Source organism: Nocardioides pocheonensis (assembly GCF_003725535.1).
Taxonomy (GTDB): Bacteria; Actinomycetota; Actinomycetes; order Propionibacteriales; family Nocardioidaceae; genus Marmoricola; species Marmoricola pocheonensis.
Genome location: NZ_RJSF01000019.1, coordinates 42,537 through 99,238, shown reverse-complemented (window position 1 = coordinate 99,238; position 56,702 = coordinate 42,537). Strand labels below are relative to the sequence as shown.

Genomic DNA, 56,702 nt, shown 5'->3' with positions numbered 1-56,702 from the left:
CGAGGTCTCCGCGCCGACCGTGGCGGCGGTGTGCAGCCGGACAGCGCGACCGGAGTGCTTGGCCAGCCGCTTGGCCAGCTGGGCGCCGAGGGTCTGCTTCGCGGTGTCGGCGCCCAGGCCGGCCGCGATCGAGTCCCCGAGCAGGAGCAGGTCGAGCGGGTCCCCCTGGCTCTTCTTGTAGGTCTTGTCGGCCCGGTGCGGCTCCTCGCCGAGCGGCTTCCCGATCAGCCGCCGCGCCACGCGCGCCTGGATCCGGAGCACGGCCCGGGCACCCAGAACCGCCCCGGCGGCGACCAGGAGGACGCCGACGGCGGCGGTCATCCTGCGACCGGGCGCGGTCACCTCAGGAGCGCCGCGGCGCGCGACCTCAGCCGGCCCGGGCGGCGCGGTGCAGGTGTCGGGGCAGGTGTCGGGGCAGGTGCCGGGGCGACCGGTGCGGTTGCGACCGGTGCGGCGGCCCGGCCGAGCGCGCGGAACGCCCAGCCGGCCGCGGTCCAGGCCTCCTCGTCCAGCTTGTTGCGCCCGTCGAGGATCCGTCGGGACCGCACCAGCGCGCCGGCCCGGCCGGGATCCAGGGCGACCAGCTCGGGCCAGTCGGTGGCGAGGACCACCAGGTCGGCGTCGTGGAGAGCCGCGTCGACGTGGGCGACGTACGTGAGCTCCGGCGCGACCGCGCGTGCGTTGTTCGCGGCCGCCGGGTCGAAGACGCGTACGTCGGCGCCGCGACGCCGGAGCGCAGCGGCCACGTGCAGGGCCGGCGAGTCGCGCACGTCGTCCGAGAGCGGCTTGAACGCGGCGCCGAGCAGCGCGACCCGCCTGCCGTCCAGATCGCCGCCGCACATCGCCGCCGCCAGGTCGGCGGCGCGGTCACGCGCCCGGAGGTTGATGTCGTCGACGTCCTCGAGGAGCGCGCGGATCGAGGGGGCTCCGAGCTCGGCGGCACGGGCCGCGAGCGCCCGGATGTCCTTGGGCAGGCAGCCGCCCCCGAACCCGATGCCCGCGTCGAGGAACCGGCGACCGATGCGGGCATCGTCACCCAGCACGTCGGCGAGCGCCACCACGTCGGCCCCCGCGCGGTCGCTGATCTCGGCCATCGCGTTGATGAAGGAGATCTTCGTGGCGAGGAACGCGTTCGCCGCCACCTTGGCGAGCTCGGCGGTGGCCAGGTCGGTCACGTGGACGGGCGTGCCGCGCTCGATCGCGGCGGCGTAGATCTCGCGCAGCACGAGCTCCGCACCGGGCGAGGTGACGCCGAACACGAGGCGGTCGGGGCGGAGCGTGTCCTGCACGGCGTGCCCCTCGCGCAGGAACTCCGGGTTCCACGCGACCTCCGCCTCGACGCCCAGGGGCAGCCGAGCACGCAGGGTGGCGGCCAGCTCGGCCGCCGTACCGACCGGCACGGTCGACTTCCCGATGACGACCGTGCTGTGTCGCAGGTGCGGGGCGAGCCCGGCGGCGACGTCGAAGACCGCGGTCAGGTCGGCCGCCGTCCCCTGGGACTGCTGCGGCGTGCCGACGCAGATGAAGTGCACGTCGGCGAACGCCGCGGCCTCGGCCAGGTCGGTGGTGAACCGCAACCTGCCGGAGGCGGTGTGGCCGGCGACGAGCTCGTCGAGGCCGGGCTCGTGGAAGGGCACCAGGCCACGGGAGAGCGCGTCCACCTTGGCCGCCGACCGGTCCACACCGAGCACGTCGAAGCCGAGCTCGGCCAGGCAGGCGGCGTGCGTCGCGCCCAGGTAGCCGGTGCCGATGACGCTGATCCGTAGGGTCATGTGCCCAGCGCAGCAACGCGTCGTTGCGCAACGGCTTCGTCGAGGTCAATGTCGGATGACGAGGGCGTGTACAGCGCGGTGGCCGCCCGGCGAGGATTCGGCGGTCAGGCCGACCGGAACCGGCGCGACCCCTCGGCCGCTCGCCGGGAGGACCCACTCGCAGCGGGCTCCCACGACGTCTCGCGGCGGAGTCTCTCGAACTCGTCGGGGTCGCGGATCGCCCAGACCGCCTGACCGACGGCGAGCACCCCGCGCCTGGGCAGCGCGACCCCGCCGATCATCGGGTTCTCCGCCAGCCGGGTCGGTCGGCCGAGGTCCGTGCCGTCGAGCCTCGCCCGCGATCCGCCGATGAGGTACATCCGCTTCGGCATGAGCAGGCCGTCATGGCCGCTCGGCATCTCGCCGGACAGCTCGAGCCGGCCCATGCCGAGCGCGCCGGCCAGGAGCTCGCGGGCCCGCACCAGGGCACGTGGTCGCCAGCTCGACAGCGGCATCGCGGCCGCGGCCGGGTTGACCACGGCCAGCCGGGGTGAGCGTGCGACCGTGAGGGTCCACTCCAGGTGCGGGTCGTCCATCGTCACGCGCAGGTCGCGCGGGCCGGTCCACGCCACGTCGATGCGCGACCTGCCCACGCGATCGCAGGCCGGTCCGTAGTAGCGCGGGCAGGCGATGTCCAGGCGGGGCGCGTCGGCGAAGATCGACCAGCGGCCCTCGGGGTCACGGTGCCAGACCGTGCAGTACGGCGCGAAGGAGTTCTGCGGGAACACCCGCAGCGCCAGCACGTGGCCGGAGTCGAACGGGAGGCCGAACACTCCCCAGCCCCGTACGTACTCGTGGCCCGGCCAGGGCGCCTCCCCCCTGCCCTCGGCGATCGCCGAGGTGCGCGCAGCGATGCTGGTCACGTCAGTAGCTGAACGTCGTCGCCGGCTCGTCGCCGATCCAGGCCCACATCGGGACGGTGCCGTTGATCTCCGCTCCCGGGATGAGGGTCTCCGCGTCGAGCTTGCGGGCGTTCACGCAGATCGGGCACACGTAGTAGCGGCCGCCGGCGGCGTCGTACCGCTTGACCAGGTCCTCGATCGGGGGGCACCCGTCGCACGCGATCCCCACGGCGACACCGGGGACGGCCAGCCGGACCGCCTCCTTGGTCAGGAACATCAGGGTCTCCCGGCCGTTCTCGGCGGCTCCGACGGCGACCAGGAAGGCGACGAGCACCTTCTCGGGGTCTTCCAGACCGGTGGTCAGGCTGATCACTGCTTTGCTCATGACGGGCTCCTCTGCTCGCGGCGGACCGGACGTCTCGACGCTAGGAGGCCCGGCCGGCCGTGTCGTCGGGCGAACACCCGACAAAGCGCGGCCCGCTCTCGGGCGACTCGGATGACCGGCCCTGACGCTTTGCTGACGGACCGGTCACATTCCGGCGTCGGCCGGGCGGTACCTCCACGCTGGGCTGATGAGGCGTGAAACGACCGCCGCCCTGTCCGCCGGCCTGCTCGTCGTGGCCCTCGGCGCCCCTGCCGACCGGCCGACGCTCGATGCGTCGGTCGTGCCCCGCGCACCCCTGGACCGTGCCGCACCGGTCCCGGCCCCGATCCCGCCGGAGGTCCCGGCGGTCGTCGGCGGCGACCTCGTCGCCACGCCTGCGGCCAGGATCTTCCGGGGCCAGCCGGATCCGGCGGTGACCCTCACTGCCGCGGTCCTGGCGGCCTACCAGCGGGCGGTGGCCGCGTCTCCTCCCGAGTGCCACCTGACCGTGTCCCTGCTCGCCGCGATCGGGCAGGTCGAGTCCGGCAACGCCGCCGGCCACCGGCTCGACTCCGGCAACCGGGTCGCGCCGGCGATCCTCGGCCCCGTCCTCGACGGCCGTCGGTTCCGTGCCGTGCCCGACACCGACGCCGGCACGTGGGACGGCAACGCGACGTGGGACCGTGCGCTCGGGCCGATGCAGCTCATCCCCGCGACCTGGCGCGTCGTCGCCGTCGACCTCGACGGCGACGGGGTCCGCGACCCGCAGGACCTCGACGACGCCGCGGGCGCGGCCATGGTCTACCTGTGCGCAGGCGGCCGGGACCTCGCGACCGAGACGGGCCTGCGGGCGGCGATCGTCTCCTACAACCACTCGCGGAGCTACCTGCGTCTGGTCCTGGCCTGGAAGGCGGCCTTCGACAGCGCCGACCTCGGCAGCGGCGGAGCCGCAGTGCTCGCAGCGGGTATGCCGACCCTCCAGGCCTGGCCCGTGGGTCCGGCACCGGCGCCCCTGGGCGCACCGAAGCCCGGCCGGCCCGCGCCGGCCGTCGGACAGGCCGCGCTCACCTCGTGGGTCACGGTGACGGCGTCCGCCACCGCACGACCGACCGCGGTGCCGGCTGCGCAGCCGGCCGGTCCGCAGCCGGCACCGCCCTCCGCGACGACACCGCCGGCGGACCCCGGCGACCCGGTGCCGGTCGGCACCTGCCCGACGCCAACCGACCCGACCCCGACCGACCCGACGCCGACCGACCCGGCTCCTGCCGACCCGTCGCCGACGGACCCCGCCACTCCCGATCCGGCAAGCCCGATCATCGATCCGACCCCGGAACCCAGCCCCGACCCGTGCACTCCCGCGCCCGACCCGGAGCCCACGCCGGAGCCCACGCCGGAGCCCACGCCGGACCCCGGCCTCACGCCGGCGCCCTCGCCGTCGACCGCGCCCTGAGCACCCTCGGGCGAGCGCCGGGCGAGCCGCCGGAACGCGTCACCGCTCTCGCGCGGTCATCCCGTCGTCGAGCCGGTCGTCGAGCTCGTCGGCGCGCGGCGGCCGCAGGTCCTGCGCGTGAGCAGGGCGACGCGCTCGCCCGCGCCGCCCCACGATCGTCCACCCGGCGAGGAGGACTCCGGCGAGGGCCGCCGCCGACCACCGGAGCAGCGGACGCACGGGGGTGTGCGAGATCAGGACGCCCCGCGCGGGGTGCGCACCCGGCACCGTCCACCGGAAGTCCGTCACCGTGGGCGGCATGCCGGCACGCAGCACGGTGACCGTGATCGTGGTCGGCCCGGCGGCGTCGATGCGGACCGGCGCCGACCAGCGGCCGTCACCGAGCCGCTCCGCCGCGGCGTGGGGACCGCCGCCCAGCCGGACGTCGACGCCGACCACCGGCCCCGGAGCGGGCCGCCGCGTGTCGAACACGTCGACGACCGCGAGCGCGTCGCCCCGGCGGTTCGGGCTGAGGCCCGCAGCGAGCTGGAGGTCGGTCACCTGTCGGCTGACCTGGCCGACGGAGACCGGGGCCTGCCGCGCGAACGCAGGGTCCGTCGCGGTCGCCGTACTGGCGAGGAGGCCGGCGAGGCCGACCACGGCCAGCAGTACCCCGGCCTCCGCCAGGACGGTGCGGCGCGGCGGGTCCAGGTCGTGCGGGCCGCGCACCCGCCGGTGGTGCCACAGGCCGAGTGCACCGGCGACGGCCACGAGCAGGACCTTGAGGATCAGCGTGCGCCCGTACGTCGTCAGGACGGCGGCGTCGACCGAGACCACCGTGTCGCTGCTGAGGTAGATCCCCGTGACGACCGTGACGCCGAGGCAGGCCCCGGCAGCCGGTCCGAACGCGTGCAGGGTCGCGAGCACGTCCGGCGCCCGTCGTGCCGAGCCCCACAGCATCGCGGCCGCCAGGCACACCAGCGCGCCGGCCCAGCTGAGGGCGGCAGCGACGTGGGCCGACGCCACGACCACGTGCACGAGGTTCCTGCCACCCGAGGGCGCGTGGCCCATCAGGCCTGTTCCCACCGAGACCAGCACGCAGGCCACCGCGGCCGCGCGGCCCGGGAGCACCGACCGCCGGCGCCACGACCACCACACCGCACACAGGACGAGCAGCCCGGCCAGCCGGACCGCCGCCCGGGGACCGTAGCCGCCGACGAGCAGGTCTGCGGGACCGGTGCCGGACGCGGCCCACTGGACCGCGAACAGCGCGATCGCCAGCAACGGAGCCGCCGAGGCACCGACGACGGCGAGGCGCGTGACCACGCGCTGAGCCGCATCGGCAGAGGGGCCGGTCAGGGCTCGGAGCAGGACGCGCCGCGCGACCAGGCCGCCCAGCGCGACCGCGATGCACGCCAGGAGCGCCCCGCGCAGCAGGGCTTCCTCAGGCCGGGTCGTGGAGGTCACGGACGCCGCCGGCGCGACGTTGCGCCCGACGCCGAAGACGATCAGTCCGGAGGTGCGGTGCAGGTCGTCGCTCGAGAGCGTCTCCCACGACACCCGGTAGGCGTCGGCCCGGAGGTCGGGCAAGGCGGCCACGATCGTGGCCGGCTCCTCGGTGTCCCCGGCGTCCTTGGTCTCGAGGCGGACGTCGCCCACGGCGACCTCACGACCGTCGGCGGTGCGCACCTCGATCCGGGTCGCCGCCAGCACGACGTGCTCGCTGAAGTCGAGCCGCAGCTCGGGCGGCGCGCCCGTGAGCCGGTCCCCGTCGGCGGGGTTGCTTCCGACGAGGTACGCGTGCCCGGCCGCCGGCGCGGCCCCGCCGAGGACCGCGAACGCGGCCACGAGCACCAGCAGGACGACCGACGGTGCCTTGCGCATCACAGCACCGGGACGTGGTGGAGCGCGCGGCCTCCGTAGGTCAGCGTGATCGTCTCCCCGGAGCGGACGGCGTTCCCGGTGTTCTGGTAGACGAGGTAGTAGGTCTGGCCGGCCCGCATCTGGTGCCCGGTGCGCATGATCGAGGTGCGCTGGGTGCCGCCGTCGCGCCGCTCGCTGCTGAGCCTCGGGCTGTGCTCGCGGTCGGCCTGGAACCGGCTGGCCTTCTCCGGGTCGAGGACGACGTAGAAGACCGTCACGAGACCCCCGTCACCGACCACCGCGACGCGCGAGATGCGTACGCCGGTGACCTTCTCGAGCCCGGCGCTGCGCGGCACCGGCCCCGTGGCGCCCCGGGCCTCCGGCCCGAGCCGGAGCGCCAGCACCGCGCACATGGCGGCCAGGACGGCGACCACCGCGAGGAGCACCACGTTGAGGACGAACCGCCGCGGCATCACGGCAGGCTCGTTCGCGAGGAGGTGAACGTGTCGAAGAATGCTCGACCCGTCCAGGCGTTGTTGAGGCCCGCGATCAGGCCGAGCCGCACGCTCTCGATGCGCAGGGTGCTGGTGTTCCCCGTCAGCGTCGACGACACCACGCCGTCCACGCTGAGCCGCAGGCTTCCCTGGCCGGCACCGGTCGCCGGTCCCGACAGCCAGTCGGTCTGCAGCCGATGGGCTCCGGCCGTCAGGTTCACCCAGGCTCCGGTGACCGCCCCGGCCCCGGACCGCGACATCACGATCCGGACCCGGGTGGCAGGTCCCGTGCCGCCTCCGCTCCGCCCGACCTGGACGGAGTACGCCGAACCGGAGGCGGTCCGGGCCTCGAACACCGTGATCGCCGTGGTGTTGGCGCTCGGGATCGCCATCGAAGCGCCCGAGAAGGCGAACCGGGCGTGGTACGCCGTCTCCGCCGCCGGGCTGTCGTCGACGACGTAGCCGACCTGCGGCAGCGTCACCTGCATGCCCTTGTTCGTCCCGTCGGTCGGCAGCAGACCGGCTGCGGTCGTGACGGTCGGCGACCCGGTGATCGAGGACCACAGGCTCAGGGTGCCGCTCTCGAAGGAGTCGGACAGGAGCCCTGCCGAAGACACCGTGACCGTCGTGCTGGCCGCGTTGCTCCAGTTGCCGGCCATGTCCTGGACCCGGAGGTTGAACTGCCTGCTGCCGGAGGGGTACCCGGCCAGCGGGACGGTCACCACGACCGAGCCGTTGACGTAGCCGACGTTGACGCGCGTCGCCTTGCCCACGCCCGGATCGGTCGTGCCGGTCCACAGCTCCGCGGTCTGGAACGACGTGTCGCCGGTGACCGGGGCGGTCAGCGTGAGGTTGGCTGCGCCTGCAGTCGGGTTCGGCGAGGCGGTGAGGGCACCCAGGGTCGGTGCGGTCTTGTCGATCACGAGCGAGACCGCGAACAGGGCACCCCAGTTGCCCGCGTCGTCCTTGCCGCGGACCAGCACCTGGTAGGTGCCGTTGGCCTTGACCCGCACCTGCGACAGCGGGATCAGCCCGTAGACGTTCTCGCTGGTGGAGTCGAGCGTCCCGTCGACCGGGAGCAGGGCGAAGCCTGACCCCGGGGCCGGGTTCGTCGACGACGGTGCGAAGAAGCCCTCGGCACGGACGACCTTGCCCTGCAGCGCGCCGCTGAGCGAGTCGCGGTCGGTGATCAGGGCCGAGACCCTCAGGTACCCGCTGTCACCCGGAGGCGATAGGAGGCCGTTGCTCGGGTTCGGTGTCACGCTCGCCGCATCCACGGCCGGCCCGGTCCGGTCGACCCTGAACGGCACGTCGAGCACGGGGCCCCACAGACCGAGGTCGTCGTGGCTGTGCAGGTACAGGTGGTGCGTCCCCTCCGAGAGGCAGGCCGCCACCAGCGGCTGGGTGGCGCACGTCTGGCCGGCCGGCAGCGCTGCCGGGACGGTCAGGTCCTCGCTGACGATCGCCGCGGACCGGTTGAGCAGCATCGGCGTACCGGAGCCGTCGCTCCCGATCGCGTCGAGGAAGAGCTCGGCGCCGTCGATCAGGCCGTCGGCCGCGCTGTCGTCACCCGTGGCCGACACTGCGACCGGACCCGTCCCGTTCGCGACGGCCGGGGTGGTGGTCGCGTCGCGGGTCGTCGGACCCGTCTTGGGCAGGTTCAGCACGACCGAGCCGACGACTCCCCAGTTGTGCGCGGAGTCCTGGCCGCGGACGTAGACGATGTGCTTCCCGGCCGAGAGGCACTCGAGGGTCACCGGGACCGGGCCGGTGGCCGGCGTGCAGGTCTGCCCGGCCGGCGGTGAGACCGGGATCGTCCCGGTCACACTGGCCGTGGGAGTGCCGAACGCCGCTGCGGGGCCCATCGGGATGCCGTTCCCGACGGCGACCGACGGGTCGTCCACGACGAACTCGGCAGCGGTCACGTTGGAGCCGCCGTGGCGCACGTCGCTGAGGTCTGCGGTGACCGTGACCGGCGCGGTGCCGGCCGAGCGCGACGGGGTGACCGTGACGTTGCTCGGCGAGGGCCCGACGAGGTCGCTGGTCGGCGGCGGCGCCTGCGTGTCGAGGAAGGTCATCATGCCTCCGACCGCGACCTTGGTCGGGTCGAGCTCGGTCTGGCCGACGTTGTCCAGGTGGGACCCGGTCTCGTACAGGGTCACGCGGGACTCCGGGCCGCTGGGCATCGTCACCAGCGCGTCGAGGGTCGTGCCCGAGTCCACCTCGGCGACGACCGTGCGCAGCGCCTGCGGGAAGTCGTGACCGTCCTGCGCCACCTCGAGCTGGTTGGCGCCGAGCAGGCTCATCGGGTGCGCGACACTGCCGGCGTTCACGTAGCGCAGCAGGACGGTGTGGCCCTGGTCCGTGGCGATCGGGTTGGTGGACGGGAACGGCTTGCCGTTGATCAGCCGCCACTGGGCCCGGTAGCTGCGCATGTCGAAGGTCGCCGGAGCGGCGTTCAGCCGCGGGTCCATGTCGCTGAGCACGACGACCGACTCGTCGTCGAAGGCGTGGCCGGAGGCGGTGGCGTCGGTGCGCAGGACCACCAGCGCACCCGCCAGTCCCATCGCCACCTGACGGGCACCCTGCGGGGTGTGACCGGCCTCGTAGAGGAACGTGCCGGGACGGTCCGCGTGGAACGTGTACGTCGCGGTGCCGCCCGGTGTCGCGCCGGTGGTCTGGTCGGCTGCCGAGAGGCCCTGCGTGAACGCTGAAGCCGGCTGCCCGGGCAGGGACAGGGAGACGTTGTCCGACAGCTGGTTGTGCAGGGTGATCGACACCGTGTCCCCTTGCTGCACGACCAGCACCGGGCCGGGTGCAGTCGCGCTACCGGCCGCTCCGGTCGTGGAGAACCCCCAGATCGGCAGGGTCTGGCCGAGCAATTGCGTGCTCCCGCCCATCGCGTACAGGTCGCACTGGGCGTTGCCAGCGGCCCGCACGCAGCCCGACGGCGTCAGCTTGCCGACCGCGGCTGCGGCCTGGGGGGCGACCGCACGCGGTTCGGCGGCGGAACCGGGGGCGACGGCCTGGGGGGCGGCCACGCGCACCCCGGTCGACGCCGATCGGGCTGCGCGGGCCGGCGCGGCCACCAGGGAGGTGACGGCCGCGACCAGCGCCAGGGTGGTCAGGACGGTGAGAAGAAGGTGAGCACCGAAGGAGGAACTCGGTCGGGTGGTGTTCATCGCACGGTCCTCAGTTCGCCGGGCAACCGGCGGGCGGGTCGATGCGGAAGACCGTCATCATCCCCCCGAAGGTCGCGCCGTAGTTGGTGGCTTGCTCCAGCGCGTGGCTGTGCGCCACGTGGTAGTACTCACCGCACTGGTTGTTGTCGGTGATGTTCGTGGGAACCGCGCCCTTCGAGCCGAGGTACGGCGACTCGCTGAACCACGTGTCCGGTCCGACGAGCAGCTGGTCGGTGATCGCCGGGATCGTCGTCGGGATGGGGTTCGTCGAGGCGTTCCAGTGCTCCGCGTCGCGCCAGTCCATGAGAGCGTCGACCGACTGCCCCGGCTGCACGTCGATGTCGTACTTCAGGTAGGACAGGTCCTCGGCGTTGCTGCCGGCCAGCGCCTGCCCGTCGGTGTTCACGACCCGCTCGTCGCTGCCGTGCGGGTGGAAGGGGTAGTTCACGGTGCCGGCGTTGAGGTAGCGGATCACCGCCGGATCAGGGTTGGTCGAGGCGTCGTACGGCTTGATGTGGACCAGGGCCCCGTACGGCTGGTGGGGCAGCCAGGACGCGTGGTTCGGGGCCAGCGTGTCCGGCATGCTCCGGCCGTTGATCATGAAGTAGCGGGCCCGGTACGACGACCAGTCCACCGGGTCGTGCCGCTCCACCGCGAGGTGCAGGTCGGGGTCGACCTCGGAGAGCAGGAAGACGTACTCGTGCTGGGGGTCGAACTTCGAGTCGGCGCGGTTGTTGACCTGGTCGGGATGCCCGGCCGGCCGGACGACGAGCGCGCCGTACAGGCCCATCTGGACCTGCTTGTTCATGTCCGTGCCCGACTCGTAGAGGTAGGTGCCCGGGCTGCCGGCCGTGAACTCGTAGGTCACCGAGCCGCTGTTCGCGTCCGCCGCCTGCACCATCGAGGTCATCCCGCCGGTGGCGTTGAGCTGCGGCTGGGCCGGGTCACCGTCGGCCGTCACGCCGCGCTGGCCGGGGAAGACGATCGAGGTCTCCTCGGGCAGCGTGTTGTGCAGCACCACCGTGACCTTCTGCCCGGAGACGACGCACAGCGTCGGACCCGGCAGCTGGAAGCCGCCCGAGGACATCCCGTAGCTCCACATGTAGAGCGAGTTGCCGTCGGGCGTGCTGACGTAGCCGTCGCCGGCGGTCAGGTTGAAGGTCTGCTGGGTCGCCGACGCGCACTCGAGGCCCTCGGAGGTGGCCGCACCGGCCGTGGACATCGCCGGCACACCGGCCAGGAGCAGTGCGGTGAGGGCGAGGCCGATCGTGACGCGGCGCTCGGCGAACCTGGTCCGGAGCTTTCCGGTTGTGGTCATGGCAGGTCTCCTCGTGGGCTTCAGGCGTTCGCGGCCGACTGGGCGGGATAGGTGCCCGGCGCGCCGACGAGGATCTTCGTCATCATCCCGCCGTAGCCGGGCCCACCGCCGTTGGCCAGGTAGGAGTAGTTGCGGTCGTAGAGGAGGTACTCGCCGGGCCCGGGAGCCACGAAGATCACGTCCCTGCTCTCGCCGGGTCCCACGTCGACCGTGTTCGTCACGATGTAGTTCTGCGTGCCGTCGCGGCCCTTGAGCAGGCTGGCGTCCTTCGCCACGATCGTGAGGTCGATGTTGTCGACGGTCATCGCGTGGTTCTGGTAGCCCAGGTTGGACATCCTCAGCAGCACCCGGTCCCCTGCGTTGCAGCGCACCAGCGAGGTGATCGGCTGGTACTGCAGCCGTCCCGCGGCGGTCGACAGCGGGTCGCCGCCGGGCTGGAGCGTGTCGGGGTAGCCGCGACCGTTGAGCAACCAGAAGCTCGGGTCGTAGTCGGTCCAGTCGCTGACCTGGATGTGCGCGTCGCGGTAGTGGGCCGCCGACCAGAGCTCGGTGAGCATGAACGCGAACTCGCGGTCGTAGCGGGTCGAGCCGTCGTGGTCGTTGTAGGCGTACTTCGTGCCCAGCGGGTCCGATCCCACGGGCGCCTTGTTCTGGGCCGGCCGGATGAACACCATCCCGGTCATGCCCATCTGCACGTGCTCGACGTCCTCGAAGTGGCAGTGGTACATGTACGTGCCGGCGTCGTGAGGGCGGTAGAAGTAGGAGAAGTCGCGGCCCACCGGCACGGCGAGCGACAGCTCCGGAACGCCGTCGAACAGCGGGATCGCGTTGACGAACCCGTGCCAGTGCAACGTGTGACCGTCGAACAGGTCCGGCCGGACGAGGAGCCCGAGGTTGGACAGCGTGATGGTGATGTCGTCCTCCTCGTCGAAGGACAGCATCGGCGCGCTGATCTGCGCCTTGCCCCGTTGCGCGGCGACCTGCTGCGCGGTCATCCCGGTCACGTCGCGGAACCCGAACACGTAGGTGTTGAACGGGTCGGGTGCGAGGCTGTCGGGGAAGAACGGCGCGTCCGCCGGCGACCCGGCCGGCATCGAGACCCAGCCGTCCGTGCCCGCGAGGTGCACGGTCTTCTGCGGGTGCGCCGTCCCGGCCAGCCGCGCGAGCGTGCTCGGCCCGGACGAAGCACCCATGGAGGAGCGCGCCCCGGCCACGACGATGCCGACCCCGAGAGACCCGGTCAGGAGTGCCCTCCGGCTGAGGGGTCGCTCACCAGCGGCCCGCGAGTTCTGGTCGGTCATTGCTGCTCCTCTGCTCGAGGTGGACGGATTCGTCTGCTGGGTGCCGGCGACGCTGCTGCCGGAGGGGCGGCCGTCACGGCCTGACCTGGTCTGCGCCCGCGTCGTACCGGGTCCCGCGCGGATCGCCCTCGCGGTCGTCGGTCGGGGCCGACACGGTGTACTGGAGCCGCTGGCTCGGGTTCGACGAGCTGCCCCAGACCACCAGCAGGGACGCGAGACCCGCTCCGTACGCCGGCGATCCCGTCCCCGTGAGGTGGTAGTCGCCGAGCAGGTTCGGCGGCAGCACCTGGGCGACGATCGTCGACTGCCGGAACGCCGGGTAGGTGCGCGAGGCGAGCACGTCGACCGTCAGGTCGAACGGGTCCTTGACGCTGACCGCGTCGGTGATCCGGTTCGTGTTCGGGGCGCCGGTGCTGACGTCGGTGCCCCGGGTCGTCTGGATCACCGAGCCACGCGGGCTCAGGAGGCCCAGCGGGGTGTCGGTCATCCCCATGTCCCAGTTCTCCACGCCGCCGTCGGTGCCGTCGGGTCGGACGCCGATGCCCGTGACCGTGCCGTCGGTGAACGTGCCTGCCCGGTTGTCCCAGAACACGTTGTCGAGCAGCGTCGGCTTGCTGAACGTGGTGTTCGCGAGGACCTGGCTGCGGTTCTGGGTGAAGAAGGTCCCGTTGCGGAGCCTGGCCTGGAGCGGGTCGCTGTTCGTCGCGGTCGACAGGCCGGCCGGAGCAGGCATGCCGTCGGTGGTGACCGCGGTCGCGGTCGTGACGTTGCGGGCGATCGTGTTGCCGACGATGTCCACGAAGACCGCGTCGTCCAGGGCGATCCCGCCACCCTCGTGCGCCGAGACGTTGTTCACGACGTCGTTGTCGACGATCGAGATCGTCTCGCGCTGGGTCTGGGTGATGTGGCTGCCACTGGCCTGGAGCAGCCTGATCCCGCCGCCGTCGTCGTTGGCGATGTTGGTCGAGACCTGGTTGTGGTCGATGGAGACCGGCCCACTGCCCTGCGACAGCGCGGTCGGGCTGCTCGGCAGCTCGCCGGCGACCATCACGCCGCCGCCCTCGTCGTACGAGCCGTTGAACCAGATCCGGTTGTGGTCGATCCGACCGCCGGTGCTGCCCTGGTAGCCGTACGCCGACACGCCACCGCCGTACTCCGCGGAGAAGTTTCCGCAGATGGCGTTGTTGGTCACCCGGTAGCCGCCGCTGCCCGCGAAGATCCCGACGCCGCCGGCGAGGTTCGTGCCGCCGTTGTCACGGATCTGGTTGCGCGCGATCGTCAGACCGGTGTTGCTGCTGCTCAGGTACGGCGTGCCGACCCGGATGCCACCGCCGTACGAGCCGCCGTTGCCGACGATCACGTTGTCGGTGAGCTGCAGGTTCTGCACGCGGTCGTGGACGTAGACACCGCCACCCTGGGTGACCAGAGCACCCGTGGCGCCGTACGGCGTGCTCACCGCACCGGGCAGCGTGTTCACGTTGGCCGGGAAGTTCTGCTGGACGCCGCCGGTGATGGTGAAGCCGTCCAGGGCCGGGTCGTACAGACCCAGCTCGAGCGGGTCGTGCAGGAACGTCACCACCGCGCCGTCGGGCACCTGCGGGTCCCCGGTGTAGCGCAGGGAGGTGAGCAGGGTCAGCCAGGCAGCGCCTTGGGCGTTGTCCGGGTTGAACCCGAGCCCGTCGATGACGGACCCCGGAACGTAGTCGCCGGAGGCGGTGAAGCCGCCGGGACCGACGCCCTGGATCCGCATCCGGTGGCCGACCAGAAGGTTCTCGGTGTACTCGCCCCGCGGGTTCGCCGAGGTCTGCGCGTTCGGCCAGACCACCACGAGCGAGTAGCGCCGCAGCAGGGTCGGTCGGGCTGCGTTGATCGCCGCTTGGACCGTCGCGTACTGCTTGCCGGGGCCGACCTCGAAGACCGCCGGGTTGGTCGCAGAGTTCGCGCCGAAGGCTCGTGCCAGCACCTGGATCGTGACCGTGTTGTACCCGGTCGCGCCGTCGGACCGCGTGATCGAGATCGCTTGGGGACCACTCAGCGACGCGGGCACGGTGAACCCGATCTGGCTGTCGGTCCACGAGGTCGTCGGCACCACGGTGCTGCCGAGCCGGAGGGTGCCGGCGGAGCCGCCGAAGTGGACGCCCTTCACGACCACCTGACGGGTGTCACCGGTCGTGTTCTGGCGGACGTAGGGCCGGCTCACCGAGAACAGCTGCGGGAACCCGTCACCGAGGTCGCACTGCGCCGGGTTGGCGTTCGTGGTGCCCGGGTCGATGATCGTGTTGGCCACCTGGGTGGGCGCGGTGTCGGTCACCGTGTACAGGCCCGGCCAGCCCTGGAAGGTGGCCGCGATCGTGCGGAACCTCGGGTTGTAGTCGGAGTTGAGGTGCCCCGGCTGGCCCGGGTCGTTGCCGACGAAGCGGTACATGTTCGGGCACGGTCCGGCCGGGACCGGGCAGTTGTACGTCGACGTCGACGGCTCGAGCGCCTCGTAGTAGCCGTTGGAGTCGGTGTGCACGGTGTCGACCAGGCGACCGGCCCAGTCGTAGAGGCCCATCGGCACGAACGGCAGCGGCTGCGCCTCGCCGTACTGGATCGAGCGCTTGTCGTAGCTCAGGCCGAGGTCGTTCAGGGTCAGGCCCCAGAAGTGCGTGGGGATCGGCACGTCGGTGAACAGGTTGAAGTTCGGTGCGGTCGCCTGGCCGGCGCGCACGGTGACGAGCTTGGCGTCGCAGGACGGGCGGTCCTGTCCCTGGAACGGGCTGCCACCGCCGGCGAGGAAGTCCGGGTTGCTGTCCTCGGTCACGTCGACCTTGTGCAGCGGTCCGGCGCAGGGCGAGATGATGCCTGCCTGCTGCGACGGCGGCTGCGACGGCGGCGTGGGGTCGGGGGCCGGCGGGCCCGGCGGGTCGGCCTGCTCCGCCGGGGTGATCGACGACATGTTCTCCTGCGGGAGGTAGCCGTCACCGGTGAAGACGTTGACGTCGCCCTCGCTCGTGGCCTTGTACATCTTGCCGCCGCCGACCGGGTTGTCCGGGATGTCGACGGCCACGATGTAGTCGCCGGCGCCCAGGTCCTGCTCGGGGTAGCCCGCGTCGGCGAGGTTGCCGTACAGCGGGAAGTCGTGGTTCGGCGCCGGGTTCTTGGGGTTGCCGGGCGCGTACAGGTTCAGCTTCGACGTGGCGAACCCGTAGTTGCCGTTGACCGTCTGTCCGGCGTTGCCGGGCGTGGTGTCGCTGGGGTTGATGGCGACGCCCATCATGGGCGACTCCAGGCAGAGGTGGTTCGCGTCCGACCCGAAGTCGGGCAGCGCCCGCTGGTCGGTGAGCGGGTCACCGTTGAAGTCGTACGCCGTGCAGCCGCGCGGAGCGTCCCACTTCTCGGAGGTGTACGCGTCGGACAGCTCGGGGCCCTTGACCAGCGAACCCCGGTCGGCCGACGGGTTGTCGATCATCGCTCCGGCGTTGTTCGGGTCGGGCACCTGCAGGGGCACGATCTCCTTGCCCTGCCGGCACTCGTTGGCCTTGTCGGCGTCCGTGGTGGCCTGGCAGGGGACGCTGGCGTACAGGCGCACGTCGATGCCGGGGATCCCGGGCTGGTAGCCCTCGGTCGCGGCGTCGGCCGGGTCGAGCTCGTTGCGGGTGGTGTCGTAGGTGACCGTGCCGACGATCCCGCCGTTCTCGGCGCCCTGGTAGGGCTGGACGCCCCAGTCGATCTCGCCGCCCAGCCCGATGATCGGCAGGAAGTCCAGGTCGACGAGACCGCCGAGGCGGGTCGTCCAGCTGGTCTCGTTCTCGCCCTTGTAGGAGATGCCGGTGGTCCGGTAGCGGGTGTCGAAGGCCTCCAGCACGGTCCACTTGCCGAGCGGGTACACCTCGCGGATGTCGTAGGCACCGTTGGCGTTGGTCGACGTCGTGTTCACGGCCTGGTCCATCAGGGAGTTGTCGCGCTCACGCACCGTCAGCGGGAACTGCGGGACGGACGCCTCGCCCGGGTCACGCTTGCCGTTCTCGTTGGAGTCGATGAACACGTGCCCGTGGATGTGGGTGAACCAGCCGACGATCGCCTTGGTCCCGACGTCGGTGATGCCACCGTCGGCCACCTCGACGTTGAAGCTGTAGAGGATGTAGTCCAGGTCGTCGTCCCACAGTGTGAGCTGGTAGGTGCCGTCCGGGACGTTCTTGATGTCGAAGGTCCCGTTGGTCTCTCCCCGACCGACGTACATCGCGGCGTCACCGCCGGAGAGGTCGTTGAGCGCGACCCAGGGCTTGTTGATCGGGCCGCCGTTCAGCGTGTTCGGGAAGCCGTTCTCCACAGCGAGCCCACCCGGGTTGCCCCCGATGTACGGCAGCCCCGCGACCACCAGGCCCTTGATCTCGCCGGTGGGGGCGTTGGTCGCGGGCACCGCCAGTGCCTTCGGTCGCACGAATCCGAACTGCACCATCGGCACCAGCTCTGCGCCCTTGGTGACCTCGTTGTCATAGCCGGTCTCTCCTTCCTGGAACCACATGTCGTGGTCGCGGCCACCCTCGAGGGTGGTGGTCTGCACCCAGTTCTGGTCGTTGGCCGGAGGCGTCACCGTCGCGGCGTACCGGTCGGGACCCATGTTGGGGATGACGATCTCGCCCTGCGCGTTGCTCGTGCAGCGCCCGGTCGACACGGAGGTGTCGATGATCGGCCGGTTGTCGGCGTCGAACAGCATCGGGCCGGTGCCGTCCGCGTTGGCGTGCTTGTAGATCGTGCACAGCGCGTTGCCGTAGTAGTCCACGCTGACGTCACCGAACACGTCGGTCAGGTGGGCCGTGAACCCTGCCAGCGGCTGCTCGGCGCCCACCTCGTAGGTGCTGTCCACCGGGATGTTGTCGTTGAAGACCTGGATCCGCAGGGTGCTGAGCGGCAGCGGCGTGGGGTCGAGCCGCACGTCGACCGCCTGGGTGCCGCCCGTCGTGGGCACGGTGAAGTGCTGGCCCCCGATCTTGAAGCCGGACGCCGTGACGCTGATCAGGTACTTGCCCGGAGCGAGCCCGTCGAGGGCGTGGCCGGCGGCGAGGTCGTCCTGGTTGCCCTGGGCGACGATCGGGGCGAAGCCGGAGGTGCTGCGGATCGACGGCCACGGGCAGGTGTCGGCGAAGTCGGGGTTCGAGCTGCTGCCGGCTCCGGCGCGCGCCGGCCAGCAGTTCTCGGTGCCCGGGTGCGCTGCAGTGCCGGGGTCCCCGGTGTCGTCCTCGTTGACGATCCACTTGTACGTCGTCACGGGGTCGCCCTCGTGCACGAGACCTGCCGCGGCACCGACGCTGCGGGCGCTCTTCACCGTCATGGTGATCGAGCCGGTGCTCGCGGCGGTGGCCGCCGGCTGGACCACGGCCGTGAAGACCGCGACGGGCAGCAGGCTCGCCACCATGGCGAGGACCACCCACACGGGGTGCGAACGCTGGATCACTCGATGCACGGCCACGGCTCTGCTCCTCTGCGGCGACACACGGGGCGGACGACCCCACGCCGAGAGTGAAGGGCGTGCTGGGCAGAACATGCGCGAGTGGCGGAGAAATCAGCAGCACGTCAGCGCGCCGTCATGCCCGCAGTCGGATTCCGGCCCGGAAACGATCACGCGCGCGTCATCGGACCGTCAGTTCCCGGTCATGTTCGCCGGCGCTCCCGCGGGGAGGAGGCACGGTGGACTAGCCCGCGGGAGCCGGTTTCGCGAAGCCGGTTGTGTCCTGTTCGGGCGGGGTTAGGTTGACCACACTTGCCCTGGACCCCGGCAGGTGGGACGGGCGGTGCGGCACCCGTGAGCGGGGGGCACCGCGTAGAGCGCGCCGCAGAGCGACGCACGTTTCCGGGGGCGGGGGCATGAGCACACTTCTCGTGGTCGACGACGAACCAAGAGTCGTCACCCTTCTGACCAGGTTCCTGGTCGCGGAGGGCCATTCGGTCATCACCGCGCCCGACGGACTCGCTGCCCTCGAGCTGCTGCGGGACAAACAGGTCGACCTCATCCTCCTCGACCTCGTGATGCCACGCTGCAACGGGCTCCAGCTCCTCGGGAGGATGGTGGAGACCCTGCAGGAGCAGCCGCCGGTCATCGTGCTGTCGTGCGTGAACGAGGTGGCCGCACGCGTGCAGGCGCTGGACCGCGGGGCGGTCGACTTCGTGCAGAAGCCGTTCCACACCTCCGAGCTGATGGCGCGCGTGCGCCGACACCTCAGGGCTCTTCCCACCCCCCGCGAGCACGGCGACGACCGGTTCCTCACCGCGGGCGGCATCCGGCTGGACCTCGACCGGCGCCGGGCCAGCGGCTCCGGATTCGACGTCGTCCTCACCGAGCGGGAGTTCGGTCTGCTCGCGCACCTGATGCGCCGCCGGGGCGAGGTGTGTCGCAAGGACGAGCTGCTCCACGACATCTGGGGTCTCGAGTTCGACCCCGGGAGCAACGTCGTCGAGGTCTGCATGAGACGGCTGCGCAGCAAGCTGGACGAGCCGCCGATCGAGACCATCCGCGGCGTCGGCTACTGCTTCTACGGGTCCTGACGATGAGGGCCTCGTGGGCGGCCGGCCAGAGTCGGCTCTACGTCCCGTGGATCGGCTTCGCCGCCGTGTGCACCCTTCTGATGTGCCTCCTCCCCGGCGAGGAGACCGTCCCGTACCACCTCGCCTGGATCGGCCTCGCGCTGGCGTACGGCATCGAGGCATGGCCCTGGGCCCGGACGGTCTACGCGGTGATCGTGTTCACGATCTGCACCGGAGCGGTCATCGTCGTCCGGGCCTCCACCCAGGTGATCGGTTGGGGCGAGACGGCGGAGATCCCGCTGATGTCGATCCTCGTGCTCCTCGTGCTGTGGAACGTCCGGAAGCGGCAGGTGGCGTACGGCGAGCTGTCGCGCCTGGCCGAGCAGGAGCGGGCGCGAGCCGTCCAGCGGGAGCAGCTGAACCGGATGACCTCCCACGAGATGCGCACGCCCGCGACGATCGCCCTCGGGTACGTCGACATGCTGCTGAAGAACGAGACCGACGAGCGCGTGCGCAGCGACCTCAGGGTCATCGGCGACGAGCTGAGCCGGCTCGTGCTCGTCGCGGACCGGGTGATGCGCATGATCCGCGTCCACGACCACGTGGCGTTCCAGCGTCAGGACCTGGCAGCCCTGGTGCGCGAGACCGGTGAACGGTGGAGCGTCGTCGCGGAGCGCAACTGGGTCGTGACCTGCGAGCCGATCGAGCTGGACTGCTCGGCCGAGCGGCTCCGCGCGTGCCTGGACACCCTCGTCGAGAACGCGCTCCGTTACACCGAGGACGGGGACACCGTGCGCATCTTCGGCCGGCGCGCCGGCGGGGCGGTCACGATCGGTGTGGCCGACTCCGGGCCGGGCATGGACCCGCAACAGGTCCAGGCGGTGAACCGCGGACGGCTGGCCGCCTCCGCCCAGGACCCGGACCTGGCCCAGACCCAGGACCAGGACTACGTGGCCGAGGACCCCAAGGCGCAGACCGGCCTCGGGCTCGCGCTCGTCCGTGAGACGGCCCGGGCGCGCGGGGGCCGCGTGGTGGCGGGGGTCTCGGCCGAGGGCGGCGCGGTGGTGATGATGGTGCTCCCGCTCGGCGTCCGCGGACCCGCCCCGCAGCACGGAGGGGTCGACACCGCGATCCGTCCCGGGCCGCCGTACGCCGAACCGGGACCGCCGCCCGGCCACGGAGCACCGATCGGCTCGGGCCGCACCTCCACCGTGCGAGGTGCGCGGCGTCGCGCCCGGAAGTCGGTCACGTCGGCGTAGGTCGACGTCGCCGGGCGGGGTTCCTGCCGCGGAGCGTCAGCGAACGACTTCGGCGACGACCGTGTACGTGCCGGCGCCGTCTCCGTCCCGGCTGGTGCTCAGGCGCACGGTCCGGTCGAGCATCCGACCGGCCTGACGAGCTGCCCAGCCGACGTCGACCACGGCCTGCAGCTGTCCACGCCTCCAGCCATGGGGCTCGACGCGCATGACGAAACGACCCTCCGCCTTGAGTCGGCGGGCGATCTCCATCACGAACGGGGTGGGTGAGGATTCGGCCATACCCTCATCGTGTCCGCTTTATCCCATTTGAGACATCGGCCATCCGGTTAATGCTCGTTCGCCAGACGGGCCATCCCGAAAACGGCCGTTCAGCGGAGTGTCGCGCGACCACGCCTCCCTCGACTCCCGGGACTCCGGTCAGCGGGCGGACTCCTGGATGACCTGGATCAAGGCCTGGGTGGCCGGCGGATCGGGCGGATCGCCGTACGTGACGGCATAGATCTCGCGCGGGAAGTCAGGGATCTCCGTGACGTGGACCCCGGGCAGCCGATGGGCCTGCAGCGCGAGACCCGGCAGGGTGGCGACGCCGACGCCGGCCGCGACGAGCGCCTGCACGACGACCATGTCGTCGGAGACCGACTCGATGCGCGGGGTGAAGCCGTGGTGCCGGCCGACGGCGGCCAGCTCGCCCTGGCACCGTTCGCACCCGCCGATCCAGGGCGAGTCGCGATGGTTCGCGACTCGGTCGTCGGGGCGCCGGCTCACCAGGTAGATCGGGTCGTCGGCGACGTGGACCATGCGGAAGCCCTCGCCCTCCATCGGGGCGTGGGCGTGGCGGAACACGAGCGCCAGGTCGATCTCACCCTGGCGCAGCATCTGGAGCGCTTCGACCGGATGGCGGTCGATCACGTGCAGCTCGAGGCCGGGGTGCGCAGCGGCGAGCAGGGCAGCTGCCTTCGGCACGAGCATGCTCAGTGCGGACGCGTTCGCGGCCAGACGGACTCGCCCGGCCTGCAGGCCGACCTGCGCGGCGAGCTCGCTGGTCGCGGCGTCGACACGCCCGAGGATCTCCGCGGCCCGACTGGCGAGCAGCTTGCCCTCGGGGGTCAGCCGGATCCCGCGGCCCACTCTCTGGATCAGCCTGGCCCCGGTGGCTGCCTCCAGCCGGGACAGGTGATGGCTCACCGACGGCTGCGAGTAGTGCAGCTCCTTCGCCGCCTCGGTGACCGACTCGTGACGCGCCACCGCCGCCAGCACGCGCAGATGCACCAGGTTCAGCACCCATCAACAATATCAATGGAAATCTCCGAGAATTGGCATTGGACGCCATCAATCGAGCCGGGACATGCTTCTGGGGAGGGCGCCGGACCGCGGCGCCGATCGACCGAGGAGGCCCGGATGAGCACGTTCAGGTGTGACATCTCGATCTCGCTGGACGGCTTCGTCGCCGGTCCCCGCCAGAGCGTCGAGAACCCGCTCGGGGAGGGTGGCGAGCGGCTGCACGACTGGGTGGTCCCGCTCGCCCCGTGGCGCGAGGCCCACGACAAGGAGGGCGGCGACGACAACGAGAGCGCCCGGGTCGTGGAGGAGGCGCGGCAGAACGTCGGCGCCGCGGTGATGGGCCGGAACATGTTCGGCCCGATCGGCGGCGGCACGTGGGGTGAGGACCCGTGGCGCGGTTGGTGGGGCGAGAACCCGCCGTACCACTACCCCGTGTTCGTGGTCACCCATCACGAACGTGAGCCTCTGGAGATGGAGGGCGGGACCACCTTCCACTTCGTCACGGACGGGATCGAGTCCGCGCTCGAGCAGGCGAAGCAGGCCGCCGGAGATCGGGACGTCATGCTGTGGGGCGGCGGCCAGATCATCCGGGAGTACCTGGCAACGGGCCTGCTGGACGAGATCGAGCTGCACGTCGTCCCGGTGCTGCTCGGAGGCGGCTCTCGCCCTCTCGACAACCTCGGGGACGCGGATGTCCGGCTCGAGCAGGTCCGGGCCGTCGAGGCGCCCGGCGTCACCCACCTCAAGTACCGGGTCCTGCCCGGCGCCGCGGAGAGGTGACGTCGTGCCTGCGTCCGGCCAGTGGGTGGCCTTCCTCGTCGCTTCCTTCCTGTTCATCCAGGTCCCCGGCCCGAGCCTCCTGTTCATGCTCGGTCGTGCGCTCACGGTGTCCCTCCGCGAGGCGCTGCTCTCGGTCGCGGGCAACGCATCCGGACTGCTCACGCAGGCCGTCCTCGTGGCGATCGGCCTCGGCGCCGTGGTCGCGGCCAGCGCGACGGCATACCTGGCGGTCAAGCTGATCGGCGCGGCGTACGTCGTGTGGCTGGGCGTCCAGGCGTTCCGTCACCGGCGCGACGCGCGGCTCGCTCTGTCCTCGGACATGCGTCCGCCGGAGCGCGCTCGTGCCGCGTTGACGACCGGCTTCGTCGTGGGCGTCACGAACCCCAAGACCGTGCTGTTCTTCATCGCGTTCCTGCCGCAGTTCACGTCAGCGTCGGCGCCGGCCGCACCTCAGGTCGTGCTGCTCGGCCTCGTGTTCGCCTCGATGGCGCTCGTCTCCGACAGCGTGTGGGCGACGCTCGCCGGCAAGGCCCGGACGTGGCTGGCTCGCCGGCCACAGCGCCTCGACACCCTCGGCGCCGCGGGTGGCGTGATGATGATCGGGCTCGGGACGACGTTGCTGGTGGCTGAGTAGGCCGATCAGGGATCGCGCCGACGACTCCGGAAACACAGCAGCCCGGTCCTGGCGAGAGGACCGGGCTGTCGCGCAAACGTACCCCCGACGGGATTCGAACCCGCGCTACCGCGATGCAGCACAGCGGCGGCGTGCCGCACGCCCAGGACGCGGAAAGACAGCAGCCCGGTCCGAGGGACCGGGCTGCTGTGACTTGTACCCCCGACGGGATTCGAACCCGCGCTACCGCCTTGAGAGGGCGGCGTGCTAGGCCACTACACAACGGGGGCATCGAGCGGACGAGACTCTATCGACAGGTGCCGAGGCCGACCAAATCGACGGCCGTGAGCGTCGTCACTCGCTGGGATACAAGGACTCGAACCTTGACTAACTGAACCAGAATCAGTCGTGCTGCCAATTACACCATATCCCACTGAATCGGACCGGCCGCCGACGACGGATCGCAGCGGCTGGACCGAGGGGAAACCTTACACGGGCGGCGTTGAGGGCAGCAAAACGGGTGCGCCGGGTGGTGTCTCCACGGGCGGCGCGGACCGGTCGGCGAGGCCCATCCTGCGCGCCACGAGCAGGACCAGGACGAGGTACACGCCGTTCTGCGTGATCGTCAGCGGGATGTTCCACCAGGACACCTCGGTGACGTTGAGGATGTCGTCGATGTTCCCGAGCAGCAGCGCGAAGCCGAAGGCGACCAGGTTGTTCCAGATGTGGAGGGCGATGCCGGCCTCCAGGCCGCCGGTGCGCAGGACGACGTACCCGGCCATCAGACCGAACGCGAACCGGTCGAGGAACAGCGGCGGGTTCTGCAGCCCGTGGGCGAGTGCGAACGCCGTGGCACTCAGCACCACCGCGATCCACGGCCGGCGGCTCAGGGCCCCGAACGCCTGCATCGCGTAGCCACGGAAGGCGTACTCCTCCCCCATCGCCTGCAGCGGCGTGGTGAGCAGCACGACGATGCCGAGCGACACGATCCGCGGCGTCAGGTCGTTGACCGAGCCGCCGAGGTCGTTGGGGTCGGTCGGCAGGAAGGCGCCGACGAGGACCTGCGCGAACATCGCGACCGGCGCCAGGCCGAGGCAGGCCCAGAAGAACCCCCAGCGGATGCCGGGCCGGACCGACATCAGCCAGCGCGGACGCAGCCGGTGGACCACCCGGACGATCCCCCAAGTCACCGGGACCAGCGCGGCCAGCGAGAGGTTCAGCCAGAGCATCCCCTGCCAGGTCACGTGGTCGAGGTTCGCGGCGGCGCTGAAGGCGTCCTGGAACGAGCCCTTGTGGTCGACGGCCACGGTCACGACGAGCAACGGCAGCAGCACCACCGACGCCGCGAACATCCCGACGACGAGTGCGAACAGGCCGACGACGGGCTTCCACCAGGCATAGGTCCAGGTGCGCAGCATCAGCGGGTACGTGCGCGGCTCCGGGTGCGGATGGCTCAGCGCGACGGGAGTCGGGAGGGACATCGGGGCGCCCTCGACCCGCTCAGCCGAGCACCGCGTCGAGGCGGGCCAGCGAGACGTCCCGGCCCAGCAGCTCCAGCGACTCGAAGAGCGGAGGAGAGATCCGGCGTCCGGTGATCGCGACGCGCACCGGTCCGAACGCGTTGCGGGGCTTGAGCCCGAGCTCGTCGACGAGCTTGGCCCGCAGCGCCTCCTCGATCGACGCGGTCGTCCAGGACTCCGCCGCTGCGAGCGCGCTGCGCGCCGCCGCGGCGACGGCGCGGCCGTCCTCGTCGAGCACCTTCGCGACATCGTCGGCGTCGTACTCCACCTGGTCGGCGAACAGGAAGCCGAGCATGTCCACGGCCTCGGTCAGCTTGTTGATCCGTTCGTGCACCAGCGGCATCGCGGCGTCGAGGAGCTGCTGCTGCGCGGCGGAGACCGGGTCGGAGAGGAGGCCGGCGCGCTGCAGGTACGGCGTGACCCGCCGGCCCATCTCCTCGACGCTCAGCAGCCGCATGTGCGACCCGTTGATCGCCTCGGCCTTCTTGAGGTCGAAGCGCGCGGGGTTGGGGTTGACGTCGGCGATGTCGAACGCGGCGACCATCTCGTCGACGGAGAAGACGTCGCGGTCGGGCCCGATCGCCCAGCCGAGCAGTGCCAGGTAGTTCAGCAGCCCCTCGGGCAGGAACCCGTCGTCGCGGTAGGCCAGCGCGTGCGCCTCCGGGTCGCGCTTGGAGAGCTTCTTGTTGCCCTCCCCCATCACGTAGGGCAGGTGCCCGAAGCGCGGCGTGGTCTCGGCGACGCCGATCGCGGCCAGGGCGTCGTACAGGGCGAGCTGGCGCGGGGTGGAGGACAGCAGGTCCTCGCCGCGGAGCACGTGGGTGATCTTCATCAGCGCGTCGTCGACCGGAGCGACCAGGGTGTAGAGCGGGTCGCCGTTGGCGCGTGCGAGCGCGAAGTCCGGCACGTGGTCGCTGTGGAAGGACACCTCGCCGCGGACGAGGTCGTCCCAGCCGATCTCGCCGTCGGGCATCCGGAACCGGATCACCGGATCGCGGCCCAGCGTCAGGAACGCCTCGCGCTGCTCTGCGGTCAGCTCGCGGCAGAAGCCGTCGTACCCGAGGACCTTCGAGCCGGACGCCTTGCGCCGGTCGGCGACCTCCTCGTTGGTGCAGTAGCAGGCGTAGGTGTAGCCCTCCTCGAAGAGCCGGGACAGGACGTCGGCGTAGATGTCGCTGCGCTCGCTCTGCCGGTACGGCGCGTAGGGACCGCCGACCTCCGGGCCCTCGTCCCAGTCCAGGCCGAGCCACCGGAAGAGGTCGAGGATCGCCTCGTAGGACTCGTCGGTGCTGCGCTCCTTGTCGGTGTCCTCGACGCGGAACACGAAGGTGCCTCCGTGGTGGCGCGCGAACGCCCAGTTGAACAGCGCCGTGCGGACCAGGCCGACGTGCGGCGATCCGGTCGGGCTGGGCGCCATGCGCACCCGGACGCCGCCGGGTGCGGCTGAGCCCGCCGGGTTGGTTGAGCTTGCCGCGGCGTTGTTGGTGGTGGGCTCAGTCACACGCATCTCTCAATCACGCTGTTTCACGGGGTTGGTCAGGTTGCCGATGCCGGCGATCGACACCTCGACCTCGTCACCGACCTGCATCGGGCCGACGCCCTCGGGGGTGCCGGTGAGGATCACGTCGCCGGGCAGCAGGGTCATCACCGAGCTGACGTAGGCGACCAGGCTCGGGACGTCGTGGACCATGTCCGCGGTCGAGCCGTCCTGCTTCAGGTCGCCGTTGAGGAAGGTCTGCACCCGCAGGTCGCTCACGTCGAGCTCGGTCTCGATCCAGGGGCCGAGCGGGCAGAAGGAGTCGAAGCCCTTCGCGCGGGTGAACTGCACGTCGGAGCGCTGCAGGTCGCGCGCGGTGACGTCGTTGCCGACGGTGTAGCCCTGGATCACGTCGGCCGCCTTCGCGGCCGGCACGTCGCGGCAGATCCGGCCGATCACCACGGCGAGCTCGCCCTCGTAGTGCAGCTCGCGGGTCTGGCGGGGGTAGAAGATCGGGTCGCCCGGGCCGATCACGCTGGTGTTGGGCTTCATGAAGAGCAGCGGCTCGGCGGGGGCCTCGCCGCCCATCTCGGCGGCGTGTGCGGCGTAGTTCTTGCCGATCCCGATCACCTTGCTGCGGGGCAGCACCGGCGAGAGCAGGCGCACGTCCGCGAGCGGGTACTCCTTGCTCGACAGGTGCAGGCCGACGTACAGGGGGTCGCCGTTGAGCGCCACGATCACGCAGTCCTCGTCGGGGATGCCGTGCTCGTCGACCTCTCCGGTCACCACCCCGTACTGGGGATCTTCTCCGGTCGTGAACCTCGCGATGCGCACCCGGGGAGCCTATCGGCGTGCTGGGCACCCCGGTCGACGTACCCTTCCGCCGTGCAACCGACCGTCCTGGCCCGCGACGCGTGGACGCCCCGAGCCGTCGCCCACGCCGAGCGGGTGGACGCATGGATCCAGCCGCACCTCGAGCGCCGCCGCCGGGGCGCCGCCCACCCGGTGCACGACTTCCTGTTCACCTACTACTCCCACCGACCGTCCGCCCTCCGCCGCTGGCACCCCGGGTACGGCGTCACGCTGCTCGATGCCCCCGAGTACTCCGACCTCAAGGGCTACTGCCGGATAGTCCCTCACGTTCCGCACCCTTCCGGCGCCGAAACAGATGCCGAACGTGAGGGACTATCCGTCTCCGACGACCACCTGGCGGCACAGCGCCCCCTCATCGAGTCGATCCGGCGGCTGCTGGTGGCGACGGCGGAGCGGCCGGCGGCGCTGGGCTGCTTCGGACTGCACGAGTGGGCGATGGTGTACCGGGCCGCGGAGGTGCGGCACGCCTGGCCGCTGCGGCTCGGGGCGAGCGGCACGGACACCGTCGTGGAGTCGCACCGGATCGCGTGCTCCCACTTCGACGCGTTCCGGTTCTTCACCGACGCCGCCCGCCCGCTCAACGTGCTCCAGCCCGCGCGCGACGACCGGGCCGCGTTCGAGCAGCCGGGCTGCCTGCACGCGGGGATGGACCTCTACAAGCACGCCTTCCGGCTCGGCCCGCTGGTGCCCTCCGAGCTGGTCGCCGACTGCTTCGCGCTGGCGTGGGACATCCGGGAGCTGGACATGCGGGCGTCGCCGTACGACCTGGCCGGCCTCGGCTACGAGCCGGTGCCGATCGAGACGCCCGAGGGCAAGGCGACGTACGTCGCCCAGCAGCGCGCCTTCGCCGAACGAGCGGCCCCGTTGCGGCAGCGCCTGATCGAGACCTGCGCGCGCCTGCTGGCCGCGACGTGAGGCCGCCCGGCACGGGCGCAATCCGTCCCGACGACGCTCAACCCACCTCGTCCGCGCTGCTGCCCGACTCGACGTGGAACTGCGGCGTGCCGCCGACGCAGGTGGCGTGGACCTGCACCTCCGTGCCGCCGTTGGTGAACTTCACCTCGACCGAGTCCCCCGAGTCGTCGCCGCGCTCGTAGGACCACCCGTCGGCAGGTGATGCTCCCTTGAGCGTGGCGAGCGAGCCCGTGCAGGAGACGGTCACGAACCCGGCCGAGCCGGTCCAGGTACGCGTCTCGATGCGCTGGGCGGGCGCGGCCGTCTTCGTGGAGGGACTGGCCTGCTTCGTCGGGCCGGAACCCGTCGGCCGCGCGGACGGAGGGGCCGTCGACGAGGGCGTCCTCGACGGCCGTGCCGTCGGGGTGCGGGTGTGGGCCGGGGAGGACGGCGAGGGTGTCGACGGCAGCGCGGACGCGACCGGCGCCGGTCCGAGCGTGCCCACGACCGGCGGCTTGGTCTCGGAGGCCGACGGCCTGCCGGTCACCTGCTGGCCGGCGCGGTCGATCGCCAGCCAGGTCACGGCCGAGCCGACGATCACGATCGCGACCCAGAGGCTCACCGCCAGCGTCCACATCCTCCTGCTCACGGACCCATCCTTTCAGCCCGCAGTCGGCGTCCGCCCGCTAGCGTCGGAGCATGGCCAGCGTCGTGATCGTGGAGGACGACCCGTCCATCCGCACCGCGCTCCAGCACGCGCTCGAGGAGCAGGGTCACGCGGTGGCCACGTCGGCCAACGGCCTCGGCGCCCTCGACCTCGTCGTACGCACCGAGCCCGATGCGGTCCTCCTCGACCTCGGGCTCCCGGACATCGACGGGCTCAAGGTGCTCGCCATGCTGCGCGGCGTCAGCACCGTGCCGGTCATCGTGATCACGGCCCGCGACGACGACCCGACGATCGTGGCCGCGCTCGATGCCGGCGCCGACGACTACGTGGTGAAGCCCTTCGGCGTGGACCACGTGGCCGCCCGCATCCGTGCGGTGCTCCGCCGTGGCACGAGCGCGGGCGAGGACCCGGTGATCCGCGTGGGCGAGCTCAGCATCGACCCCCGCGCGCGTCGCGTGACCCTGGCGGGTGCCGAGGTCGACCTCACGCGCAAGGAGTTCGACCTGCTCTTCGCCCTCGCCAGCCGGAGGGGCGAGGTGGTCTCGAAGCGCACGCTGCTCGCCGAGGTCTGGCAGCAGGCGTACGGCGGCGGCGACCGCACCGTCGACGTGCACCTCTCGTGGCTGCGCCGCAAGCTCGGGGAGACCGCGGCGGAGCCGCGCTACCTGCACACGGTGCGCGGAGTCGGGATCCGCTGCGCCGAGCCGGACGACGACTGATGCGTCGACGGATCGGCCTGCTGGTCGCGGCCACCACGTCGGCCGTCGTGCTCGCCTTCGTGATCCCGCTGTGCCTGCTGGTGCGCAACATGGCCGAGGACCGGGCGATGGCGGCTGCCGACGAGGAAGCCCGCAACATCGCCATCCTGGTGTCCAGCCTGCACGACGACCCGACGCTCCCGGACGTGGTGGCCGCCGTGGACCAGCGTTCACCCGTCACCACCACCGTCGTCCTGGCCAGCCGTACGACGCTGGGCAGCGGGTCCGTCACCGCGGACGACGCCGACGTCGAGAAGGGCCGCACCGGCAGCGCGTTCACCCATGCGACCGCGCAGGGAGCCCGGACCGTCGTACCGGTGGTCACGGCCGACGGCACGGACGTCGTGGTCACGGACGTGACCAACGCGCAGCTGCACCAGGGCGTGCTCGCCGCCTGGGCGGCGATCCTGGCCCTCGGCATCCTCCTGCTCTCGATGGCGTGGGTCGTGGCCGTGCAGCTCGGCCGCCGGATCAGCACCCCGGTGACCCGGGTGGCCGAGGTCGCCGACCGCCTGCGCGAGGGCGAGCTCGGCGCGCGGGCACCGCTGGAGGGCCCGCCCGAGACCAAGGCCCTCGCCGAGGCGCTCAACCGCCTGGCCGAGCGGATCACCGAGCTGCTGGCCGCCGAGCGGGCCGCCGTCGGCGACCTGTCCCACCGGCTGCGCACACCGGTCACGGCCCTGCGGATCGATGTCGAGGGCGTCACCGAGCCGAGCCTGGCCGAACGACTGCGTCAGCACGTCGGCAACCTGCAGCGCAGCATCGACGCGATCGTGAACGACGCCCGCCGCCCGGTGCGTCACGACATGGCCTCGGTCTGCGACGCCACGGCGGTCGTCCGTGAGCGCGCGGCGTACTGGGCTCCCCTGGCCGAGGACCAGGACCGCCGTCTGGACGTCGAGATCCCCCCGGAGCCGGCTCCCGTGCCGCTCGACGAGGTGGACCTGCGCGACGTGGTCGACGTGCTCGTCGACAATGTCTTCGCGCACACACCGGAGGGCACCGAGTTCGCGGTCTCGCTGCGTCGCGACGGCCGCGCGGTGCACCTGGTCGTCACCGACCGCGGCCCGGGACCGGCGCCTCGTCCGCGGACCGGCCCCGGGCACACCGGCCTCGGGCTCGAGATCGTGCGGCGCACGGTCGAGCCGGCCGGGGGCAGTGTCGAGATCGGTGCCGCCCCGAAGGGCGGCACCGTCGTGGGCGTACGACTGCCGCTGAGTCCTGGGGACTGAGGCGCACCACCCGACCCGAGAGCGGGGGTTCTCTCGGTGGAGGTGGCTGCCTCGAACCCAGCGGGTCATGTGTGCGTCGACCTCAGTCGTCGCTGCCCACGTCCTCGGGGTCGGGCGCGTCCTGGCCGCCGTCGTCGGACGAGTGCTCGACCTCCTCGTTGGAGTCGTCGCCCGGCTCCGCCTGGCTGTCGTCAACGTGCTCGGTCTCGTTCTGGTCGTCGGACGAGTCGTGCGAGGTGTGCGACGTCGAGCGGACACCGGCCGTGGTGGCCGGAGCAGCAGCGGGCGCCGGCAGGTCGTGGACGACGACCACCTTCTCCTTGACGCGGACGCACGCGTTGCCCTGGACCTTCCACCCCTGCTCGCAGGGCTTCCAGGTGGTGCTGCTGACGGGAGCGGGCTCCTGGGTCGTCACCGACGCCGGCCTGGTCGCCGGCCCCGTCGCGGCGGTTGCCTGGTAGGCCACGACGGCGGCAGCCGTGCCGGCCACCGTGCCCGCGAGGGTCAACAGCGGTGCTGAGAATCGCACGGTTGATCTCCTTCGTTCTACGGGCAGCGGTCCTGCCCGAGCCCGCTCAGCATCGGCCCGGCTCTCCTAGGTGCGCCTCGCCGGAACGTCAAGTTCACATCAAATCCTCAGGGTCCCGCCCGCGGGTCGCGGTTGCACGGGCCCCCGACTTCAGGCGGACTTAACAGTGCGATGAGGACGACTTGTCCGGATTCCTTGCACGCTGTGGGTCACATCCGAGCCACTCTGGAGGTACGACGTGCCGAAGCCCTGGTTTCGCAAGGCCGATCCGGACGCGCTGGTCGTCCGGGCGGGGAGCCCGGTGAAGCGCGACGTCTACAAGGCCGCGACCGCCGGTGTCACGGGCGCCACCGCGTTCGGTGCCTTGGCCGTGACCGGGGTCGTGGCCGGCACCGCCGCCCACGACAAGGCCCTGCAGGACGCCGCGAAGGCCGCTCCGTCGCCCGCGCCGGTCACCGCCCCGCAGCCCGCCGCGAAGCGGCGGCCCCACCGCACGGTCGTGCGCACGCGGGTCGTGCACGCGGCGAGCAGCGCGGGAATCGCGCGGCCGGCCACCGGCGGCACGGTGACCTCGCACAGCACGACGAGCGCGACCAGCCACACGAGCACCGTCACCCACTCCGCGCCCGCACCGGCCCCGAAGCCCGCCCCGGCGCCCGCCCCGAAGCCCAAGCCGGCACCGGCACCGTCCTCCGGTTCCTGAGCCCGTGTCCACCGACCTGCTCCCCCAGCTCGCCCGGCATCACCGCTTCACCGCGCTGGGCACCTACGTCCACCTCAGCACGACCGCCGACCTCGGGCGGGCGGTGGAGCTCGCCGAGGCGGTCCTCGCCGAGGTCGACCGGACCTGCAGCCGGTTCCGCCCCGACTCCGACCTGGTGCGCGCCAACAGCCGCGCCGGCCGGTGGACCGACGTCGACCCGTTGCTGGCAGCGGCGGTGAGCGTCGCGGCCGACGCGGCCCGCGAGAGCGACGGACTGGTCGACCCCTGCCTCGGTCGCGCGCTCGTCGAGATCGGCTACGACCAGGACCTCGCACACGTGCTGGCCCGCGGCGACGGCCACCCGGTGCCGCCGGCCTCGGCCCGGCCGGACGCGTGGCGCGACGTGCAGGTCGACGCGCACGGCGCGGTCTTCGTGCCCGAGGGCGTCGAGCTGGACCTCGGCGCGACCGCCAAGGCATGGGCCTCCGACCTGCTGGCGCTCAGCCTCGTCGAGACGCTCGGCGGCGACGCCCTGGTGAGCCTGGGCGGCGACGTGCGCATCGCAGGCACCGACCAGCGCGCCTGGCCGATCGTCGTGACCGAGCACCTCGACGGTGTCGGCGACGAGCTCGACCCCGCCCTGATCACCCTCGACGGAGGCGGCCTGGCCACCTCCTCCACGGCGGTACGCCGCTGGCGCGCCGGCGGTGTCGTGCAGCACCACCTGCTCGACCCGCGGACCGGCCGACCGGCTGCGCCGTACTGGCGCACGGTGACCGCCACCGGACCCACCTGCGTCGCCGCCAACGTGGCCAGCACCGCGGCGATCGTGCTCGGCGCCGAGGCCGAGGCGTGGCTGGCGGCGCGCGGCATCGACGCCCGCCTCGTCGGCGTCGACGGCACCGTACGCCGCACCGGCGACTGGCCGGCCGACCCCGCACCCCGAGCGAAGGAGGCCTGACGTGCTCAGCTCATTCGTCCAGCAGATCTCCCACGGCCCGATGCTGTGGTACCTCAACCGCGGCAGCGGCGTCGCGCTCCTCCTGGTGCTGACCGCGACCCTCTGCCTGGGGATCCTCAGCGCCCGCGCGGGCCGGTCCCGGCTCGTGCCCCGGTTCGTCGGGCAGCAGCTCCATCGCAACCTCGGCGTGCTCGCGCTGGTCCTGGTCGTCGGGCACGTGGCCACCGCCGTCGCCGACACCTACGTCGACATCCGCTGGTGGCAGGCCGTGTCCCCGGTCGGAGCGACGTACAAGCCGCTCTGGCTGGGCCTGGGCAGCCTTTCGTTCGACGTCATGCTGCTGGTGGTCCTCACCAGCCTCCTGCGGCACCGGATGGGCCAGCGCTCGTGGCACGCCGTGCACCTGCTGGGCTACCTCTCCTGGCCGCTCGCGGTCGTGCACTCGGTCGGCATCGGGACCGATGCGTCCTCCGTCTGGGGCCGGCAGGTGGGCCTCGGCTGCGTCGCCGCCGTCGCGGCGGTCTCGCTGATCCGGGTGGCCTCCGACCTGCTGGCCGGGCGTCGGCGCCCCGCCGACCTGACCGGAGCGTCGCTGTGAGCCGCGCGCTGGACGTGCTTCCGGGTCCCTGGCTGCTGCGCAGCACCTCGCCCGGGCTGGAAGCGCACGCGGAGCTGCGCGGCTCGCTGCCCCAGCTCGACGCCGCCTCGCTGCTCGCGCTGGTCGAGGCGAGCGGACTGCGCGGTCGAGGCGGCGCGGGCTTCCCGTTCGCGACCAAGCTGCGCGCGACGGTCTCGGCCCCGGGGCGGCGCCGGCACGTCGTGGTCAACCTCAGCGAGGGCGAGCCGGCCAGCGCCAAGGACCTCGCGCTGACCCTGCACCAGCCGCACCTCGTGCTCGACGGTGCCAGCCTGGTCGCCCACGCCCTGGGCACCCGCGAGGTCCACGTGGTCACCGCTGCCGAGCACCCGGAGGCGCAGGAAGCCCTGCTGGCCGCGCTCGCCGAGCGCCGCAAGGAGCGGCGTGACGGCCGGCGGCGGTGGCGGCTCCACGAGGCATCGCCGCGGTTCGTCGGCGGCGAGGCCAGCGCCGTCACGGAGCTGATCGACGGCCGCCCGAACCTCCCGGTCACCAGCTGGCGACCCACCGCGCTCGCGGGGGTCGACGGCAAGCCCACGGTGCTCTCCAACGGCGAGACCTACGCCCAGCTCGCCGCCCTCGTGCTCGGCGGCGCACCCGTGCCCGGCACTCCGGCCGAGCCCGGCACCCGGCTGCTCAGCATCGCCGGGCCGACCGGGACGACCCGGGTCGTCGAGGTCGCGCACGGAACTCCTTGGCGCACCGTGCTCAGCACCACGGAGCTCGCCGCACCGGTCCTGCTCGGCGGCTACCACGGCACCTGGGCGCCGGCCGGTGCCCTCGAGCAGCTGAGCGTCTCGCACGCGGACCTGACCGCTGCCGGACTCGGCCTCGGCGCCGGGGTCGTGCTGCCGCTCGCCCCGGGCACGTGCCCGCTGCGGGCGACCGCAGGCGTCACGCGCTACCTGGCCCGCCAGTCCGCCGGCCGGTGCGGGCCCTGCCACCAGGGTCTCCCGGCGCTGGCGACCGCGCTCGACGCCTTCCTCGCCGGCGGCTCGCTGGAGCGGGTGGAGCGGCTCCGCTCCCTGGTGGTCGGACGCGGCGCCTGCGCTCACCCCGACGGCACCGCCCGACTGGTCGGGTCGGCGCTCGCCGCGTTCCCCGACGAGGTGGCCGCGCACAGCGACGGACAGTGCCGGGCACTGCGGCCGGCCCTCACCACGGTGGGCGTCCGATGAGCCGCGAGGCCGACCTGCGCGTCGACTGGCCGCGCTGCGAGGGCCGCGCGCTGTGCCACGAGCTGCTGCCCGAGCTGATCGACCTCGACCCGTGGGGCTACCCGATCGTCAACGGGCCGGTGCCGGCCCGCCTGCGCCCGGCGGCGCGCGAGGCCGTGCGCGACTGCCCGAAGCTGGCCCTGCGACTCATCGAGCGCAAGGACTCAGCCTGATCTGAGTACCGGTGCCCATGTGCTCGTGGCGGCCGGTCTCCACGCTGGAGGCATGACCACGCAGCAGGACAGCAAGCGCGAGCGGAACGCCCGCGTCATCGTCTGGATCGGCCTCCTGATCGCCGGCGCGCTCTGCGCCGCCGCGTCCTTCGTCGTCGACCTCGGCATCCTGTGGGAGCACTCGACCGGATGCGAGCCCGGTCCCGCCGACCCCGACCAGGTGGCGACCGGCCGGTTGTGGCTGGCTGTCGTGCTCGTCCTGGTGGTCGGGCTCTGGGCGCTGCTGTGGACCGTGCTGCGTCAGCACCACACGGCCGTCGTCGTCGCGGGCCTGCTCGGCCTCGCGCCGGCCGCCGCCTACCTGATGTACGGCGCGGACCCGGGAGCCTGGGTCGGCGGCTTCTGCATCCAGTTCTGACTCACCAGCACGCCGGGTGCCGCTCGCGCCAGGGGGCCGCGGCCTCGATCTGCGCCGCGAGCGACAGCAGGGCGGCCTCCGCCCCGGGCGCGGCCGCCAGCATCACGCCCACCGGCAGGCCGTCGGCCGTCCAGTGCAGCGGCAACGAGACGGCCGGGCTGCCGGTGACGTTCCAGATCGACGTCCACGGCGTGAACCGCTTCTGCGCCTCGAAGTCGGCAGCCGGGTCCTCGTCGTCACGGAGGGCGCCGACCGGCAACGGCGGGACCGCGAGCGTCGGCGTCAGCACCACGTCGTACGCCGCGAGGGCCGCGAGCGTGCGGGCCGCGACCCGGCGCAGCTCGCCGAGCGCGAGGCCGAACTCCGGACCGCTGATCCGCTCGCCCCACTCCCCGAGCCAGCGCGTGAGCGGGCGCAGCCGGTCCCGCGCCTCGCCGGGCAGGTTGACCGTGGAGAGCGCCGTGAGCACGGCCCAGCACGTCTCGAAGACCGGCACCGCGTCGCGGGGCAGCGGCGGCTCGATGTCGACCACCTCGTGGCCGAGCGACTCCAGGAGCCGACTGGCGTCCTCCCAGGCACGCAGGCACTCCGGGTCGACCTCGGTCTCGGCGATCACGGGCTCGGCGAACCGCGCGACGCGCAGCCGGCCCGGCTCGCGCTCGCAGGCGTCCAGGAACGGTCGGGCCTCGGCCGGCGCCCAGAACGGGTCGCCCACCGCGCGGCCGGCCATCACGTCGAGCAGCGCGGCCGCGTCGCGCACCGTGCGCGCCAGCGGGCCGGCCGTGGCCAGGCCGGTGACCTCGCCGTACATCGGCGACCCGGAGATCCGTCCGCGGGTCGGCTTGAGGCCGACGAGACCGCAGCAGCTGGCCGGGATCCGGATCGAGCCGCCACCGTCGGAGCCCTGGGCGACCGCGACGAGCCCTCCCGCCACGGCGGCCGCCGCTCCCCCGCTCGAGCCCCCGGCCATGCGGGACGTGTCCCACGGCGTCACCGCGGGCGGGGCGACGGCCGGCTCGGTGTAGCAGGGCGAGCCGAACTCCGGCGTGTTCGTCTTGCCCAGGCTGACCAGCCCGGCCGCCTCGATCCGGAGCACCAGCTCGTCGGAGAAGTCGGGGACGAAGTCGGCGAACAGCTCCGAGCCGTACGTCGTGCGCACCCCGGCCGTGGAGTTCAGGTCCTTGATCGCCGTCGGTACGCCGGCCAGCGGACCGTCCGCCGCCGCCGACCGCGCCCGCTCCCGAGCGCTCTCGGCGGTGACGGTGACGAACGCACCCAGGGAGGCGTCCAGCCGGCCGATCCGGTCGAGGTAGTGCTCGACCAGCTCCGCCGCGCTCACCTCGCCGGCCTTGATCGCGGCGCCCTGCTCGAGGGCGGTCAGGTCGTGGAGCTCGCTCACGGGAGCGAGGCTAGTCCGCGAGCCACGGACCGGGGCGCCCCGGACGGCCTCGTCCGCGACGCCCCGGCCACGAGGAGATCAGGCGGCGACGGCCTCGGCGTCGAACTCGACCAGGGTCAGCAGGGCCCGGCGCAGCCGCTCGCGGACCTCGGCGTCGTGGAGCACGTCGACGTCGATCGAGGACTGGGAGACGTCGACGTCCTCGACCACGATCGCGCCGGCGATCTTCACCGAGCGGCGCGCGTCCTCGTGGGCCCACTTGCCGCCGTACGGCGTCGGGGTCACGCCGATCACGCCGAACGGCTTGCCGACGAGCGCGCCCGCGCCGTACGGGCGGGACAGCCAGTCGATGGCGTTGTTGAGCACGGCCGGCATCGTGGCGTTGTACTCCGGGGTCACCGCGAGCACACGGTCGGCCTGGGCCACCCGCGCGCGCACCTGTGTGACGACCTCGGTGACGCCGTCGCGGTCGAGGTCCTCGTTGTAGAAGGGCAGGTCGCCCAGGCCGTCGACGATGTCGATCACGACGCCCTCGGGGGCGAGCTCCCGGAGCGACTCGGCGATCTGTCGGTTGACGCTGTCGGCGCGGAGGCTGCCGACCAGGACGGCTACGTGGGTCATGTTCTGCTCCTGAGGAGAGGGGACAACGGTCACCGGCTAAACGGACCGTGGTCCGTTTTCATTCCGGGCAGCCGAAAATCCCTTTCGGCCCGCTCGGGCCGCCCTAGGGTGGCGGGCATGCCCCCGCGCCACGACCTGCCGATCCTCGGGCAGGACGTGCGCGAGCGCAGCGACGCCGCCCGCAACCGCGAGGCGCTCCTGTCCGCGGCGCAGGAGCTGGTGGACCGGTGCGGCGTCGAGGCCGTGACGATGGACGCGGTCGCCGCGAGCGCCGGAGTCGGGAAGGGCACGGTGTTCCGGCGCTTCCGCAGCCGGGCCGGGCTCATGGCCGCGCTCCTGGACCAGTTCGAGGCCGACTGGCAGGCCCAGGTGATCAGTGGACCGCCCCCGCTCGGCCCCGGGGCCCCGCCCCTGGAGCGCCTGCTGGCGTTCGGCCGGTCGCGGCTCGAGCAGAACCTGCGCGGCGCCGCCCTGATCCGGGCGGCGCTCGACGGCGCCATGACCCGCAACTACGCGGTGTACTCCTTCGCCGCGACCCACCTGAGGTACCTGCTCGACGAGCTCGAGGTCGCCGGCGACATCGCGCTGCTCGCCACCGACCTGATGGCACCGCTGGAGGTGGTGATCCTGCAGCAGCAGATCGAGATCGAGGGCATGAGCGTGGAACGGATCGCTGCGGGCTGGGAGGACCTCGCCCTGCGGATCATCGCCCGGAGGAGGACCTGACGTGCGCATCGTGATCGCCCTCGGCGGCAACGCCCTGCTGCGCCGGGGCCAGCCCATGACGGCCGACAACCAGCGCTCGAACATCCGGGCCGCCAGCGAGCGGATCGCCGAGATCGTCGAGGGCAACGAGATCGTGGTCGCGCACGGCAACGGGCCGCAGGTCGGCCTGCTGGCGCTGCAGGCCGCGGCGTACGTCGACGTGCCGGCGTACCCGCTCGACGTGCTGGGCGCCCAGACCGAGGCGATGATCGGCTACGTGATCGAGCAGGAGCTCGGCAACCTGCTGCCCGAGGAGCAGCCGCTCGCGACCCTGCTCACGATGGTCGAGGTCGACCGGGACGACCCCGCCTTCACGCACCCGACGAAGCCGATCGGCCCGGTCTACCCGCGTGAGCAGGCGGTCGTGCTCGCGGCGGACGCCGGCTGGAGCATCGCACCCGACGGCGACGGCTTTCGTCGCGTGGTGCCGAGCCCGCGGCCGAAGCAGATCTTCGAGATCAAGCCGATCCGGCAGCTGCTCGAGCAGGGCACCATCGTGGTCTGCGCCGGCGGAGGCGGGATCCCGACGATGTTCGACGAGCACGGCCACCTCCACGGGGTCGAGGCGGTAGTGGACAAGGACGCGACGTCGGCGATGCTCGCCCAGCAGCTCGACGCCGACCTGCTGGTGATCGCGACCGACGTCGACGGGGTCTACCTGGACTGGGGCACGCCGCAGTCGCGACGCCTCGAGCGGGCCACGCCGGACGAGCTGGACGCCCTCGGCCTGGCCGAGGGCTCGATGGGACCGAAGGTGCAGGCCGCCGCGAGGTTCGCTCGCGAGACCGGCCACCGCGCCGTGATCGGCTCGCTCGACGACCTCGCGGCGATGGTCGTCGGCCGCGCCGGCACGGTCGTGGAGCGCAGCTGAGGTGCGCAGCCGCCACGGGCGGGCGCTGGCGCTGACGGCCGCGCTGCTGGGCGTCCTGTCGCTGGCCGGCTGCGGCGGGGGCTCCCCGTCGGCCTCGCCGCCCGGCGCGACCCCGACTGCGCCGTCGATCACCCCGGCCTCGCCCCCGGCGACCTCGGCCGCCCCGGCCAGTCCCCCAGTCACTCCGTCGGGCTCCCCCTCGGCCGCTCCCCCGAGCCCCACCGACCGCCCGGACCCGCGGTGGCGGTTCTACACCGACGACAAGGCCTGGCACACGTCACCGTGGTTCGAGGGCGCCCACCGGGTGATGATCGGCTACGGCTGCAACGCGTCCCCGTGGTACGCCCACGACTCCCGGTGCCCGGGTCGGGAGGGCTTCCACCACGGCATCGACGTCGCGATGCCGTGCGGCACCCCGCTGCTCTCCGCGGTCGACGGGGTCGTCCTCGACCCGTCGTCGCCCGGCGCACCCGGTGCGGCGTACGGCGTGCACCCGTTCCGCATCCGGTCCGGCGACCACGACATCCTGATCGGGCACACCGTCCACGTCCTCGTCAGCCCGGGCGAGCGGGTGCACCCGGGCCAGCGGATCGCGCTGGCCGGCGACAGCGGCGCCCCCGACGGCTGCCACCTGCACTTCGAGGTGCGCCGGGCAGGCGGCGGGCTCTCCACCGCCGTCGACCCGGCACCGTTCCTGAAGCTGTCCTGACCCCTCAGGCGCCGTGACGGCGCAGGCCGAACGTGAGCCCGTCGATCAGCGCCTCCCACGACGCCTCGATCACGTTGTGCCCGACGCCCACGGTCACCCACGACGACTGGCCGTCGGAGGTCTCGATCAGTACCCGGGTGATCGCGTCGGTGCCGTGGCCCTGGTCGACGATCCGGACCTTGTAGTCGATCAGCTCGAACTTCACGATCTCGGGGTAGAGCTGCTGGATCGCCTGCCGCAGCGCGTGGTCCAGGGCGTTGACCGGGCCGTTGCCCTCGCCGGTGACCACGATCCGCGCGCCGCCGGCGAGCAGCTTCACGGTGGCCTCGGAGGCCGCCTCGGCCTGCGGGCTGGAGTCGGTGATCACCCGCCACGACTCCACCTCGAAGTACGACGGCCGGGCGCCGCCGACCTCCTCGGCGAGCATGAGCTCGAAGGAGGCGTCGGCGGCCTCGAAGGTGTAGCCGCGCAGCTCCATGTCCTTGACCCGGTCGGTCACCCGCTTGACCAGGTCCTGGTCGAGCTCGAACCCGAGCTCGCGGCCCTTGAGCTCGATCGACGCGCGGCCGGCCATGTCGGAGACCAGGAGCCTCATGTCGTTGCCGACCAGCGACGGGTCCATGTGCTGGTAGAGGTTGGGGTCGACCTTGATCGCGCTCGCGTGCAGGCCGGCCTTGTGGGCGAAGGCCGAGACGCCGACGTACGGCTGGCGCGAGGCGGGCGGCACGTTGGTGACCTCGGCCACCGCGTGCGCGATCCGGGTGGCCTCGCGCAGCAGTCCGGGCGGCAGCACCCGCCGGTCGAGCTTGAGCTCCAGGTTGGCCACCACGCTGACCAGGTCGGCGTTGCCGGTGCGCTCGCCGTACCCGTTGAGGGTGCCCTGCACGTGCGTGGCTCCGGCGTCGACCGCGGCCAGGGTGTTCGCGACCGCGCACCCGGTGTCGTTGTGGCAATGGATGCCCACGCGTCCGCCGGTCGAGGAGACCACGTCATCGACGACGTCGGACACCCAGCCCGGCAGCATGCCGCCGTTCGTGTCACACAGCGCGGCCACCTCGGCGCCGGCCTCGAACGCGGTGCGCAGCACCTCGAGGGCGTAGTCACGGTTGTCGCGGTAGCCGTCGAAGAAGTGCTCGGCGTCCAGGAAGACCCGCTGCCCCTCGGCGGACAGGTGCGCGACGGTGTCGCGGACCATCGCGAGGTTCTCCTCCAGCGTGGTGCGCAGGGCGAGCTCGACGTGCCGGTCGTGCGACTTCGCCACCAGCGTGACCACCCCGGCCCCGCTGTCGCGCAGCGCCGCGACCAGCGGGTCGTCGGCCGCCTTCACGTGGGCTCGCCGGGTCGCGCCGAACGCCGCCAGCTGGGCGTTCTGCAGCTTCAGCTCCTCGCGCGCCCGGGCGAAGAACTCGGTGTCCTTCGGGTTCGCCCCCGGCCAGCCGCCCTCGATGAAGCCGACCCCGAGCCCGTCGAGCTGGCGGGCGATCGCCAGCTTGTCGGCGACGGAGAGGTTGAGCCCCTCCTGCTGCGCGCCGTCGCGCAGGGTGGTGTCGTAGACGTGGAACGCGTCCCGGCTGTTCATCTCGTGTCCTCGGTGGCTCGTCGAAACCGTGCTGGGGCAACAAAAAAACCTCCCGGTGGACGAGAGGTCGGCGCGGCGGCCTGGTTGAAGTGGTTCGGCCGTCGCGCTAGCTGATAATGATGCGTGCTGCCCGCATGGTGACGAGTGTGCCACAGAGCTCGGGGCCGTGGACGGGCCGTCCAGAATCGTGACGGACGGATAGTCCGGCACGTTCGGACGCACATCCAGCCCTGAATTGCGTCCGAACGTGCCGGACTATCCCCGTACGACGCTCAGACCACCTGGTGCATCCAGCCGAACGTGTCGTCGGCACGGCCGTACTGGATGTCGACGAGGGCCTGGCGGATCTCCATGGTCAGCGGGCCGGCCTCGGTCGAGCCCTGGACCTCCCCGCCCTCCCACTTCAGCGTGCCGACCGGGGTGATGACGGCGGCGGTGCCGCAGGCGAACACCTCGGAGATCTCCCCGGACGCGACGCCCTCGCGCCACTCGTCGATCGAGAACCTCCGCTCCTCGACCTGGTGGCCGGCCTTGCCCGCGAGCTCGATGATCGCCGAGCGGGTGATGCCCTCCAGGATCGTGCCGGTCGCCGGCGTGACGATGTGGCCGTCGGCGTACACGAAGTACATGTTCATGCCGCCGAGCTCCTCGACGTACTTGCCCTCGGCCGCGTCGAGGAACACGACCTGGTCGCAACCCTGCGCGATCGCCTCCTGCTGGGCCACCAGCGAGCTCGCGTAGTTGCCGCCGGTCTTCGCCGCGCCCATGCCGCCGCGGCCGGCGCGGGTGTACTCCTCCGTCAGCCACAGCGTCAGCGGCTTGATGCCGCCCTTGAAGTAGGCCCCGGCCGGCGACGCGATCACCATGAAGGTGACATGCTCGGAGGGCCGCACCCCGAGGAACGCCTCGGTCGCGATCATGAACGGTCGCAGGTACAGGCTCTTCTCCGAGCCGGCCTCCGGGACCCACCGCTGGTCGACCTTCACCAGCTCGTCGACGGCCTGGACGAAGTCGTCCGGCTCGAGCACGGGAAGCGCGAGGCGGTGCGACGAGCCCACCATCCGCTTGGCGTTCTCCTCAGGACGGAAGGTCCAGATCGAGCCGTCGTCGTGCCGGTAGGCCTTCAGGCCCTCGAAGATCTCCTGCGCGTAGTGCAGGACCGCGGTCGCGGGGTCCAGGCTCAGCGGCCCGTACGCCGTGACGCGCGCGTCGTGCCAGCCCTGCTCGGGCGTCCACTCGACGGTGAGCATGTGGTCGGTGAAGTGGGTGCCGAAGCCGGGGTTGGCCAGGATCTCGGCGAGCTCGGCATCCGAGCGAGGATGCGCCGCGGGCACGAAGGAAATGTCCAGGGTCATGGGTGCACGTTATCTCTCACGAGGGGGTGGTTGAGCCTGCCGAAACCACCCGTTGCTGACGAAGGTGGTTTTCGGCAAGCTCGACCACCGGGGTCTAGGACCCCGCTACTCGTGCTGCGATCGCGTCGCCCACCTCGGCGGTGGAGCGCTTGGTCGCGGGGTCACGCTCGGCCAGGTCGGCGACGACGGCGTCCTCGATCCGGCGGGCGGCGTCGTCGAGCCCGAGGTGGTCGAGCATGAGCGCCACGGAGAGGATGGCCGCGGTCGGGTCGGCAACCTGCTGGCCGGCGATGTCCGGCGCCGACCCGTGCACCGGCTCGAACATCGACGGAGCCGTGCGGTCGGGGTTGACGTTGCCACTGGCGGCCAGGCCGATGCCTCCGGTGACCGCGGCGGCCAGGTCCGTGACGATGTCGCCGAAGAGGTTGTCGGTGACGATCACGTCGAACCGCGAGGGGTTCGTGGTCAGGTGGATCATGGTCGCGTCGACGTGCATGTAGTCGGTGGTCACCTCGGGGAACTCCCGGGCGACCTCCTCGAAGATCCGCCACCACACCGAGCCCGCGTGCACGAGCACGTTGGTCTTGTGCACCAGCGTGAGCTTCTTGCGCGGCCGCTTCTGCGCCCGGGCGAACGCGTCGCGCACGACCCGCTCGACGCCGAAGGCGGTGTTCACCGAGACCTCGGTGGCGACCTCGTGCGGCGTACCGACGCGCAGCGCGCCGCCGTTGCCGGTGTAGGGGCCCTCGGTGCCCTCGCGGACCACCACGAAGTCCACCTCGCCAGGGTCGGCGAGCGGCGAGATCGAGCCCGGGAAGATGCGCGACGGCCGCAGGTTGACGTAGTGGTCGAGCTCGAAGCGCAGCCGGAGCAGCAGGCCGCGCTCGAGGATGCCCGGAGGCAGGTTCGGGTCGTTGGGCTTCCCGCCGACCGCACCGAGCAGGATCGCGTCGTGCTGGCGGATCTCCTCCAGCACCGAGTCGGGCAGCACCTCACCGGTGGCGAGGTAGCGCTCGGCCCCGAGGTCGTAGCGCGTCGGCTCGAACTTCACGTCCGCCGGGGTCGCCTGCTCCAGCACCTTGAGACCCTCGGCGGTGACCTCGGGCCCGATCCCGTCACCCGGGATCACGGCAAGCTTCAGCGACTGTGGCTCAGTGGGCATGCGGCAAGGCTAGTTGTCGTCCGGGCGCTCGCCGCCGTTGTCTCGCAGGTCAAGCGCGGCCTGGACCGCGTCGTGCGAGTACGGGCTGTCGGGGTTGTTCCGGGCGGGTCCCCAGTCCGGGTACATGTCGTACATGGTGAGTTCCTTCGATGCGATCAGGTCTGTCTGCGGATGGGTGGAACGACGACCCTCCGCGGGACTCGACTCGTGATCGAGGAGCTCGAATGCTCAGAAGTATGGGGTGGAACTTCGCTGACTCGCTCGCGGAGGGTGGTAAGGCCGGTGGCGGGAACGCCGAACTCCGCGGCGAGGTGGCCCTACTTAAAAGGCCTCGCCACGGCGGCAAATAAGTACGAAGTTCCTCCGCATGGTGCATCGAGGGTAGAACGGATCGTTCGGGCCCGCCCGCGGTTTGCCGAAGATGTCCCACGATCCGAGACTTCTGTCCCATCTCACGTCTGGGTGGCGGCATTTGCGAGACTCATGGAATGAGTGCACCGCCGGACGTCCCGCCGATCGTCGCCCGTGCCTTCGACGTCTCCCGACGGGCCGGGTACGTGTCGTTCTGCCGCAACGAGACCGGCCGGCTGCTGGCGGCTCTCGCGGCCACGCGCCAGGGCACGATGGCGGAGTTCGGCACCGGCTGCGGTGTCGGTACGGCGTGGCTGCGGTCGGGCGTCCGCGCCGGCGCCTCGATCCTGACCGCCGAGCTGGACGAGAAGCTCGCGGTGGCCGCCCAGGAGATCTTCGAGGACGACCCGCAGGTCTCGGTGCTCGCCGCCGACTGGTCCACGCTGCGCAACAAGGGGCCCTACTCGCTGCTCTTCCTCGACCCCTCCTCGCCGGAGGACGCCTCGGTCGACTCGGTCGCCGACCTGGTCGAGCCCGGCGGCATCGTGGTGATGGACGACTTCACGCCGTGCGAGGTGTGGCCGCCGATCACCGCCGGTCGCGTCGACGCGCTGCGCGAGAGCTGGCTGACCGACGAGCGCTTCACGGCCGTCGAGGTGATGGTCGCCCCCGACGCTTCTGCCCTCATCGCCACCCGCAACTGAGCCGGCCCCGGCGGGACGCTGAGCGGGCACTCGTGCTGCGTCAAGGCGCGCCGAGCGGGCACTCGTTCTTGCCGCTGCACCTCCGAAGGGGCACTCGTGCTTCCATGGCGGCCGGAAGGCGCCGCCCGCTCGGCATTCCTTCAGCCAGCCGCACCGCCCGCTCGACGTACTCCCGCGCAGCCGCACCACCCGCTCGGCGTACTCGCGCGCAGCCGCACCGCCCGCTCGACGTACTCCCGCGCAGCCGCACCACCCGCTCGACGTACTCAGGCGGCGACGGGCTCGGCGTCGTCGAGGTCCGGCTCACCGTCGGCGGTGACCGGCGCGCTCTCGGGCAGCTCGACGATCGCGAGCGGGAGCAGGCGCTGGACGAGCGGGCCGATGGCCACGGCGTACAGGACCGTGCCGACGCCGAGCCGTCCGCCGAGGAGGGCACCGGCGACCACCACCGCGACCTCCAGGCTCGTGCGGACCCGCTGGATCGACACGCCCGTGCGCCGGTGCAGGCCGGTCATCAGGCCGTCGCGCGGGCCGGGGCCGAACTGGGAGCCGATGTAGAGCGCCGTGGCGACGCCGTTGAGCACCACGCCGCCGACCAGGAGCGTCCAGCGCAGACCCGGCGCCGACGGGGTCGCGATCAGGTGCAGGAAGAGGTCTGCGGACAGGCCCACCAGCACCGAGTTGAGGAGCGTGCCGAGCCCCGGCATCTCCCGGAGCGGGATCCAGGCGAGCAGCACGACCACGCTCATCGCGATCACCGCCGTGCCGATGCTGATCGGCAGGTGGCGCGCCATGCCCTGGTGGAGCACGTCCCAGGGCGCGTTGCCGAGTGCGGAGCGGATCATCATCGCCAGAGTCAGCCCGTAGAGCACGAGGCCCACGGCGAGCTGGCCGAGCCGGCGCGGGAGCCGCCCGGCGCGCAGCTGGGCGAGCGGACCGAGGAGGGCGAGCTCGCGCTGGATGCGCGGCCGTCGTGGCGGACGCCCGAGCGACGGGGTACCGAGGCGGGCGGTCGGGTCGAAGGCTCCGGACATGTGCACCAGTCCAGCGCAAAGTGGTCTGGTCTCAAATAGCCAATCGTGATTCACTGGCCTGCATGAGTGAGCGCGTGATGGCGGCCCGGCGGATCGCGGCGCTGGTCGGCGACTTCGACCGGTCCCCCGCCTACCAGGGCCTGGCCGAGGGCCTGCGGGTGCTGATCACCGACGGGCGGGTGCCGGTCGGCGTCCGCCTGCCGAGCGAGCGCGAGCTGACCGAGGCCCTCGGCGTGAGCCGCACCACCGTGACCCGCGCATACGCCGAGCTGCGCGACCGCGGCTTCCTGGTGTCCCGCCAGGGCTCGGGCAGCGTCGCCAGCCTGCCGGCGTCGCGCGGCCGCGGCGACCACCTGCTCCCGCCGAGCGACCTCCCGGAGGACAAGCTCGACCTCACCTGCGCGGCGCCGGCCCCCGGGCCCGGGCTGCTGGCCGCCTACCAGCGGGCCGTCGGCGAGCTGCCGCAGTACCTCGCCGGCAGCGGCTACTACCCCTCCGGCCTGCCGATGCTGCGCGAGGCGGTCGCGGAACGGTTCGCGGCGCGCGGCCTGCCCACCACCCCCGACCAGGTGATGATCGTGCCGGGCGCGCTGGCCGGGCTCGCGGTGACCGCGCGGGCGCTGGTCAAGCGAGGCGGGCGCACGCTGGTGGAGAGCCCGACCTATCCCAACGCGATCGAGACCCTGCGCCACAGCGGCGCCCGGCTGGTCAGCGCCGACGTCGGCCGCGAGGACCCCCAGGTCGACGGCCTGGTCGACGCCGTCGGCCAGGTGGCACCCGCCCTGGCGATGCTGATCCCGGACTTCCACAACCCGACCGGACACCTCATGGGCGAGGCCGACCGCGAGCGGGTCGCCGACGCGCTGCGCCGGGCCGGGACGCGCCCGATCGTCGACGAGTCGATGGTCGAGCTGCCGCTGGAGGGCCAGGCGATGCCGAGCCCGTTCGCGGCGTACGCGCCCGACGCGGTCACGGTGGGCTCGTTGAGCAAGCCCTTCTGGGGCGGGCTGCGGATCGGCTGGGTCCGCGCTCCGCAGGAGCTGATGGACGCGCTGTTCCGGGCTCGGCTCAGCCTCGATCTCGGCACGCCGCTGCTCGAGCAGCTGGTCGCGACCGACCTCATCCGCACCGGGCAGACGCTCCTCGAGCACCGGCGCGCGACCCTCCGCAGCTCCCGCGACGCCGCGCTCGCGGCCCTCGCGGAGCACCTGCCGGAGTGGAAGGTCCGCCCGCCGACGGGTGGGCTCAGCCTCTGGTGCGAGCTGCCCGAGGACCGCGCACACTCCACCGACCTCGTCCCGTACGCCGCGGGCCGCGACGTGCTGGTCGTCCCGGGCCCGAGCTTCGCCCCGGAGGGCGGGCTCGACCGCTTCCTGCGGATCCCCTACACGGCGGCGCCGCAGGTGCTGGTCGACGCGATCGCACGGGTGGGCGTGGCCTGGCGCGACACCCCCGCCGGGGGCCTCGGTCGCCGGCCGCGCCCGACGCCGACGCTGGTGGCCTGAGGCTCAGGCGGTCAGGTCGACGCCGCGCACGGACTCGGCGTTGATCGAGGTGCGGATCGCCTCGAGCACCTCGGCCGGGACCGCGGAGTCGACCGAGAGCGCGACCAGCGCCTTGCCGCCCTTCGCGTCACGCGAGACCTGCATGCCGGCGATGTTCACGCCCGCCTCGCCGAGGATCTGCCCGACCGTGCCGACCATGCCCGGGCGGTCCTCGTAGCGGAAGAAGGCGAGGTGGTCGGTCGGCTCGAGGTCGACCAGGAAGCCGTTCACCTCGACCAGCCGCTCGCGCTGGTTGATGCCGATCAGGGTGCCGGAGACGGAGAACTGCGAGCCGTCGGCCAGGGTGCCGCGGATCGTGATCAGGTTGCGGTGGTCGGGGCTCTCCGGGTCGGTGACGAGGCGTACGGCGGTGCCGCGCTCGGCCGCGAGCAGCGGGGCGTTCACGTAGGACACCTGCTCCTCGACGATGTCGGCGAACACGCCCTTCAGCGCGGCCAGCTCGAGCACCTTGACGTCGAACTCCGTGATCTCGCCACGCACCTCGACGTCGATCGACTGGGCCACCTCGCCGGCCAGCAGCGTGAAGATCCGGCCGAGCTTCTCGGTGAGCGGGATCCCCGGACGCACGTCCTCGGCGATGACGCCGCCCTGCACGTTGACGGCGTCGGGAACCAGCTCGCCGTTGAGCGCCAGCCGCACCGAGCGGGCCACGGCGATGCCGGCCTTCTCCTGGGCCTCGTCGGTCGAGGCGCCCAGGTGCGGCGTCGCGACGACGTTCTCGAGCTCGAAGAGCGGCGAGTCCGTGCAGGGCTCCTTGGCGAACACGTCGAGCCCGGCCGCGGCGATCTGGCCGGTCTTCAGCGCGTCGTACAGGGCCGCCTCGTCGACGATGCCGCCGCGGGCGGCGTTGACGAGCACCAGGCTGGGCTTGGCCTTGGCCAGCTCCTCCGCGCCGATCAGGCCGACCGTCTCGGGCGTCTTGGGCAGGTGCACGCTGAGGAAGTCGGCCTCGGCGAGCAGCTCATCGAGGGTCACCATGCGCACGCCCATCTGGGCCGCGCGGCCGGCCTGCACGTAGGGGTCGTAGGCGATGACGTTCATCCCGAACGCCGAGAGCCGCTGGGCGACCAGCACTCCGATCCGGCCGAGGCCGACGATGCCGACGGTCTTCTCGTACAGCTCGATGCCGGTGTACTTCGAGCGCTTCCACTCGCCGTTGCGCAGCGCGGCATGGGCCGGGCTGATGTGCCGGGCCGCGGCGAGCATCAGCGCGACGGCGAGCTCGGCGGCGGACACGATGTTCGAGGTCGGCGCGTTGACCACCATCACGCCGTTCTGCGTCGCAGCCTTCACGTCCACGTTGTCCAGCCCGACGCCGGCCCGGGCGACCACCTTGAGGTGCGAGGCGGCGGCGAGCGCCTCGGCGTCGACCTTGGTCGCGGAGCGCACCAGGATGGCGTCGACGTCGGCGATCGCCGGCAGCAGCTCGTCGCGGTCGGCGCCGTTGCAGTGCCGGATCTCGAAGTCCGGCCCGAGGGCCGCCACGGTGGCGGGGCTGAGCTCCTCAGCGATGAGTACGACGGGCTTGCTCACGTCAGATTCCTTCGAAGGTCGAGAGGTCGGCACGAGGACCGGCGGGCCCGGCGCCGCCCGGTCGTGCTGGGGACCCGTGCGAACGGCCGCCGTGTGCACGACGTTGTGCCCTCGTCGACTCTACCGGACCGGACCTCGCCGACAGGGTCGATCTCGGCGCGCTCCACCCGGTGCGAGGCGGCCGTCGAAGAAGTTCGTAGGACCACGCTGAGATTGCGCTGAAGGACGGCTGTCGACGGACGTCGCACTGCCATCCTTCGTCCGTGAAGAGCTGCCCGAACTGCGACGCACCGCTGAAGCCGGCCGCGACGTTCTGCCTCGCCTGCGACCGTCCCGTCGTCGAGGAGACCAGCCGGCTCTCGGTCGGCGAACCGGTGAAGGTGTCCGTCGGCCGTCCGGTGGTCGGCGTGGCGGCGGTGGCCGCGACCGTGCTCGGTCTCGGCGCGCTGGCCTGGGGCGGCCTCGCCCTCATCCACCACGAGCGCGCCCGCTCGACGGCGCAGGTGGTCGACGACGTGAAGCAGGGCACCACGCTGCTGGTGGACGCCGAGGCCGGGAGGACCGCCGCCTGCCACCGCTCGGTCGGGGTGCTCGCCGGGCCTGCCTCCGACGTGCTCGCGGAGTGCCACGCCATCCTCGACCACGACCCGGGTGCCCGGGTCGCGTCGATCCGGGTGGACCGGCTCTCGCTGCAGACCGAGACCGGCACGGCACGGGTGCGAGTCTCGGTCGACGACCGCACCGGCACCCACACCCTCGACCAGGTGGTCACCCTGGTCCACGCCCGCCGCGACTGGCGGATGAGCTGGAACGGGCACCCGGAGATCTGAGCGCGACGAGCGCGCACAGCACGAAAACCCGTTTGTGCTGCACGGAGGGCCCGACGTACCGTCTCCGCCGTCGCTGTCCCCGAGCCGAGAAGGTCCCCGATGCTCCGTTGAGGTCGAACCGGTCGCCCGTTTCCCACCTCTCCTGGAGCATCCATGTCTCTCGCCTTCCGCGACGTCAGCGTGCGCTGGCCCGACGGTGACGTCGTCCTCGACGGCTTCAGCGCCACCATCCCCGACGGCCGCTCCGGCCTCGTCGGCCTCAACGGCAGCGGCAAGTCCACGCTGCTCCGGCTGCTCGCCGGCGACCTCCTGCCCTCGAGCGGCACCGTCGTCGCGCCCGGACGGGTGGGATGGCTTCGCCAGGACCTCGTGCTGCGCGACGAGGAGCCGGTCGACGTCCACCTCGGCATCGCACCCGTACGGCGGTCGCTGCGGGCGATCGAGCAGGGCGACGTCGACCCTCTCCACTTCGACGTCGTCGGCGACGACTGGGACGTCGAGGAGCGCGCGACGGCCGAGCTCGACCGGCTCGGCCTGCCGGCCGGCGTCCTCGACCGCAGGCTGGGAGAGCTCAGCGGCGGGGAGGTGATGCGGCTGGCGCTGGCCGGCCTGCTGCTGCACGCCCCCGAGGCGCTGCTGCTCGACGAGCCGACGAACAACCTGGACCGGGCGGCACGGGACCAGCTGCACGCGTTCGTCGCCGACTACCGCGGCACGCTGGTGGTCGTCAGCCACGACCGGGAGCTGCTCGAGCACGTCGACCGCATCGGCGAGGTCCGCGCGCTGCCGGACCGTTCCGGTGGCCGGACGCTCACCTGGTACGGCGGGGGCTGGTCGGCGTACCGGGACGCCGTCACCGCCGAGCAGCAGGCCGCCGAGCAGGCCGCGACCGCTGCTCGTAACGAGGTGCGGCGCGAGCAGCGCGACCTGGCCGAGAGCCAGACCGTGATCGCGCGGCGACGCCGCCAGGGCGAGCGGCTCGGCGCCTCGGGCAGCCTGCCGCGGATCCTGGTCGGCGCGCGGAAGCGGGCCGCCCAGGAGTCCGCCGGGAAGTTGACGGGTACCCACCGGCAGCGGCTCGACGACGCCCGCGAGCGCCTGGAGCGGGCCGAGGAGCAGGTCCGGTCCGACCGCGAGATCGTCGTCGACCTCCCCGCCACCACGGTGCATCGAGGCCAGCGGGTGCTGGAGCTGGACCACATCGAGCTCCGCACCGGACAGGTGCTGGACCTCGAGGTCAGCGGGCCCGAGCGGATCGCCGTCACCGGGCCGAACGGCGCCGGCAAGAGCACGCTCCTGCACACCGTCGCGGGCGACCTCGCGCCGGTGTCCGGCGAGGTGCGTGCCCTCGTGCCGTCGCGCCTGCTCCCCCAGCGCCTGGACCTGCTGGACCGCGCCTCGAGCGTCGTCGACAACGCCCGCGCCCTCGCCCCTGGCGCCGAGCCGAACGCCGTCCGCGCGTCCCTGGCACGGTTCCTCTTCCGCGGCCGCGCCGCCGACCGGCTGGTGGGGACGTTGTCCGGCGGTGAGCTGTTCCGGGCGACGCTGGCCTGCCTGCTGCTCGCCGACCCGGCGCCGCGGCTGCTGCTGCTCGACGAGCCGACCAACAACCTGGACCTGGCCAGCGTCCGGCAGCTGGTCAGCGCGCTCGAGGGGTACGCCGGCGCCCTCCTGGTGGCCAGCCACGACGAGGCGTTCCTGGCCGACCTCGGGATCACGCGGCGGGTCGTGCTCTGAGTTAGGCCACCTCCGGGGTGGGTACCGCCCATCCATGAGGGACCACGGACGACGGACAGACTCCCGGCACCTGCGGGGAGTGCCGGGCGCACAGGCGGACAAGCCGACGGAGGTACCGGCGCGCGGATGGTGGCAGATCCTGCGCCGGGCCTGGGCCGAGTCGAAGAAGGACCAGGTGCCGCTGCTGGCGGCCGGGGTCGCGTTCTACTCGTTCCTGGCGCTGTTCCCGGCCATGATCGCCGCGATCACGCTCTACGGCCTGGTCGCCGATCCCGCCACCGTGGCCCGCCAGGCCGACAAGCTCACCTCCGCCATGCCCTCCGACGCCGCCAGCCTGGTCACGCGGCAGATGAAGGCCCTCGCCGAGAGTCCTCATCAGTCGCTCGGCCTGGGGCTCCTCATCGCTCTCGCGCTCGCGCTCTGGAGCGCCGCCGGGGGCGTCGGCAACATCGTGACCGCGATCAACATCGCCTACGACGAGGAGGAGAAGCGCGGGTTCCTCCGCCGCAAGCTGCTCTCCCTCGGCCTGACCCTCGGCGCGATCGTGTTCGTGGTCGTCGCGATCGCCCTCGTCGGCGTGGCCCCCGCGTTGCTCCACTCGCTGGTCGGCGGCGGCCCGGCACGCTGGGGATTCGAGGTGATCCGCTGGGTCGCGCTGCTCGCCGGCATCAGCCTCGCGCTCGCCGTGCTCTACCGCTACGCACCGGACCGTGACCAGCCGCAGTTCCGCTGGGTGTCCGTGGGCGCCGCCGTGGCCAGCGTGATCTGGCTGGTCGCCAGCCTGGGCTTCTCGTTGTACGTCGCCCACTTCTCCAGCTACTCCAAGACCTACGGCGCGCTGGCCGGGGTCGTGGTGCTGCTGCTGTGGCTGTGGATCACGAACCTCATCGTGCTGCTGGGCGCGGAGGTCAACGCCGAGGCCGAGCAGCAGACGGTCAAGGACACGACCCGCGGGCCGGAGCGGCCGCTCGGGGAGCGTGGCGCGGTGAAGGCCGACTCGCTGCCCGGCGACCGGGGCGAGGTCCGGCACGCCCGCTGACGCGTGCTTGATCAGTCCGCGCCGAGCTCCATCGCGGCGTCCCCGAGGATCGCCTCCTCGTCGCCGGTGAGCTCGGGGTTGGCGGCGATGATGTCGGCCCCGCCGGCCGGCAGCTCGCCGTACAGGATGCCGTGCTCGACGACGACCTGACCCTGCTCCATCGGTTGAGCGGCGTACTGCTCGAGCTTCGCGCGCGAGTCGGCGATGTCGAGGTTGCGCATGGTGAGCTGGCCGATCCGGTCCGTCGGACCGAAGGCGGCGTTCTCGGTGCGCTCCATCGAGAGCTTCTCGGGGTGGTAGGAGAAGGCCGGGCCGTCGGTGCGCAGGATCGTGTAGTCTTCGCCGCGCCGCAGCCGCAGGGTGACCTCGCCGGTGACCAGCGACGCGATCCAGCGCTGGATCGACTCGCGCAGCATCAGCGCCTGCGGGTCGAGCCAGCGGCCCTCGTAGAGCAGCCGGCCCAGCCGACGGCCCTCCGAGTGGTAGCTGGCGATGGTGTCCTCGTTGTGGATCGCGTTCAGCAGCCGCTCGTACGCCGCCCAGAGCAGCGCCATGCCGGGCGCCTCGTAGATGCCGCGGGACTTGGCCTCGATGATCCGGTTCTCGATCTGGTCGGACATGCCGAGCCCGTGCCGGCCGCCGATCAGGTTCGCCTCGTGGACGAGCGCGACGGCGTCGTCGAACACCCTGCCGTCGATCGCGACCGGGCGGCCCGCGTCGAACCGGATCGTCACGTCCTCGGTCTCGATCGCGACCGCGGGGTCCCAGAACCGCACGCCCATGATCGGGTCCACCGTCTCGAGCGAGACGTCGAGGTGCTCGAGCGTCTTCGCCTCGTGCGTGGCGCCCCAGATGTTCGCGTCGGTGGAGTACGCCTTCTCCTGGGAGTCGCGGTAGGGCAGGTCGCGCTCGGTCAGCCAGGCGCTCATCTCGTGGCGCCCACCGAGCTCGTCGACGAAGTCCGCGTCCAGCCACGGCTTGTAGATCCTCAGGGACGGGTTGGCCAGCAGGCCGTAGCGGTAGAACCGCTCGATGTCGTTGCCCTTGAAGGTCGACCCGTCGCCCCAGATGTCGACGCCGTCCTCGTGCATCGCCCGGACCAGCATGGTGCCGGTGACGGCCCGGCCGAGCGGGGTCGTGTTGAAGTAGGCCCGGCCCCCGCTGCGGATGTGGAACGCCCCGCACGCCATCGCGGCGAGACCCTCCTCGACCAGCGCGGCCTTGCAGTCGACCAGGCGCGAGATCTCGGCGCCGTACTGGGTCGCGCGGCCGGGCACCGAGGCGATGTCCGGCTCGTCGTACTGGCCGATGTCGGCGGTGTAGGTGCAGGGGTGCGCACCCTTCTCGCGCATCCACGCGACCGCCACGGAGGTGTCGAGACCTCCGGAGAAAGCGATGCCGACGCGCTCGCCGACGGGGAGGGAGGTGAGGACCTTGGACACCGGAGAAGTATGCATGATCGTGCATGATCATGCAAAGCCGGTCCGCCCCTCTTCGACGGACGCAGGGGTCAGATCGCGCAGCCGTCGGGGCCGCAGGCGTCCGCGCCTCCGACCAGGTCCAGCGTCGGGTGGGCCTCGCTCCACGCCCGCTCGAGCACCTGCGCGAACACCTCACTGGGCTGGGCGCCGGAGACTCCGTACTTCCGGTCGACCACGTAGAACGGCACGCCGGTCGCGCCGAGCGCCGCCGCCTCGCGGATGTCGGCCTCCACCGCGTCGGCGTACTCGGAGGTGGTCAGCACCTCCTTGACCCGCACCTCGTCCAGGCCGACGCCGGCGGCGACCCGGAGGAGCGTGTCGTGGTCGGCGACGTTCTCCGTCTCCACGAAGTACGCCGACAGCAGCGCCTCCTTGAGGCGCCCCTGCAGCGCGGGTCCGCCGGTCTCCAGCGCCAGGTGCAGCACCCGGTGGGCGTCCACGGTCGAGACGCGCAGCGACTCGTGGTGCCGGAAGAGCAGGCCCTCCTCGGCCGCGACGGCCTCGACCCGGTCGATCATCTGGCGCCCGGCCTCCGGGCCGCCGCCGTACTTGCGCCCGAGCGCCTCGGCGACGGTCTCCACGGGGACCTGGGGCGCGGACGGGTCGAGCTCGAAGGACCGCCAGACGATCTCCACGTCGTCCGCGTGGTCGAAGACCGCCAGGGCCTTCTCCAGCCGGCGCTTCCCGATGTAGCACCACGGGCAGACGACGTCACTCCAGATCTCGATGCGCATGGTGGTTGAACCCGCAACCAGTCCCAATTGTTCCGCGGCCGGGGCTGCCCGCCCCGGACGGTCTCGGGGGCCGAGCCCCGCGCGACCCCGGCACCTCTCAGGGTCGGGTCAGGGGCGGGTCCAGCGCTGTCCCCGATGTGCGGAGACCCGTGCTGCCGCGAGGCTTCGGCCCATGATCACTGTCGATTCCCTCTCCGTGACGTACGGCCGGTTCACCGCCGTCGACGACGTCTCGTTCACCGCCCGACCCGGGCGTGTGACCGGCTTCCTGGGGCCCAACGGCGCCGGCAAGTCCACCACCATGCGCGTCATGGTGGGCCTCACCCGGCCCACCCACGGCAGCGCCTCGATCTCGGGCCGGCCGTACGCCGAGCTGCCCAACCCCGGGCTGGAGGTGGGGGTGCTGCTCGACGCGTCGGCGCAGCACGCCGGCCGCACCGGGCGCGAGATCCTCACCCTCGCCCAGCGCACGATGGGCCTGCCCAGCGCCCGCGTCGACCAGATGCTGCAGCGGGTCAGCCTGACCGGCAGCGAGGCGGACCGTCGGGTGCGCAACTACTCCCTCGGGATGCGCCAACGGCTCGGCATCGCCACCGCGTTGATCGGCGACCCCGAGGTGCTGATCCTGGACGAGCCGGCCAACGGGCTCGACCCGGCCGGCATCCGGTGGATGCGCGACCTGCTCCGGGAGTACGCCGACCAGGGCGGCACCGTCCTGCTGTCCTCCCACCTGCTGCACGAGATCGAGGTGATCGCCGACGACCTGGTCGTGATCGGGAACGGCCGGATCGTCGCGCAGGGCACGAAGGCCGACCTGCTCGCGGCTGCCGGGACCGTCGTCCGGGCAGCGAACCCGCTCGTGCTGGTCACCGAGCTCGAGCGGACCGGCGTGACCGTGTCGCTCTCCCCCGACGGGACCGTGCGCACCGACGCCGACCCGGCGCACGTCGGCCAGGTCGCCCTGTCCGCAGGCATCGCCCTCACCGAGCTCAGGTCGGCCGACAGCGCCGGCCTGGAGGAGATGTTCCTCGAGCTCACCGCAGAGTCACAACGAGAAGGAGCAGCAGCATGAGCGCCACGACCGCCACCCTGGAGCGGGAGGTCCCGAGGGCCCGCACCCGGCCCGCCCCGGCACCGATCCCGACGTCCCGGATCGTCGGCGTCGAGCTGCGCAAGATGTTCGACACCCGGTCGGGCTTCTGGCTGATGATGAGCGTCGGGATCATCGCGGTGCTCGCGACCGCGGCCACCCTGGTGTTCGCACCGCGCGACGAGCTCAGCTACGGCTCGTTCGCCGGCGCGATCGGCGTACCGATGACGATCATCCTGCCGATGATCGCCGTGCTCGCGGTGACCAGCGAGTGGAGCCAGCGCGCCGGACTCACCACGTTCACGCTCGTGCCGCACCGCGGCCGGGTGATCGCGGCGAAGGTCGCCGCCACCCTGCTCGTCGGCGTGGTCTCGATCGCGATCGCTTTCGCCGTCGGAGCGGTGGGCAACGTGGCCGGCAGCGCGATCGCGGGCGTCTCGACGACGTGGGACATCTCGCTCGGCAACGCCGCGACGATCTTCCTCGGCGACGCCCTCGGCATGCTGATGGGCTTCACCCTCGGCGTGCTGATCCGCAACAGTCCGGGTGCGATCGTCGGCTACTTCGTCTACGCCCTGGTCCTGCCGGTCGCGCTCGAGCCGCTGGCCGCGTACCAGCACTGGTTCCGCGACCACCGCGGCTGGCTCGACTTCAACTTCGCCTCCGCGGCGCTGTACGACGGCGGCCTCAGCGGCACGGAGTGGGCGCAGATCGCGGTCTCCGGCTTCGTCTGGCTGGTGCTCCCGCTGGCGATCGGCCTCCGGCTGGTGCTGCGCTCCGAGGTGAAGTAGCACCAGGACGCGGTTTCGGCAGGCTCGACCACCGATGGTTTCGGCAGGCTCGACCACCGGTGGTCGAGCCTGCCGAAACCTGTGTCGTCAGCGGGTCGCGGTGCCCTCGACGTAGTCGGAGTCGTGGCTCTTCACCCAGGCCATCAGCTTGCGCAGCTCGCGACCGGTCTGCTCGATCGGGTGCTGCTCGCCCTTGGCCCGCAGGGCCTTGAACTCCGGGGCGCCGGCGTCCTGGTCGTCGATGAAGCGCTT

General features: G+C 72.2%; 51 protein-coding genes, 2 tRNA genes and 1 pseudogene (1 of these 54 only partly in view). 24 read left to right on the top strand and 30 right to left on the bottom strand.

Annotated elements, in window-relative coordinates; all coding sequences use genetic code 11:
- The 4 genes from EFL26_RS06300 to EFL26_RS06285 form a co-directional block, all read right to left on the bottom strand.
- Window positions 1-321, bottom strand: the 5' portion of a protein-coding gene (locus tag EFL26_RS06300) for an SGNH/GDSL hydrolase family protein (protein WP_123222040.1). Its footprint begins 588 nt before the window's first position; only the first 321 of its 909 coding nucleotides appear in the window; it begins with the start codon at window positions 319-321; the stop codon falls past the left edge of the window.
- Window positions 322-338: 17 nt separating this feature from the next.
- Complete coding sequence (locus EFL26_RS06295; RefSeq protein WP_123222039.1) at window positions 339-1,772, bottom strand: UDP-glucose dehydrogenase family protein; 1,434 nt, start codon at window positions 1,770-1,772, stop codon at window positions 339-341.
- 104 nt (window positions 1,773-1,876) lie between these two features.
- Window positions 1,877-2,674: a hypothetical protein gene (locus EFL26_RS06290; protein ID WP_221176857.1), complete on the bottom strand. Its 798-nt coding sequence runs from the start codon at window positions 2,672-2,674 to the stop codon at window positions 1,877-1,879.
- Between the two features lies 1 nt (window position 2,675).
- On the bottom strand, window positions 2,676-3,038 hold the full coding sequence (locus EFL26_RS06285; protein ID WP_123222038.1) for a DsrE family protein: 363 nt from the start codon (window positions 3,036-3,038) through the stop codon (window positions 2,676-2,678).
- A 187-nt stretch (window positions 3,039-3,225) separates the two neighbouring features.
- Here EFL26_RS06285 and EFL26_RS24095 point away from each other — a divergent pair, with 187 nt between their 5' ends.
- Window positions 3,226-4,467 carry a lytic transglycosylase domain-containing protein gene (locus EFL26_RS24095; RefSeq protein ID WP_183408057.1) on the top strand — a complete coding sequence of 414 codons (1,242 nt, stop codon included), beginning with the start codon at window positions 3,226-3,228 and terminating at the stop codon, window positions 4,465-4,467.
- Between the two features lie 39 nt (window positions 4,468-4,506).
- Here the strand turns inward: EFL26_RS24095 and EFL26_RS06275 are convergent, their stop codons facing one another.
- From EFL26_RS06275 to EFL26_RS06250, 6 genes are all read right to left on the bottom strand, one after another.
- Window positions 4,507-6,330 (bottom strand): copper resistance CopC/CopD family protein, encoded by a 1,824-nt coding sequence (locus EFL26_RS06275; protein WP_123222037.1) that lies wholly within the window; start codon window positions 6,328-6,330, stop codon window positions 4,507-4,509.
- On the bottom strand, window positions 6,330-6,782 hold the full coding sequence (locus EFL26_RS06270; protein ID WP_148046650.1) for a hypothetical protein: 453 nt from the start codon (window positions 6,780-6,782) through the stop codon (window positions 6,330-6,332). Before EFL26_RS06270 ends, EFL26_RS06275 begins: the two co-directional genes overlap by 1 nt.
- Window positions 6,782-9,985: a multicopper oxidase domain-containing protein gene (locus tag EFL26_RS06265; protein WP_123222035.1), complete on the bottom strand. Its 3,204-nt coding sequence runs from the start codon at window positions 9,983-9,985 to the stop codon at window positions 6,782-6,784. The genes EFL26_RS06270 and EFL26_RS06265 overlap by 1 nt, the downstream gene beginning before the upstream one ends.
- Before the next feature lie 10 nt (window positions 9,986-9,995).
- Entirely contained in the window at window positions 9,996-11,303 is a 1,308-nt protein-coding gene (locus tag EFL26_RS06260) for a multicopper oxidase domain-containing protein (protein WP_123222034.1), read from the bottom strand.
- A 20-nt stretch (window positions 11,304-11,323) separates the two neighbouring features.
- Window positions 11,324-12,604: a multicopper oxidase domain-containing protein gene (locus EFL26_RS06255; protein ID WP_123222033.1), complete on the bottom strand. Its 1,281-nt coding sequence runs from the start codon at window positions 12,602-12,604 to the stop codon at window positions 11,324-11,326.
- A 73-nt stretch (window positions 12,605-12,677) separates the two neighbouring features.
- Entirely contained in the window at window positions 12,678-18,056 is a 5,379-nt protein-coding gene (locus tag EFL26_RS06250; protein WP_148046649.1) for an IPT/TIG domain-containing protein, read from the bottom strand.
- Between the two features lie 395 nt (window positions 18,057-18,451).
- Between EFL26_RS06250 and EFL26_RS06245 the strand changes: the two genes are divergently transcribed.
- Window positions 18,452-19,129 (top strand): response regulator transcription factor, encoded by a 678-nt coding sequence (locus tag EFL26_RS06245; RefSeq protein ID WP_123222031.1) that lies wholly within the window; start codon window positions 18,452-18,454, stop codon window positions 19,127-19,129.
- A gap of 2 nt (window positions 19,130-19,131) precedes the next feature.
- The gene (locus EFL26_RS06240) at window positions 19,132-20,367 is read left to right on the top strand and encodes a sensor histidine kinase (RefSeq protein WP_123222030.1); all 1,236 of its coding nucleotides are present in this window, start codon (window positions 19,132-19,134) and stop codon (window positions 20,365-20,367) included.
- A 36-nt stretch (window positions 20,368-20,403) separates the two neighbouring features.
- On the opposite strand, the gene EFL26_RS06235 is transcribed toward EFL26_RS06240, so the two are convergent.
- Window positions 20,404-20,646: a hypothetical protein gene (locus tag EFL26_RS06235; RefSeq protein ID WP_123222029.1), complete on the bottom strand. Its 243-nt coding sequence runs from the start codon at window positions 20,644-20,646 to the stop codon at window positions 20,404-20,406.
- Window positions 20,647-20,784: 138 nt separating this feature from the next.
- The gene (locus EFL26_RS06230; RefSeq protein WP_123222028.1) at window positions 20,785-21,648 is read right to left on the bottom strand and encodes a LysR family transcriptional regulator; all 864 of its coding nucleotides are present in this window, start codon (window positions 21,646-21,648) and stop codon (window positions 20,785-20,787) included.
- Between the two features lie 117 nt (window positions 21,649-21,765).
- On the opposite strand from EFL26_RS06230, the gene EFL26_RS06225 reads away from it, so the two are divergent.
- Entirely contained in the window at window positions 21,766-22,428 is a 663-nt protein-coding gene (locus EFL26_RS06225) for a dihydrofolate reductase family protein (RefSeq protein WP_123222027.1), read from the top strand.
- Window positions 22,429-22,432: 4 nt separating this feature from the next.
- A complete protein-coding gene (locus EFL26_RS06220) occupies window positions 22,433-23,062 on the top strand; it encodes a LysE family translocator (protein WP_183408056.1) in 630 nt (209 codons plus the stop codon).
- 196 nt (window positions 23,063-23,258) lie between these two features.
- On the opposite strand, the gene EFL26_RS06215 is transcribed toward EFL26_RS06220, so the two are convergent.
- The 5 genes from EFL26_RS06215 to EFL26_RS06195 all read right to left on the bottom strand — a co-directional run bounded on the left by EFL26_RS06215 (window position 23,259) and on the right by EFL26_RS06195 (window position 26,872).
- Window positions 23,259-23,331 (bottom strand) — tRNA-Glu (locus tag EFL26_RS06215).
- 71 nt (window positions 23,332-23,402) lie between these two features.
- A tRNA-Gln gene (locus EFL26_RS06210) sits at window positions 23,403-23,474 on the bottom strand.
- Window positions 23,475-23,529: 55 nt separating this feature from the next.
- The gene (locus tag EFL26_RS06205; protein WP_123222025.1) at window positions 23,530-24,522 is read right to left on the bottom strand and encodes a CPBP family intramembrane glutamic endopeptidase; all 993 of its coding nucleotides are present in this window, start codon (window positions 24,520-24,522) and stop codon (window positions 23,530-23,532) included.
- 19 nt (window positions 24,523-24,541) lie between these two features.
- Window positions 24,542-25,978, bottom strand: coding sequence for a glutamate--tRNA ligase (gene gltX, locus EFL26_RS06200; RefSeq protein WP_246000089.1), 1,437 nt, complete (start codon window positions 25,976-25,978; stop codon window positions 24,542-24,544).
- A 93-nt stretch (window positions 25,979-26,071) separates the two neighbouring features.
- Complete coding sequence (locus EFL26_RS06195) at window positions 26,072-26,872, bottom strand: fumarylacetoacetate hydrolase family protein (protein ID WP_123222023.1); 801 nt, start codon at window positions 26,870-26,872, stop codon at window positions 26,072-26,074.
- Window positions 26,873-26,923: 51 nt separating this feature from the next.
- Between EFL26_RS06195 and EFL26_RS06190 the strand changes: the two genes are divergently transcribed.
- A complete protein-coding gene (locus EFL26_RS06190; RefSeq protein ID WP_123222022.1) occupies window positions 26,924-27,826 on the top strand; it encodes a 3-methyladenine DNA glycosylase in 903 nt (300 codons plus the stop codon).
- Between the two features lie 37 nt (window positions 27,827-27,863).
- Here the strand turns inward: EFL26_RS06190 and EFL26_RS06185 are convergent, their stop codons facing one another.
- Window positions 27,864-28,454 carry a hypothetical protein gene (locus tag EFL26_RS06185; protein WP_148046648.1) on the bottom strand — a complete coding sequence of 197 codons (591 nt, stop codon included), beginning with the start codon at window positions 28,452-28,454 and terminating at the stop codon, window positions 27,864-27,866.
- Between the two features lie 50 nt (window positions 28,455-28,504).
- Here EFL26_RS06185 and EFL26_RS06180 point away from each other — a divergent pair, with 50 nt between their 5' ends.
- Complete coding sequence (locus tag EFL26_RS06180) at window positions 28,505-29,191, top strand: response regulator transcription factor (protein ID WP_123222020.1); 687 nt, start codon at window positions 28,505-28,507, stop codon at window positions 29,189-29,191.
- Window positions 29,191-30,462: a sensor histidine kinase gene (locus EFL26_RS06175; RefSeq protein ID WP_123222019.1), complete on the top strand. Its 1,272-nt coding sequence runs from the start codon at window positions 29,191-29,193 to the stop codon at window positions 30,460-30,462. Before EFL26_RS06180 ends, EFL26_RS06175 begins: the two co-directional genes overlap by 1 nt.
- An 82-nt stretch (window positions 30,463-30,544) precedes the next feature.
- Here EFL26_RS06175 and EFL26_RS06170 read toward each other — a convergent pair whose 3' ends face one another.
- Window positions 30,545-30,991 (bottom strand): hypothetical protein, encoded by a 447-nt coding sequence (locus EFL26_RS06170; RefSeq protein WP_148046647.1) that lies wholly within the window; start codon window positions 30,989-30,991, stop codon window positions 30,545-30,547.
- Between the two features lie 238 nt (window positions 30,992-31,229).
- Between EFL26_RS06170 and EFL26_RS24485 the strand changes: the two genes are divergently transcribed.
- Genes EFL26_RS24485 through EFL26_RS06145 form a run of 6 tightly spaced genes read left to right on the top strand, consistent with a single transcriptional unit; the run spans window position 31,230 to window position 35,100 of the window.
- Window positions 31,230-31,694, top strand: coding sequence for a hypothetical protein (locus EFL26_RS24485; protein WP_221176900.1), 465 nt, complete (start codon window positions 31,230-31,232; stop codon window positions 31,692-31,694).
- Between the two features lie 4 nt (window positions 31,695-31,698).
- Window positions 31,699-32,655, top strand: coding sequence for an FAD:protein FMN transferase (locus tag EFL26_RS06165; RefSeq protein ID WP_123222017.1), 957 nt, complete (start codon window positions 31,699-31,701; stop codon window positions 32,653-32,655).
- A gap of 1 nt (window position 32,656) precedes the next feature.
- Window positions 32,657-33,253 (top strand): ferric reductase-like transmembrane domain-containing protein, encoded by a 597-nt coding sequence (locus EFL26_RS06160; RefSeq protein WP_123222016.1) that lies wholly within the window; start codon window positions 32,657-32,659, stop codon window positions 33,251-33,253.
- Window positions 33,250-34,470, top strand: a complete 1,221-nt coding sequence (locus EFL26_RS06155) for an NADH-ubiquinone oxidoreductase-F iron-sulfur binding region domain-containing protein (RefSeq protein WP_183408055.1) — start codon at window positions 33,250-33,252, stop codon at window positions 34,468-34,470. Before EFL26_RS06160 ends, EFL26_RS06155 begins: the two co-directional genes overlap by 4 nt.
- A complete protein-coding gene (locus tag EFL26_RS06150; protein WP_123222014.1) occupies window positions 34,467-34,682 on the top strand; it encodes a ferredoxin in 216 nt (71 codons plus the stop codon). The genes EFL26_RS06155 and EFL26_RS06150 overlap by 4 nt, the downstream gene beginning before the upstream one ends.
- A 52-nt stretch (window positions 34,683-34,734) precedes the next feature.
- On the top strand, window positions 34,735-35,100 hold the full coding sequence (locus EFL26_RS06145; protein WP_148046645.1) for a hypothetical protein: 366 nt from the start codon (window positions 34,735-34,737) through the stop codon (window positions 35,098-35,100).
- A 1-nt stretch (window position 35,101) separates the two neighbouring features.
- On the opposite strand, the gene EFL26_RS06140 is transcribed toward EFL26_RS06145, so the two are convergent.
- Both EFL26_RS06140 and EFL26_RS06135 read right to left on the bottom strand, forming a co-directional pair.
- Window positions 35,102-36,499, bottom strand: coding sequence for an amidase (locus EFL26_RS06140; protein WP_123222012.1), 1,398 nt, complete (start codon window positions 36,497-36,499; stop codon window positions 35,102-35,104).
- A 78-nt stretch (window positions 36,500-36,577) separates the two neighbouring features.
- Complete coding sequence (locus EFL26_RS06135; protein ID WP_123222011.1) at window positions 36,578-37,120, bottom strand: NADPH-dependent FMN reductase; 543 nt, start codon at window positions 37,118-37,120, stop codon at window positions 36,578-36,580.
- 117 nt (window positions 37,121-37,237) lie between these two features.
- Here EFL26_RS06135 and EFL26_RS06130 point away from each other — a divergent pair, with 117 nt between their 5' ends.
- Genes EFL26_RS06130 through EFL26_RS06120 form a run of 3 tightly spaced genes read left to right on the top strand, consistent with a single transcriptional unit; the run spans window position 37,238 to window position 39,465 of the window.
- A complete protein-coding gene (locus tag EFL26_RS06130) occupies window positions 37,238-37,846 on the top strand; it encodes a TetR/AcrR family transcriptional regulator (protein WP_123222416.1) in 609 nt (202 codons plus the stop codon).
- A gap of 1 nt (window position 37,847) precedes the next feature.
- A complete protein-coding gene (gene arcC, locus EFL26_RS06125; RefSeq protein WP_123222010.1) occupies window positions 37,848-38,756 on the top strand; it encodes a carbamate kinase in 909 nt (302 codons plus the stop codon).
- Window position 38,757: 1 nt separating this feature from the next.
- Window positions 38,758-39,465 carry a M23 family metallopeptidase gene (locus tag EFL26_RS06120; protein ID WP_123222009.1) on the top strand — a complete coding sequence of 236 codons (708 nt, stop codon included), beginning with the start codon at window positions 38,758-38,760 and terminating at the stop codon, window positions 39,463-39,465.
- 4 nt (window positions 39,466-39,469) lie between these two features.
- On the opposite strand, the gene cimA is transcribed toward EFL26_RS06120, so the two are convergent.
- The 4 genes from cimA to EFL26_RS24875 form a co-directional block, all read right to left on the bottom strand.
- Complete coding sequence (cimA, locus tag EFL26_RS06115; RefSeq protein ID WP_123222008.1) at window positions 39,470-41,044, bottom strand: citramalate synthase; 1,575 nt, start codon at window positions 41,042-41,044, stop codon at window positions 39,470-39,472.
- A 272-nt stretch (window positions 41,045-41,316) separates the two neighbouring features.
- A complete protein-coding gene (locus tag EFL26_RS06110) occupies window positions 41,317-42,399 on the bottom strand; it encodes a branched-chain amino acid aminotransferase (RefSeq protein WP_123222007.1) in 1,083 nt (360 codons plus the stop codon).
- 94 nt (window positions 42,400-42,493) lie between these two features.
- Window positions 42,494-43,561 (bottom strand): 3-isopropylmalate dehydrogenase, encoded by a 1,068-nt coding sequence (locus tag EFL26_RS06105; protein ID WP_123222006.1) that lies wholly within the window; start codon window positions 43,559-43,561, stop codon window positions 42,494-42,496.
- Between the two features lie 9 nt (window positions 43,562-43,570).
- On the bottom strand, window positions 43,571-43,696 hold the full coding sequence (locus EFL26_RS24875) for a hypothetical protein (protein ID WP_281273688.1): 126 nt from the start codon (window positions 43,694-43,696) through the stop codon (window positions 43,571-43,573).
- Window positions 43,697-44,049: 353 nt separating this feature from the next.
- Between EFL26_RS24875 and EFL26_RS06100 the strand changes: the two genes are divergently transcribed.
- Window positions 44,050-44,616 (top strand): O-methyltransferase, encoded by a 567-nt coding sequence (locus EFL26_RS06100; protein ID WP_123222005.1) that lies wholly within the window; start codon window positions 44,050-44,052, stop codon window positions 44,614-44,616.
- A 266-nt stretch (window positions 44,617-44,882) separates the two neighbouring features.
- Here the strand turns inward: EFL26_RS06100 and yczE are convergent, their stop codons facing one another.
- On the bottom strand, window positions 44,883-45,650 hold the full coding sequence (gene yczE / locus EFL26_RS06095) for a membrane protein YczE (protein ID WP_246000048.1): 768 nt from the start codon (window positions 45,648-45,650) through the stop codon (window positions 44,883-44,885).
- 62 nt (window positions 45,651-45,712) lie between these two features.
- Between yczE and yczR the strand changes: the two genes are divergently transcribed.
- Entirely contained in the window at window positions 45,713-47,155 is a 1,443-nt protein-coding gene (gene yczR / locus EFL26_RS06085) for a MocR-like transcription factor YczR (RefSeq protein WP_123222004.1), read from the top strand.
- A gap of 3 nt (window positions 47,156-47,158) precedes the next feature.
- Here the strand turns inward: yczR and serA are convergent, their stop codons facing one another.
- Window positions 47,159-48,748 (bottom strand): phosphoglycerate dehydrogenase, encoded by a 1,590-nt coding sequence (gene serA / locus EFL26_RS06080; RefSeq protein WP_123222003.1) that lies wholly within the window; start codon window positions 48,746-48,748, stop codon window positions 47,159-47,161.
- A gap of 263 nt (window positions 48,749-49,011) precedes the next feature.
- Here serA and EFL26_RS06075 point away from each other — a divergent pair, with 263 nt between their 5' ends.
- From EFL26_RS06075 to EFL26_RS06065, 3 genes are all read left to right on the top strand, one after another.
- A complete protein-coding gene (locus EFL26_RS06075; protein WP_123222002.1) occupies window positions 49,012-49,578 on the top strand; it encodes a zinc ribbon domain-containing protein in 567 nt (188 codons plus the stop codon).
- A gap of 153 nt (window positions 49,579-49,731) precedes the next feature.
- Window positions 49,732-51,315 carry an ATP-binding cassette domain-containing protein gene (locus EFL26_RS06070; RefSeq protein WP_123222001.1) on the top strand — a complete coding sequence of 528 codons (1,584 nt, stop codon included), beginning with the start codon at window positions 49,732-49,734 and terminating at the stop codon, window positions 51,313-51,315.
- Between the two features lie 34 nt (window positions 51,316-51,349).
- Window positions 51,350-52,354, top strand: a complete 1,005-nt coding sequence (locus EFL26_RS06065) for a YihY/virulence factor BrkB family protein (RefSeq protein WP_123222000.1) — start codon at window positions 51,350-51,352, stop codon at window positions 52,352-52,354.
- Between the two features lie 11 nt (window positions 52,355-52,365).
- On the opposite strand, the gene argG is transcribed toward EFL26_RS06065, so the two are convergent.
- Both argG and EFL26_RS06055 read right to left on the bottom strand, forming a co-directional pair.
- On the bottom strand, window positions 52,366-53,796 hold the full coding sequence (argG, locus tag EFL26_RS06060; protein WP_123221999.1) for an argininosuccinate synthase: 1,431 nt from the start codon (window positions 53,794-53,796) through the stop codon (window positions 52,366-52,368).
- A 68-nt stretch (window positions 53,797-53,864) separates the two neighbouring features.
- Window positions 53,865-54,569, bottom strand: coding sequence for a DsbA family oxidoreductase (locus tag EFL26_RS06055; RefSeq protein ID WP_123221998.1), 705 nt, complete (start codon window positions 54,567-54,569; stop codon window positions 53,865-53,867).
- 172 nt (window positions 54,570-54,741) lie between these two features.
- Between EFL26_RS06055 and EFL26_RS06050 the strand changes: the two genes are divergently transcribed.
- Window positions 54,742-55,641 carry an ABC transporter ATP-binding protein gene (locus EFL26_RS06050; RefSeq protein WP_123221997.1) on the top strand — a complete coding sequence of 300 codons (900 nt, stop codon included), beginning with the start codon at window positions 54,742-54,744 and terminating at the stop codon, window positions 55,639-55,641.
- Window positions 55,638-56,450 carry an ABC transporter permease gene (locus tag EFL26_RS06045; RefSeq protein ID WP_123221996.1) on the top strand — a complete coding sequence of 271 codons (813 nt, stop codon included), beginning with the start codon at window positions 55,638-55,640 and terminating at the stop codon, window positions 56,448-56,450. The genes EFL26_RS06050 and EFL26_RS06045 overlap by 4 nt, the downstream gene beginning before the upstream one ends.
- A gap of 87 nt (window positions 56,451-56,537) precedes the next feature.
- Here the strand turns inward: EFL26_RS06045 and EFL26_RS24635 are convergent.
- Window positions 56,538-56,702: pseudogene (locus tag EFL26_RS24635) on the bottom strand (ketol-acid reductoisomerase); the annotation flags it as partial.

Bases quoted from the DNA above. Each gene is read 5' to 3' on its own strand.
- EFL26_RS06235 (WP_123222029.1), bottom strand. From the start codon at position 20,646: ATGGCCGAATCCTCACCCACCCCGTTCGTGATGGAGATCGCCCGCCGA.
- gltX (WP_246000089.1), bottom strand. From the start codon at position 25,978: ATGGCGCCCAGCCCGACCGGATCGCCGCACGTCGGCCTGGTCCGCACG.
- EFL26_RS06150 (WP_123222014.1), top strand. From the start codon at position 34,467: ATGAGCCGCGAGGCCGACCTGCGCGTCGACTGGCCGCGCTGCGAGGGC.
- EFL26_RS06175 (WP_123222019.1), top strand. From the start codon at position 29,191: ATGCGTCGACGGATCGGCCTGCTGGTCGCGGCCACCACGTCGGCCGTC.
- EFL26_RS06180 (WP_123222020.1), top strand. From the start codon at position 28,505: ATGGCCAGCGTCGTGATCGTGGAGGACGACCCGTCCATCCGCACCGCG.
- EFL26_RS06100 (WP_123222005.1), top strand. From the start codon at position 44,050: ATGAGTGCACCGCCGGACGTCCCGCCGATCGTCGCCCGTGCCTTCGAC.
- EFL26_RS06130 (WP_123222416.1), top strand. From the start codon at position 37,238: ATGCCCCCGCGCCACGACCTGCCGATCCTCGGGCAGGACGTGCGCGAG.
- EFL26_RS06070 (WP_123222001.1), top strand. From the start codon at position 49,732: ATGTCTCTCGCCTTCCGCGACGTCAGCGTGCGCTGGCCCGACGGTGAC.
- EFL26_RS24095 (WP_183408057.1), top strand. From the start codon at position 3,226: ATGAGGCGTGAAACGACCGCCGCCCTGTCCGCCGGCCTGCTCGTCGTG.
- EFL26_RS06055 (WP_123221998.1), bottom strand. From the start codon at position 54,569: ATGCGCATCGAGATCTGGAGTGACGTCGTCTGCCCGTGGTGCTACATC.
- EFL26_RS06205 (WP_123222025.1), bottom strand. From the start codon at position 24,522: ATGTCCCTCCCGACTCCCGTCGCGCTGAGCCATCCGCACCCGGAGCCG.
- EFL26_RS06275 (WP_123222037.1), bottom strand. From the start codon at position 6,330: ATGCGCAAGGCACCGTCGGTCGTCCTGCTGGTGCTCGTGGCCGCGTTC.
- EFL26_RS06270 (WP_148046650.1), bottom strand. From the start codon at position 6,782: ATGCCGCGGCGGTTCGTCCTCAACGTGGTGCTCCTCGCGGTGGTCGCC.
- EFL26_RS06245 (WP_123222031.1), top strand. From the start codon at position 18,452: ATGAGCACACTTCTCGTGGTCGACGACGAACCAAGAGTCGTCACCCTT.
- yczR (WP_123222004.1), top strand. From the start codon at position 45,713: ATGAGTGAGCGCGTGATGGCGGCCCGGCGGATCGCGGCGCTGGTCGGC.
- EFL26_RS06145 (WP_148046645.1), top strand. From the start codon at position 34,735: ATGACCACGCAGCAGGACAGCAAGCGCGAGCGGAACGCCCGCGTCATC.
- EFL26_RS24875 (WP_281273688.1), bottom strand. From the start codon at position 43,696: ATGTACGACATGTACCCGGACTGGGGACCCGCCCGGAACAACCCCGAC.
- EFL26_RS06045 (WP_123221996.1), top strand. From the start codon at position 55,638: ATGAGCGCCACGACCGCCACCCTGGAGCGGGAGGTCCCGAGGGCCCGC.
- EFL26_RS06065 (WP_123222000.1), top strand. From the start codon at position 51,350: ATGAGGGACCACGGACGACGGACAGACTCCCGGCACCTGCGGGGAGTG.
- EFL26_RS06260 (WP_123222034.1), bottom strand. From the start codon at position 11,303: ATGACCACAACCGGAAAGCTCCGGACCAGGTTCGCCGAGCGCCGCGTC.
- EFL26_RS06265 (WP_123222035.1), bottom strand. From the start codon at position 9,985: ATGAACACCACCCGACCGAGTTCCTCCTTCGGTGCTCACCTTCTTCTC.
- EFL26_RS06110 (WP_123222007.1), bottom strand. From the start codon at position 42,399: ATGACCCTGGACATTTCCTTCGTGCCCGCGGCGCATCCTCGCTCGGAT.
- EFL26_RS06240 (WP_123222030.1), top strand. From the start codon at position 19,132: ATGAGGGCCTCGTGGGCGGCCGGCCAGAGTCGGCTCTACGTCCCGTGG.
- EFL26_RS06135 (WP_123222011.1), bottom strand. From the start codon at position 37,120: ATGACCCACGTAGCCGTCCTGGTCGGCAGCCTCCGCGCCGACAGCGTC.
- EFL26_RS06285 (WP_123222038.1), bottom strand. From the start codon at position 3,038: ATGAGCAAAGCAGTGATCAGCCTGACCACCGGTCTGGAAGACCCCGAG.
- EFL26_RS06105 (WP_123222006.1), bottom strand. From the start codon at position 43,561: ATGCCCACTGAGCCACAGTCGCTGAAGCTTGCCGTGATCCCGGGTGAC.
- EFL26_RS06225 (WP_123222027.1), top strand. From the start codon at position 21,766: ATGAGCACGTTCAGGTGTGACATCTCGATCTCGCTGGACGGCTTCGTC.
- EFL26_RS06295 (WP_123222039.1), bottom strand. From the start codon at position 1,772: ATGACCCTACGGATCAGCGTCATCGGCACCGGCTACCTGGGCGCGACG.
- EFL26_RS06255 (WP_123222033.1), bottom strand. From the start codon at position 12,604: ATGACCGACCAGAACTCGCGGGCCGCTGGTGAGCGACCCCTCAGCCGG.
- cimA (WP_123222008.1), bottom strand. From the start codon at position 41,044: ATGAACAGCCGGGACGCGTTCCACGTCTACGACACCACCCTGCGCGAC.
- EFL26_RS06050 (WP_123221997.1), top strand. From the start codon at position 54,742: ATGATCACTGTCGATTCCCTCTCCGTGACGTACGGCCGGTTCACCGCC.
- yczE (WP_246000048.1), bottom strand. From the start codon at position 45,650: ATGTCCGGAGCCTTCGACCCGACCGCCCGCCTCGGTACCCCGTCGCTC.